The sequence below is a fragment of the Nocardioides sp. YR527 genome (assembly GCF_900101045.1).
Taxonomy (GTDB): domain Bacteria; phylum Actinomycetota; class Actinomycetes; order Propionibacteriales; family Nocardioidaceae; genus Nocardioides.
On sequence record NZ_FNFN01000008.1, the window covers coordinates 170,973 to 227,247 of the forward strand.

The following is a 56,275-nucleotide window of genomic DNA, read 5'->3' on the forward strand; positions in this document are numbered from 1 at the left end:
ACGCGGTCTCGTCGAGCTGCTCGGGCGAGGCGCCGTCGGCCTCGGCCTGCGAGGTGTACTCGGTCACCTCGAGGTCGTCCTTGGCGATCCCGTAGGCGTCCTGGGTGGCCTTGATGTTGGCCGCCAGGTAGGGCTTCTCCTTGTCCTGCTCGCTCGGCCGGACCTGGAAACCCTGCACGACCGCGGGCCAGATCATCCCGATCAGCAGCACCGAGATCGCGAACAGCGAGATCGCGATCGACGGCAGCTGCCACGAACGGCGCCACATGTTGAGGATGAACAGCACCCCGCAGATCACCGCGATCGCGAGCAGGATCTGGTTGGCCGGGAGCACCGCGTGCTCGTCGGTGTAGGTCATCCCGTCCAGGCGCGGCCCGGAGCCGTTGACCAGGTCGTAGCGGTCGACCCAGTAGTCGAGCCCCTTGACCAGCAGGATCAGCCCGAACATGGCGCTGAGCTGGATCTGCGCCGAGCGGGTGAACCGGTCGCGCTGCGCGGTGAGCCGGATCCCGCCGTAGACGTAGTGCACGATCATCGCGCCGATGGTGCCGAGGATCAGCCCGGTCAGCGCGAAGTTGACCAGGTAGTGCCACCACGGCAGGTCGAAGACGTAGAAGCCGATGTCCTTGCCGAAGAACTCATCGGTCTTGTCGAAGTCGCGCCCGTGACGCCACATCAGATACGTACGCCACTGGCCGGCGCCCGAGAAGCCGGCGAAGATGCCGGAGACGCCGGCGATGCCGATCAGCAGCCAGGTGCGGATCGGGGCGATCGCGTCGCGGTAGCGGTCCAGGCCACCGATGTCGTCGGCCGGGTGGAAGTAGGGACGGGTGCGGTAGGCGAGCGCCGCGGGCAGCCCGATCATGATCGCCATCAGCACGAAGAAGATGACGAAGAGTGCCGTCCGCGTCCAGAAGACCGTGCCGAAGACGCTGCTGAAGTCGATCGCGTCGTACCACAGCGCGTCGGTGTAGATCGCGGCGAAGGCACTGATGCCGAAGAAGAGCACGATGACCGAGACGGCCGAGATCGCCAGCCATCGGTTGCGGCCGGTGCTCTGTGTGCGCGCCGGCGCCTGCGCCGGGTCGTCGTCGTCGAACAGACTCATTCGTCACCCTCCGGGTTCTCCTCAAGAGTGACACGCAGCAGTTCGAGGAGCTCGGGGACCAGGTCGACACCGCCGATGACCGACTGGTCGTCGTCGTGCGCCTTCAACCGCAGAGCACAGTACGTGGCACCAGCACGTGTAGCACCGGCCACGATGCGTACCTCTTGCCGGTCGGGGTGCGCCTTGGCGAACTCCGCGGCCGCCTCGGCGTCGTCGGGGATCTTGCCGTCGGCGTCGGGCGGCAGCACCAGGCGCTCGACGACCGCCGCACAGCCGGTGACCCCCTGGGGCCAGGCGGTCGTCTGGAGGACCTCCTCCAGCTGGGTCGTCACCGGGACCTGGTCCTGCTCGATCGGGGTCAGCGACCCCTCCTGGTCGGGAGCGTCCAGGCCCATCATCGTGGCGAGCGCGGGCTCGGCCCGGACCAGTGCGGCGGTGTCGACCAGCGCGAAGAGCCGCGCCGGCCCGTCCCAGCCCTCGCCGGCGACGTGGGACTCGATCTCGAGGACGGCCGCGGCCAGCGCGGGGTCGGTCTCCAGGTCGAGACCTCGGCTGAGTTCGGGCGTGGGCTCAGGGGTGTCGTTCACTTCGTGCTCCCACAGGTCGGCAGCTTGGCATTCGGGTCCTCGGTCCAGGTTTCGATCGCCTTGATGGCGTCGTCGAGAGTCTCCACACGGGTCAGGCGCATGTCACCGTTCTCGGCGCCCTCGACGTCTTGGCAGTTGCCGGCGGGCACCAGGAAGAGCTCGGCTCCGTCCGAGGCCGCACCCGGGATCTTCTGCTGGATCCCGCCGATCGGGCCGACGTTGCCGTCACCGTCGATGGTGCCGGTGCCGGCGATCGGGTTCCCGTCGGTCAGCGACCCCTCGGTGAGGGTGTCGTAGACCGAGAGCGCCATCATCAGCCCGGCGCTCGGTCCGCCGATGGCCGGGTCGAGGGTGATCTTGACGTCGTAGGGGAACTCGTAGGTCGCTCCCAGCGAGACACCGATGAAGGCTTTGCCGTCCTTCTCACCGGTCTTGATGGTCTCGGTGAGGGTCTTGCCCTTGCGCTCGATGGTCAGCTCGATCGTGTCCCCGGGCTCGGCCTTCTGCACCTCGGCGACGACCTCTTCGGGGGTGTCGACCGCCGTGTCGCCGACCTTGGTGATCACGTCGTCGGCCTTCAGCTTGCCGGCGGCCGGCGCGTCCTTGGTCACCTCGGCGACCGAGACCTCGTCGACGTCTTCGCCGAGCCTGGTGAACGCTGCCGCGATCGCCGCGTCCTGAGCGCTGGCCATCTGCACCTGCCCGGCCTCGCGGTCGTCCTCGACGGTGCCCTGGTCGGGGTAGGCGACCTCGCGCGGGTAGACCGCCTCGGTGTCGCTCATCCACGCGCCGAGCAGAGTCCAGAGTCCGAGCCGAGCCTCGCGGGTGGTCTCGGAGACCGTGGTCATCCGCAGCTGGCCCTTGTCGCGGTAGCTCGGGTGACCCTCGACCTGGACGATGTCCTTGCCGTCGAACTCGCCCAGGACGTTGACCGTCGGCCCGGGGCTGTAGATCGTGAACGGAAGCGGGACGACCCAGGCGATCACGATCAGGGCAACCACGAGCGGCAGGGCGACCAGACCGGCCAGGGTGCGCTGTGTCATAGCGTCACCTTCTCATTCGAGCCCAAGTGCACCCTAAGAGGCGTCGCGGTTGACTCGGACCGCGACTCCGGTCGACCTGTCGGGCGGCGGCTGGGGCGCTGCGTACCTTCTCGAGCGCTCGCGCGTCTTCTCCTTCTCGAGCGCGATGCCGAGACGGCGTACGACCTCTTCCCGGTCCTGCTCGCGGCCCTCACGTCCGAGGAACGCGACCCAGGCCATCGCCAGCAAGGTGATGACCGCAGAGGGTACGAGCCAGAGCAGGATGTCCACGTACGCAGCCTATTTGTTGGTGCTGGGGCCGCGCATCAGGGCGCGCCGACCCACTCGTCGGTGCCGTCGGTGAAGACCTGGTGCTTCCAGATCGGCACCTCGGCCTTGAGGGTGTCGATGAGGTCGCGGGAGGCGGCGAAGGCCTCACCACGGTGGCCGGAGGCGGTGGCCACGATGACGGCGATGTCGCCGATGTCGAGATGGCCGGTGCGGTGGACGGCCGCGACACCCGCGACGCCGTGGTCGGCGGCCACCTTCTCGGCCACCTCCTGCAGGCGCTCGAGCGCCGTCGGGTGGGCCTGGTAGTCGAGGCCGGTCACGCCCTTGCCACCGTCGTGGTCGCGTACGCGGCCGACGAAGAGAGTCACCCCGCCGGAAGCGTCGTCGTCGAGTGCTTCCATCACCTCGGTGACATCGAGAGGGGTCTCCCGGATGTCGAGAAGCTTTACGGCTGCGTTCATGGGGCCAGCCTAGTGCTTGCTGACAGCGGGCTTCCGTAACCGCGTAGGCTGGACACATGAGTCAGACCCCAGGTGGCCCCGACGAGCCGGAGGAGCCGGAGAACCCCTTCAAGGGCACGCCCTTTGAGGCGTTCTTCGGTGGTTTTCCTATCGGCGGCGTCGGTGGAGGCCCCGGCGGCATGCCTGACCTGAGCCAGATCTTCGGTCAGATCCAGTCGCTGCTACAGCCCTATGACGGCCCGCTGAACTGGGACGTCGCGATGGACCTCGCCCGCAAGGTCGCCGCGTCCTCGCCCGACCCGACGCCTTCTCAGCGACAGAAGGACGCCGTCGCCGACGCGATCCAACTGGCCGACCACTGGCTGGAGGAGACCACGTCGTTCCCCTCCGGCGTGAAGTCCGCCACCGCCTGGTCGAAGGCCGAGTGGCTGGTCAACACCCTGGACGCGTGGAAGCCGCTGATCGAACCGGTCGCCGCCTCGACCGCGGCCGCGATGAGCGGCCAGCTCCCCGAGGACATGAAGGCCCAGATGGGCCCGATGATCGGGTTCGTCGGCAAGGCGATGGGCGCGTTGTACGCGAACCAGGCCGGCACCGGCCTCGGCCATCTCGCCGGCGAGGTCATCTCCGTCTCCGACATCGGCATCCCGCTGACCGAGCCCGGTCAGGCCGCGCTGCTGCCGGTCAACGTCGAGCCCTTCGCCGAGGGCCTGGGCGTCAGCACCGACGACGTGCTGCTCTTCCTGGCCCTGCGCGAGGCCGCCCACCAGCGGCTCTTCGCCGGCGTGCCGTGGCTGCGTGACCACGTGGTCGCGGCCGTGACCGACTACGCGCGCGGCGTCGAGCTCAACATGGAGGCCATGCAGCAGCGCATCGAGGAGCAGATGCGCGGCCTGGACCTCTCCGCCATGCAGGACCCGTCCCAGCTGCAGAACATGTTCGAGGAAGGCATGTTCGAGGTGCCCGACTCGCCCGCCCAGAAGGCGGCGCTGGAGCGGCTCGAGATCGTGCTGGCGCTCGTGGAGGGCTGGGTCGACGAGGTCGTCGCCCTGGCCACCGCCGAGAGGATGCCGGTCGCGGCACAGCTGCAGGAGGCCGTACGCCGCCGCCGGGCCGCCGGCGGTCCGGCCGAGCAGACGTTCGCGACCCTGGTCGGCCTCGACCTCCGGCCTCGACGGCTGCGCGACGCGGCCGCGCTGTGGGGATCGCTGCGCACCCGGCAGGGCATCGAGGCTCGCGACGGCGTCTGGATGTCCCCGGCGCTGCTGCCCACCTCGGCCGACCTCGACGACCCGCTCGGCTTCCGCGAGGGCGCCGAAGCTCCCGATGTCGACTCGATCGACTTCGACGCGGAGCTCAAGAAGCTGCTCGGCGGAGACGCTGACGAGTGAGTCTGCACGCTGACGCGCTCGCGACGCTGCGGGCGTGGGACGCTCCGTCCGCTCCCCAGGAGACGCTGCGGCAGCGCTATGTCGCTCATCTCGAGGCAGAGCCGACGGGGGTCTTCAAGTCCTGCGTCCCCGACCATCTGACGGCCTCGTGCGTGGTGCTCTCCGACGACGGTTCCTCGGTGCTGCTGACCCACCACCGCAAGGCGCGGCGCTGGTTCCAGTTCGGTGGTCATCTGGAGCAGGGCGACGCGACCCTGTGGGCGGCCGCCGCCCGCGAGCTGCGTGAGGAATCCGGGGTGCCGGGCCTGGTGCCGCTGCCCGGGTTGGTGCAGCTCTCCGAGCACCCGGTGCCCTTCTGCGCTCCGTCCGGGGACGTCCACCATCTCGACGTACGCTTCATGGCCGTCGCTCCCGCCGGTGCGGTCCCGGCGGTGAGCGAGGAGTCGCTGGACGTACGTTGGTGGCCGATCGACGGCATCCCTGATCCCGAGCCGGAGATGATCGAGCTCATCAAGCTCGCTCAGGCGCTTCTCTAGCGCACGCGGGAGCCGGCCGGGGTCGTCCCGAGCGCCGTGTGAGCGGTCGGCCGCCGGCCGGCGGCCAGAGCAGCGGGGGGCTCGCCGGCATACCTGACGGCCTCGCGGGTCAGGTGGCTCTGGTCCGCGTAGCCGTGCCGGGCCGCCACCTCGGCGATGGGCAGCCGGCCGAGGTCGGCGGCGGCCCGCTCGAAACGTACGACTCCGGCGGCCGCCTTCGGAGTGAGCCCCACGGCCCGCTGGAAGCAGGTCGTGACGTAGCGGTGGCTCCATCCGGTCTCGGCCACCAGGTTCCCGATGTGCGCCTGGCCTCCGGACTCCGTGATCCGGTCCCATAGCCACTCCACCATCGGATCGGCCGGTTCGCCGGCTCGCGCCAGCAGGGCGGACTGGACCAGGTCGAACCTGCGCCGCCACGTACCGGCCTCGGCGAGCTGCTCCGAGAAAGACGTACCGAGCTCTGGGATCAGGTCCTCGACCCCGGTCACCCGGGCGGCGACCTCACGGCCCGGGACGCCGAGCAGCCGGCCGACGCCGAGCGGCGTCAGGTAGACCTGCACGCACGCGTGGTTGCGCCCGGACCGGGTCGAGACCGGGCCGGGCATGAAACCGGCCAGGAACGACCCGTACGTCCCCACCCCGTCCCCCGCGGCGACGTCGACGATCTCGAACGGGTCGCCGAAGGAGAGCACCAGCGGCAGCAGCGTCCCTGCGGGCTGGCGACGCTCGAGCGGAACTGCCGACCGCTCCCGGAAGCCGACGACGCCCGCCACCAGGCCTCGCAGGCCGGGATGGGTCGGCAGTCGTACGATCTCGCGGGTCACGCCCGTCATGGTCCGATCATGGCCGGTCGATTTCGTTCAAGCCAGCCGATCCGTCCAGGACGCACGATCAGGTCATGCGAAGACTTGCGATCGTGGAGTTCCTGAGCGTCGACGGAGTGATGCAGGGGCTGGGCTCCCCGGACGAGGACCGGGACGGCGGCTTCGAGCACGGCGGCTGGGGCGTGCCCTTCGGTGCCGCTCTCGGCGAGGTGCTCTCTCCAGACGTCGGCGCGCAGACGTCGGCGTACGTCTTCGGGCGGCGGACCTACGAGAAGATGGCGGCCTTCTGGCCGGACCGACCTGACACGGACCCGATGGCGGCGAGCCTCAACTCCACGCCGAAGTACGTCGCGACCCGCACGCTCGCCGACCTGGCCTGGAGCGGGGCGACCGTGCTCGACGGCGAGGTCCTCGATGCGGTCAGCGCCCTCAAGGCCGACGGGTCGGGAACCATCGTCGCGCTCGGAAGCGGTGATCTCGTCCGTCAGCTGATGAGCGCGGGGCTGGTCGACGAGCTGAGGCTGTTCGTGCATCCGCTGCTGATCGGCACCGGCAAGCGACTCTTCGGTGGCCTGCCGTCGCCGAGCTCGCTGCACCTGCAGGACATCGCCTCGACGAGCCTCGGGACAGTGGCGCTCACCTACTCCGTGGGCGAGTCGTAGCTCACCGGAGCGTACGCGGACGGCTGGCTGCCGACACTGGAGTACATCGAGGGTGGGTTGGACGCGGTGCCGGGTCTCGACAGCCGCATCGACGAGTGCGCGAGCTGGTAGCCAGGGAGCGCTAGTCGACCGGGTCGTCCAGCTGGTCGTCGATCTGGTCGTCGACGTAGTCGTCGTCCTCGCCCGGAGGGGCGGGGAGCTTGGCGGCAGCGGACCAGCCGGCGAGGTAGCCCTTGGCGCGCTCGGCCTGGGGATAGCGGTCGACCCACGCCCAGAAGGCCTCGTTGTGCTTGGCCTCGAAGAGGTGGGCGAGCTCGTGGACGAGCACGTAGTCGACGACCCAGCTCGGCATGCCTCGCAGCCGGTCGCTGAGCCGGATCGAGCGATCACCCGGGGTGCACGAGCCCCAGCGACTGTTCTGGTTGTCGACCCAACGTACGGAGTCGGGCTTGGCCAGACCGCCGAAGTACTGGTCGCTCAGCGCGGCCGAGCGCCGCATCAGATCATCGTCGCTGGGCTTGCGACGCCGTTCGGCCTTCTCCAGGCGGGCGACCATCTGCTCGACCCACTCGGCCTCCTCGCGCTGGGACATCGCGGCCGGGATCATCACGATGATTCGGTCGCCGTCACGGTAGGCGGAGACCGTACGCCGACGCCGCTTGCTGCGTCGCACCTCGATCTCCGGGCCGTCCATAGGTCAAGAAACTACCTGTTCGCCCAGGCCAGCAGGCGGTCCCGTGGCCAGGTGTTGATGATCCGTTCCTCTTCGATACCCGCCGTTTCGGCTCGTTCGCACCCCAGGACGAGGAAGTCGAGCTGCCCCGGGGCGTGTGCGTCCGAGTCGATCGAGAAGAGGCAACCGGCGTCGCGAGCGAGCTCGAGGAGCTTGGACGGCGGGTCTCTCCGCTCGGGCCGGGAGTTGATCTCGACCGCGACCTCGTGCTCGGCGCACGCCTCGAAGACCTTGCGGGCGTCGAACTGGCTGCCGGGCCGGGTGCCGCGGTTCCCGGTGACCAGTCGGCCGGTGCAGTGACCGAGCACGTTCATCCGGGTCGTGGAGACCGCCGCGACCATCCGCTTCGTCATCTGCTCCTTCTCCATCTTGAGCTTGGAGTGGACGCTGGCGACCCGCAGCTGGAGCTTGGCGAGCATCTCGTCGGTCTGGTCGAGACTGCCGTCGTCGAGGATGTCGACCTCGATCCCCTTCAGCAGGGTGAACCCGTGGCCGGCGAGGTGGTCGTTGACCGCATCGACGACACCGAGCTGACGCTCCAGGCGGGCGGCGCTGAGGCCGTTGGCGACCGTCAGGCGCGGACTGTGGTCGGTGAGCACGAGGTATTCATGTCCCAGCTCGATCGCGGTGAACGCCATCTCCTCGATCGGCGACCCACCGTCGGACCAGTCGGAGTGGCTGTGCAGGTCGCCGCGGAGCCTGCTCCGCAGCCCCTCCCCCGCCCCGTCGGCTGTCAGTGGACCGCCGTGGACCCGCTCGGTATCCAGCAGCCGCTGCGGAACCTCGCCGCGCGCGGCCTCGCTGATGACCTTGGCGGTGCTCGCCCCGACCCCGCTCAGCTCGGTCAGGGTGCCCTCGGTCACCCGACGGCGTACGTCCTCCTCGGAGAGGGGCAGGATCGCTGCCGCCGCGGTGCGGAACGCCTTCACCTTGTAGGTGTCCTGGCGTCCGCGCTCGAGCAGGAATGCGATCCGTCGCAGCGCTGCGACGGGGGACAACGGCTCGCCTACCAAATCTTCCTCCAACTATTTTTGCCTCCACAGGCGGTGGAGAATGCTTTTCCCTGGTCAAGGTCCTGATTCAACCGAATATTCTCCATCCGGTCACTTGGTTACCCACAGGAAAGCGCGTGTCTTCCACCGGCTGTCCCCAAGCAAAGCGGGGTTGTCCACATCTTGTCCACAAGCAACACGGAGTGGGACGTTGACGCGCTCCCACATCCTCTTTAAGTTCGATGTCAGTGGGACCCCCGGCGCCGCCGGACGGCCTTCGCAAGGGGAAGGCGAAGGACGATCCAGGCACCGGGGGTCCCTCCAATTTTCAGGTGACTCGGCGACCTCGGCAAGTGCCTTCGGCAGCGCTTCGATGCCCCTTCGAAAGTCCCGAATCCCCCGGTATGACGCCAACACGCCGACACTCGCTTGAGAGCCCGTGTTGCCGCCGAAAGCGCCGCGTGTCGTAGGGTCGAGTTGGCTCGGCATGACGAGCTTCCGACGGGCTTCCCTGACAACCCCGTCGCGACGACCAGTTACATAAAGGCTAAGGAGGCCGTCATGGCGGAGACCTGGAGCGGCGAGTTCTACTGCGTGAAGTGCAAGGAGAAGCGCGAGGCGACCGGTGAGATCCGGGTGAACGACAAGGGCACCAAGATGGCCAAGGCCGTCTGCCCCGTCTGCAGCACCAACCTCAACCGCATCCTGGGCAAGGCCTGACCACTCAGTTCATCCTGAGCCCACGCGGCGGCGCCCCCGGCATGTCCGGCGGCGCCGCTGCCACGTTTTGCCGAAGCGTCAGCCCCGTCGGCCGAAGCGTCACCCGAGTGCCAACTCGGCCGACGCGCGTGACGCCTCGGCGGGTTATCCACAGGCACCGTGGATTGTCGGTGCGGGAAATCTCGGCCGGTGTGAGACTCCCGGCATGAGCACGCGCTACCGGATTCGGCCGGGGTATGTGGCCGTACGACGTGATGAGACCCGACTCCAGATCGGCATCGACCCGCCACGGCGGGCGATCGTGCAGGACGGCGTGGAGGTACGCCGCCTGCTGACCGACCTCGCCGCCGGCCAAGCGGTCGAGCCCGACCACCTGCCCGGGCGGCACGCGATGCAGCAGCTGGGCAACGCCGGCCTGCTGATGGAGGCGGACGGCGGGGAGCCGCCACCACGGGTGGGCTTCGACGGGCCGCCGGCACTTCTCTCGGCGGCTCGGGCACTGATCGGACCGGCCCCGGCAACCTCGGGCGCACCCGACATCGTCGTACTCCTCTCCGACGGGCCGCTGGACCGCGAACGAGCCGACGAGATGGTGCGCGAGGGCCGGGCACACCTCGTGGTCGAGAGCGGTCCCGACACCTGGACGGTGGGTCCGCTGGTCGTCCCCGGGGTGACCGCGTGCCTGCGCTGCCTCGACGCGACGCTCGCCGAGGAGGACGAGCGGCGGGCCGTGGTCGTGAGCCAGCTCGTCGGCAACGAGGTGCCCAGCGACGCGCTGCTCCAGTCCCTCGCGCTCTCCTGGGCCGTACGCGACGCCCGCACCTACCTCGCCGGCCGTACCCCGGCCTCGTGGTCGGCGTCCGTGATCCTCACCCGTGACGACGCGCCCACCGTCCGACCGTGGCTGCGGCATCCCTACTGCGGCTGCGCCTGGGACCTGATCGCCTCGGCCGGGACGGCGACCGGTGAACCGGCTTGACCTCCGCCGACGCCTCCGGCACCCTTGCGGACATGGTCACGAAGAGCGCGCTGCGACGACGAGGCATGGGTCTCTGACCCCGCCCTCGCGTCAGCCTGCCCTCTTCACCTCCTAGGACCACTCTCGTGCACGAGCACACCCTTGCCCTGTCCGCATCCCTGCAGAGCGCCGTCGTCACCTGCTTCGGCGACGCCTACGCCGGTATCGATCCCGAGCTGCGGCCGGCCACCCGGCCCGAGTTCGGCCATCTCCAGTCCAATCTCCCGCTGCGGCTGGCCGGCCCGCTCGGCCTGCCGCCGCGGGAGATCGGCGCTCGCCTCATCGATGCCGTCGACCTGGGCGCTCTCGGCGCCCTCGAGCTGGCCGGCGCCGGGTTCCTCAACCTCACCTGGTCCCCCGAGGTCCTCGGCGCGGTCGTCAGTGACCTACTGACCAACCCACACCTGGGCGTACCCGTACCGGAGAGCCCGAAGCGGGTCGTCGTCGACTACTCCTCCCCCAACGTCGCCAAGCCGATGCACGTCGGCCACCTGCGCTCCACGGTCATCGGCGACTCCCTGGCCAGGGTGCTGGCCTACGCCGGCGATGACGTCGTGCGGCAGAACCATCTCGGCGACTGGGGCACCCAGTTCGGCATGCTGGTCGAGGAGCTGCTCGGCGAGGGTCTCAGCGACCCGGCGGCGGTCGCCGACCTGGACATGACCGAGCTGCTCGCGCTCTACCAGCGGGCCAAGGCGCGCTTCGACGACGATCCTGGCTTCGCCGACTCCGCCCGGCGGCGGGTGGTCGCGCTCCAGTCCGGCGAGCCGACCACCCTCGCCCTGTGGCAGGCGCTCGTCGACGCCTCGATGGCCGAGTTCGAGGCCACCTACGGCAGGCTCGGCGTACTCCTGACCGATGACGACTTCGACGGCGAGAGCCGCTACAACCCGCAGCTCCCCGGCGTCGTCGACGACCTTCGGGCATCGGGCCTGCTGACCGAGTCGGCCGGCGCCCAGGTCGTCTACCCCGACGGCTTCACCGGCCGCGACGGCGCCCCGCTGCCGCTGATCGTCCGGAAGGCCGACGGCGGGTTCGGGTACGCCGCCACCGACCTCGCCACGATCCGGCACCGCGTAGACGACCTGGCCGTGGACCGGGTCGTCTACATCGTCGACCACCGGCAGAGCCAGCACTTCGAGATGGTCTTCGCCGTCGCCCGCGCCGCCGGCTGGCTCCCCGACTCGGTGGAGGTCCAGCACATCGGCTTCGGCACCGTGCTCGGCCCCGACGGCCGCCCGTTCAAGACCCGCTCGGGCGAGACGGTCTCGCTGACCGCACTGCTGGACGCCGCCGAGGAGGCCGCCGCGGCCAGCTACGCCGGCCCCGAGGTCGTACATGCCGTGGCCAACGCCGCGGTGAAGTACGCCGACCTCTCCAACAACCTCGCCCGCGACTACGTCTTCGACCTCACCCGGATGTCGGCCACCACCGGCGAGACCGGCCCGTACCTGCAGTACGCCCATGCCCGGGTGTGCAGCATCCTCGCGCAGGCACCGCAGCAGACGCACGGCATCAACACGCTCACCCACCCGGCGGAGCAGCGGCTGGCGCTGGAGCTGACCGGCTTCGCATCGGTGATCGCCAAGGTCGCCGACACCTTGGAGCCGCATCACCTGACCGCGTACCTCTACGGTCTGGCGACCGCCCTGACGGGGTTCTACGAGAACTGTCCGGTGCTCAAGGCAGAGGGTGAGGTCAGGCAGACCCGGCTCGCATTGTGCGAGGCGACCCGGCGAGTGCTGTCAGAGGGACTCCGGCTCCTCGGGATCGAGGCGCCACAGAGGATGTGAGCGGTGGTGCTCAGGACCACCAGTCGGAGTCGAGCTTGGCTTCCATGGAGCGCACGTGACGTCGCGAGCAGGCCTCGCAGAACGACTTCGAACGCCCACGCTCGACCGCTGTGGTCCATGCGAGGAGGCGGTTGGGGTCGGCCTCGTAGCATCCGCAGAAATCGCAGGTCTTCATGGCTCAACGATAGGTCGAAATCCTGCGCTTCCGAGGGTGCAACACCGAAATTCTGGATCACCCGGATGTGAGTTCCGTGTTACCTCCCTGAGGGCAGGACACAGGCGCTGTCGAGTCCCAGAACGTGGTTGAGACGGCCGAACGCCAGCCACGATCCGAGGCACATGCTCAGCTCGACGATCTCGGCATCGGTGTAGTGGGCCGACATCCGGTCCCAGAAGTCCTGGTCGATGCCGTGGTGGTCGATCGCGTAGCGCTCGGCGTACTCGGCAGCGAGCCGGGTCCGGTCGTCGAAGGCGCCCGTCGTACGCCACTCCTCGACCGCCTCGGCGAACGACTCCTCGACCTTCTCGCCGTCTCGTTCGGTGCGCCAGTCGAGGCAGAAGACGCACCCGTTGATCTGCGCGATCCGCAGCCGGGCGGCCTCGAACTCGCGGAGCCCGAGCGTGGTGTGCTCGTAGACGGCGAGCGAGAGGCCGGCGGCGGCCGGACCGATCCCGTGGACCATCTCGCCCCAGACGTACGCGATCGGGTCCTTCCCCTCGGGGACGTCGATGATCATGCGGTCACACCTTCCTGGGCGGCCTTGGCCGCGCCGAGCTTGCCGGTAGCCGGACGCAGCGGTACGTCGAGCGCGTCGTAGAGGCCGGGGGCTGCGTCGATGAGCCACTCGACCGCGCCGACGAGTCGGCCGACCGCGGTGGCGTTGCCGCCCGCCGCCCGGTTGCCGGACTTGTCGGTCGCCTCGACCGTCACCTCGATCCGCGGGTCGCCCTCGATGATCACCCGGTGGGCGCCGTCACCGTCCGGCGGCGTCGGCCAGTGCGGAGCGCACGAGGGATGGATGCGGGTGACGTGCTCGACGACGATGAGCGGCTCACCGCCGACGATCCCCTGGACCTCGAAGCGCACCGCGCCCTGGGTGCCCTTCTCGAAGTCGCCCATCGAGGTGGTGGTCACGTTCTCGTCCAGCGGCAGTCGTTCGACGGTCTCCCGGATCTCGTCGAGCTCGACCTCGAGCCCGCGGGCGATCAACCGGACCTGGCCTCCCCACACCATCGTCGGCACGGTCTCCATGAGCATCGGGGCGTCGTAGTCCATCGGCTGCCCCATCCCGACGAGATAGCGGACGGAGTCGGGCTGGTCATAGGTCGAGTAGTCGAAGATCTCCTGGCACCGGACGACGTCCACGGTGCTGCCCAGACCGCTGACCAGCAGCGGCAGGATGTCGTTCCCCCACCCCGGATCGACGCCGGAGACGAAGAGGGATCCGCCGCCCTCGGCGATCGCGGCGAGCACCGGCTCGCGCATCTCCGGCGGAGCGTTGCGCTGGTCGTAGAGCGCATAGAGGGCGGGCGTGACGACCACAGCCCCGGTCCCGAGGGCGCGCACGATGTCGGCGAGCGCCTCGTCCGGGCGGATGTCGCCGGATGCGGCGTACACGATCGCCTGCGGACGTGCCGCGAGCACCGCGTCGATGTCGTCGGTGGCGGCGACCCCGATGTCACGGCCGAGCTCCGCGAGGTCGCCGGCGTCGCGGCCGACCTTCTCGGGATCGTGGACGAGCACGCTCGTCAGCTCCAGTCGTGGATGTGCGTCGACCGCCCGGATGGCGAGTCGACCGATGTTGCCCGTACCCCAAACGCATGTGGTGACCATGCGACCTCCCTGATCGGTTTGCATGAAAGTTCCGAAACCAGTGACACCCGTCACACGGATACTAGAACATGTTCTAGCAATCAGTGATGGAAGTGATGGAAAGGGAGGTCATCATGAACAACACACCACGGGAGGGCGGGCCGCGAGGCCTGTCACGCCGAGGATTCATGCTCGGCGCAGGGTCGCTGGCCGGGGCCGGGATGCTGGGAGGAGCATTCGCGACCCCGACCTGGGCGGCCGCAGCCCCGTCGTCGATCGGCAACGGCGCTCAGGTGCCCGTGCTGGTCATCGGCACCGGGTACGGCGGCTCGGTCGCGGCACTGCGTCTGGCCCAGGCCGGCATCAACGTCCACATGGTCGAGATGGGCCAGGACTGGGCCACCGCCGCACCCGGGCCCGACGGCAAGATCCATCCGAAGGTCACCAGTCCCGACTACCGCTCCTTCTGGATGCGTACGCGGACCAAGGCGCCGATCAGCAACTTCCTGGGCTTCCCGATCGACAAGGACGTCCCGAAGTTCGCCGGCATCCTCGACGCCGAGGACTTCGCCGGGATCTCCGTCTACCAGGGACGCGGTGTCGGCGGCGGCTCGCTCGTCAACGGCGGTATGGCCGTGACCCCGAAGCGCGCGAACTTCGCCAGCATCCTGCCCTCGGTCAGCGCCGAGGAGATGTACGCCACCTACTACCCGCGTGCCAACGCCGCCCTCGGCGTCGGCACGATCGACCCTGCGTGGTTCGAGCGTACGTCCTACTACCAGTACTCACGCGTGGGCCGGAAGCACGCGCAGCGCTCGGGTTTCGCCTGGACGTTCGTGCCGGACGTGTACGACTGGAACTACATGATGGCCGAGGACAACGGCAGCGTCCCCAAGTCAGCCCTGGACCAGGAGATCCTCTACGGGAACAACTACGGCAAGAAGACGCTGCCGAAGACCTACCTCGCCCAGGCCGCCGCCACCGGCAAGGTCACGATCTCCTCGCTGCACCGGGCGACCTCGGTCCGGCCGGCTGCCGCCGGTGGGTACGACGTCATCCTCGAGCAGATCAACACGGCCGGCGACGTGGTGGCCACGAAGACGGTCAACGCCGGGAAGGTGTTCTTCGCCGCCGGCAGCGTCGGCACGAGCAAGCTGCTGGTGAAGATGAAAGCGACCGGCGCGCTGCCCGCGTTGAACGGCGACGTCGGTCAGGGATGGGGCGACAACGGCAACGTCATGTGCGGACGTGCCAACCACGTGTGGGACCCGACCGGTGACGTGCAGTCGACGATCCCGTGCTCGGGCATCGACAACTGGGACGCCGGCGGCGCCTTCGCCGAGGTCGCGCCGCTGCCCGCCGGGCTCGAGACGTTCGCGTCCTTCTATCTCGCGATCACCAAGACCACCCGCCGGGCAGCCTTCACCTACAACTCCGGCACCGGCAACGTCGACCTGTCCTGGCAGACCGCGTGGAAGCAGGACTCCATCACGATGGCGAAGACCATCTTCGACAAGATCAACCAGAAGGAGGGGACGATCTACCGCACCGATCTCTTCGGCACCAACAAGATCTGGGGCGACCACCTGACCTACCACCCGCTCGGCGGCGCCGTCCTGAACAAGGCGACGGACAACTACGGCCGGCTGCACGGTTACAACGGTCTCTACGTCATCGACGGCGCGCTCATCCCCGGCAACACCAGCGTCAACCCGTTCGTCACGATCACCGCCCTCGCGGAGCGGAACATCGAGCGGATCATCGCCACCGACCTCTGATCGGAGGCGAGGTGCAAAAGTAGGACCGGCCAGTCCGAGGGTTTCTCGGACTGGCCGGTCATCTTCCACACCCGCGATCAGAGGGGTGAGGTCTGGGGTCCCATCGGGGACTTACAGCGCGCGGGCAAGGGCCAGCTTCGCCTGGACGGCGGCTCGCTCGGCCTTGCGGCCCAGGCGAGCGGCCTTGACGAGGGCATGGCCTCGCCGCAGTTCACGCGCCTCTCCCAGGCGCGCGGACATTTGCGCGCGCGCCAGGTCTTCGTAAAGCAAGTTCATCTGAGTGCTCCGTACTCGGTTGGTGTTCATGTCTGGTGGTCCTTCTTCTTCGGATGCCGACCCTGTGGTCAGCGGGCTCCTGCGCCCATGGTCATCACGATCGTGTTCATAGCTGTTGCCTCTCGTCGTTGAACGGCTGCTGGTGTTGATGGTGTTCGGTTGCTCAGGCGGCGTCCTTGCGGGGCCGGCCACGGGGCCGCTTGCGGGGGATCACCTTCCCCTGCAGGAGCAGCTGGCCGCCCCAGACGCCCCAGGGCTCACGCCGGTCGAGGGCGCTGGCGAGGCAGAGCGGCTGCACGGGGCAGGTCGCGCAGAGCGCCTTGGCGAACTCGACGTCGGCAGGAGACTCGGCGAACCACAGCTCGGGGTTGTTGGCCCGGCAGGGCAGCTGGTCCTCGTCGTAGCGGTTGGCGCGGTCGTGGAGAACGCCGAGAGTGACCTCGGGCTCGAGAATGCTGGTCATATGTACACCTCCTTTGTGACTGATCGCGGGTTTTGAGAAACAGAAAGGCCGCGGATCCCGGGTTTCGGGTTCCGCGGCCTGGAGGCTGCTGTGACTACGTGGTTCTACGTAGTCGGACAGCTCCAGGCTCGAATCCCGTGGGACTTGACCTTGATGGCATCCGCCTGCGGGGACACGAGTCCCTCGACGCGCATGCCGTAACCGGCGCCCATAAAGGCACCAGCAGCCGGGGTGGCCCACTTCGGGCTCTGACCGATCAGAGTGAACAGCGGGCTCGACAGCTCGGGGTGGCCGCACGCGGACATGGCGATGCCATTGATCGGCGTCTTGATCTGGTTGATCTTCACTGGGGCCACCTCCTTCGGGGCTGTCGGGCGCGCCTCATCGGCGCGCGGCTTTACTTGATGAAGGAACAGTAACCGGCCGGGCAGGCCGGCCGCAAACGATTAAACCCGTTGATTTCGACGAATTTTCGTGAAGGACTTCTACGCCTCGGCCGAGATCACCCGAAGGACTTCCGAGCCGTACGTCTCCACCTTGCTGCGGCCGATGCCGGCGATGCGCTGCAGATCCTGGAGCGTGCCCGGCTTCTGTTCGGCGATCTGCTCCAGGGTCGCATCGGTGAAGACCACGAACGCCGGCTTGCGAATCTCCTCGGCGGTCTCCTTGCGCCACTGCTTCAGCCGGTCGTAGAGCCCCTCGTCGTAAGGTGCGTCGCAGCCCTCGTGGCGGCCCATCCGCTTCTCCGCCGCCGAGCCGAGCGGCCCGCCGCAGGCCTTGCACATCCGCGCCTTCCCTGAGCCGGGGCGCCGGGAAGGCGCCGCGGACCGAGCCGGTCGCAGCGGGTCGAGGAATCGCGACGGCCTGCGCCGCGCGGCCTGGCCCGGCTGACGCGCCAGCGCCCAGGACAGGGTCAGGTCGACCCGCGCCCGGGTGAGGCCGACGTAGAGCAGCCGCCGCTCCTCCTCGATCTCGGCCGGGGTCGGCTCCTCGCCACGGAGGATGAACGGCATCGTGCCGTCCTGGAGGCCGACCAGGAACACCGAGTCCCACTCCAGCCCCTTGGCGGCGTGGAACGTCGCCAAGGTCACTCCCGACGGCACCGGTGCGTGCTGCTCGGCCGCGCGGCGGTCGAGCTCGGCGACGAGGCCGGCCAGGTCGCCGCCGGCCGCGGAGAAGGTGCGCGCCTGGTCGATCAGCGCCTGCCACGACTCCCAGCGATCGCGGGTCTGTCCCCGGCCCTCGGGCGGCTCGGAGGTCCAGCCCATCCCCGCCAGGATCCCGTGGACCGACTCCAGCAGCTCGTCACCGATCACGGCGCCCTGACCGCCGCGCGCCGCGCCGCGGATCCGGGTCACCGCCTCGCGGACCTCGGGCCGGTCGAAGAACCGGGCGGCGCCGCGCAGGACGTACGGGATCCGGCGGGCGGTGAGCGCGTCCTCGTAGGCCTCCGACTGAGCGTTGATCCGGAACAGGATCGCCATCTCGTTGTAGGGCTTGCCGCCCTGGTGCAGACGCAGGACCTCGGCGGCGACGCCCTCGGCCTCGGCGACCTCGTCGGGCTGCTCGACGTGCTCGACGGCGGGCCCGGAGTCGCGCTGGGCCTGGAGCTGGACACCAGCGCTCGGCGTACCCTCCAGGACCTTGTTGGCGGCCTTCACGACCTGCGGCGAGGAGCGGTAGTTGCGGACCAGCTCGACCGAGGTGGCACCGGGGTGCTTCTTCGGGAAGTCACGCAGGTAGGCGGCGTCGGCGCCGGCGAAGGTGTAGATCGTCTGCGCCGGGTCGCCGACGACACAGAGCTCGCTGCGCCCGCCCAGCCACAGGTCGAGCAGCGCCGACTGCAGCGGCGAGACGTCTTGGAACTCGTCGACGGTGAACCACTTGTACTGCCGCCTGACCTGCGCCGCGACGCGCTCGTCGTGCTCCAGCAGGCCGGCGGTCAGGAGCAGCACGTCCTCCATGTCCATGCGCGCCTGGGTGCGCTTGACGTCCTCGTAGGCCGCATAGATGTGTCCCACCATCGACGGCGTCAGACCGCCGACCTCACGGCCGCGCGCCTCCGCCGACTTCGAGTAGTCGTCGGGGTGGACGTTGGAGACCTTCGACCACTCGATCTCCGAGGCCAGGTCACGCGCCTGGGCCTGGTCGACGTTGATCCGCTGGCGCTGCGCGGCCGCGCGGATCAGCGGGATCTTCGACTCGGTCAGATTGGGCAGCTCGGTGCCGTAGACCTTGGGCCAGAAGAACCGCAGCTGGCGCAGGGCGGCGGAGTGGAAGGTGCGCGCCTGGACCGCGCCGGCGCCCATCGCGCGCAGCCGCTGCCGCATCTCCCCCGCGGCCCGGGTGGTGAAGGTGACCGCGAGGACCTCCTGCGGCGCGTAGACACCGGTGGCGACGCCGTAGGCGATCCGGTGGGTGATCGCCCGGGTCTTGCCGGTCCCCGCGCCCGCCAGCACCCGGACCGGACCCCGCAGTGCCTCCGCCACCCGGCGTTGCTCAGGGTCGAGGGCGGCGAGGAGGGACTCGGGGGTCATGGGCGGGGCGGGGTTCAATTGGGAATGGCTCCTCGGGGTGGGAACGTTGTGCCTTGGAGGCCAACACTATTGGCTCGCACCGACAGTTCTGATGAGGAGATCCCCCGATGAGCAGCTTCACGATGTACACCACACCCTGGTGTGGATACTGCCAGCGACTCAAGGGTCAGCTCGGCCGTGAAGACATCACCTTCGACGAGGTCGACATCGAGCAGGTCCCCGAGGCCGCGCAGATCGTCGAGCAGGTCAACGGCGGCAACCAGACCGTCCCGACCCTCGTCTACGCCGACGGCACCGCGATGACCAACCCGTCGATCGCTCAGGTCAAGGCCAAGCTCGCCGAGCTGGTCTGACGCCGGTCACCACGAGCCGGGCAGCTCCCCGCCGTACCACTCCTCGACCAGCGAGCGGCTGATCGAGATGCCGCTGGGCAGCTTGATCTCACCGCTCTTCGCGACCGCGGCGAGCTCCGCGCGGGTGAACCAGCGCGCCTCGCGGATCTCGTCCCCGTCGACCGCGATGTCGGTCGACGCTGCACGCGCGAAGAAGCCGAGCATCAGGCTGGCCGGCAGCGGCCAGGGCTGGTTGCCGAAGTAGTCGACCTGCCCGACGCGTACGCCGACCTCCTCGGCGACCTCGCGACGGACCGCGTCCTCGAGCGACTCGCCCGGCTCGACGAAGCCGGCGAGGGTCGAGAAGTTGGGCGCTGGCCAGCGGGAGTGGTTGCCGAGCAGGCAACGCTCCTCATCGCTCCCGGGATCCCCCGACGTCACCAGCATGATCACCGCCGGATCGGTGCGGGGGAAGGTCATGTGCCCCTCCGCGCAGACCAGCTCGTGCCCGGCCGCCCGCGGCTCGAGACCTCCGCCGCAACGCGAGCAGAACCGGGTCGCCCGGTGCCACTCGGCCAGGCCGATCGCGTGCATCAGGAAGCTCGCCTCGGTCGTGTCGGTGAGCAGCGCGGGGAAGAAGCCGCGCAGGTCACGCCACGTCTCTCCGGCCTCCTCACGGCCGGTGAGCACGGCGAACCTTGCTCCCTCAGGGGAGTTGCCGAGGAGCAGCCGGATCCCCTCCGGGGAGGCCTCCGGCGTACGCCACCTCACACCGGTCTCGCCTGACGGCTCGACCCTGTTGCCGGCGACCACGAGAACCCTCGTCGTCTCGGCGGACCAGGCCTTCTCAACCCAGCCGTCGTCGGCGCGCAGTTCGCCGGAGCGGTCGTGGGGGTTCTGGATGATTCGCAGATGGATGGGCAGCTTCGGGGAGTCCACCCGGCAGAGCCTATGAGGTGGGTATAAGTTCCGCGGCGTGGATCGGTTCTGGCGCATCGCCGCTGTCGTCTCCGTCGTGGTCGCTCTGGCGATCAACGTCTACATCGCCTGGGGCTCGAGCCTCTCGTTCATGTACGACGAGATCGGCACCGTCATCCACGGGCGGACCGTTCTCGGGCTCGACTCGCCGCAGCTGAACACCCCCGGCTACTACCCCGGGTGGGGCGTGCTGCTGGCGCCGTTGTGGCTGGTCACGTCCGACGTCTTCACGTTCTACCGGATGGCGATCGTCGTCGGTCTGGTGATCAGCATGCTCACGATCTGGCCGTTGGCCCGGGTCGCGGTGCGGCTCAGCGGGGTCACACCGGCGCAGGGTGTGGTCGCCGGCGCCGTCGTGATGGCCCTGCCGCCCCGCGCGATCCAGGCCGACTACATCCTCTCCGAGCGGCTGGTCACGCTGCTCGTCGTCCTCGCGACCCTGGCGGCGTTCCGGCTCTGGGAGAAGCCGACCTACCGCGGCGTATTCCTGCTCAGCCTGCTCACCGCGCTCGCGCTCTTCTCCCACGCCCGGATGCAGGTCTTCGTCGCAGCGGTCGCACTGTGGCTGATCTTCTTCCTCGTACGCAAGTGGCAGATCGCCCTCGTCGGGCTGGTCGCCACCGGCGTGCTCGCCGTGGCCGCCAACAAGGCGGCGCTCTGGTTCCACGCGCAGCTGGTGCCGTGGAAGTTCATCCAGGCGCAGGACTTCTTCGAGAAGGTCACCCAGGCCAACCCGCGGTACTGGGTCGACACCTTCGCAGGCGAGGCCTGGACGCAGATGGTCGGCAGCTTCGGCGTCGTGGTCGTCGGCCTGGTCGTGGTCACCGTCTTGTTCTGGAAGGAGCTCCGCTCGCGACAGGTGGGGCCGGCCGGGTTCGTGCTGATCGCGGCGGGGTCGATGTACGTCCTCAGCTGCCTGAACTGGGGCAACGAGTACTCGCTGTTCACCATGGAGTGGCGGCGCTTCGACTACTGGATCTACGGGCGCTACATCGACCCCGTCTTCGCGGTCCTCGTGCTGGCCGGGGTCTGCGCGGCGATCCAGGCCGTACGCTCCCGGGCGGTCCTCGTCTGGACCTGGGTGATCGTCGCCGGGATCTCGCTGGTGACCATCCTCGTCGTCGCCCCCGACGCGCCCACCTGGGCCTACACCACCCCGGCGCACATCCCCGGCGCGATCCCGTGGTGGTGGGCGCTTCCCGACGGGCAGTTCCCGCAGCCGGGGCCCATTCCGTCGTTCACCAACGACAACCGCTTCTGGCTGATCGCGACCCTCTGCGCCCTGGTGCCGCTGGCGATCTGGACGCTCCTCGCGGCTCTCTCCCGGTTCAGCCCTCGGCTGAGCTCACAGACAGCTGACCGAGTGCGCGCAGTGGTCGTCACCGCGCTCGTCCTGGTCGTGGGCACCGCCGGATCCGCCGTCGCCGACGTGGCCTCCGACAAGTTCCACGACCGCTTCGACCACGCCACCCCGGTCGTAGACGACCTGCGCTCGATCCTCGCCGAGCACCCCGACGCGGTCGTCGCCTACGACGAGAACTGCCCTCGCCGCCACTCGGCGATGAACTCCGAGCGCAACTGGCTTATGTGGTGGATGCTCCCGACGATCGTCAAGCGCGAGTGGGAGTGGGGCGACGACATCGTCTTCTCCTGCCCGAACGGTGAGCCTGCCTTCGTCACCGGTGCCGTGATGCTGCGCGAGCGGCCGTTCCCGCTTGCGACCGTCTGGATCCTTCCGGGGGATCTGCTGGATTCGCTGCGCGCTTCTGGGGAGTTGCCTGAGGTTGCTCGGGTGGTTGAGTAGGGCTCTGTCTTTGTCAGGGGTTTGCGGGTGTGTTTTTGTGGTTGGGGTGGGCCCCCGACCCTGTCTCTGAGGATGTTCTCGCCAGACCCCGGAGTCAAGGACGGCCTACGGCCGCCGGCTTCGCCGGTCGCCTTCGGCGATCCTTGACACCGGGGCCCGTCGAGAAAGATTTGGCTGGCTATCGGGGCGGCGGCCCGGGTGTGCTCGCGGGGACCGCTGCGGGCGAGGGGACGGCTTCTCCGGGCGAACGAAATTTCGTTCGCCCCAACTGAGCAGAGCCTCCTCCAGCGGAAAGAAAATTCCTTCCACCAACAGAACCCACACCCCGGCCGAGACGACTCAGCAGCGAACGAAAATTCGTTCGCCGACCACCCCACCGACCGACACCAGCGAAGCAATCAACCAGTCCCAAGCCCGTACCAAACCCAAACTCTCCGCACCAAACCCCTGCCGCCGACCCGATAGCCAGCCAAATCTTTTCTCGGCGACGGCCGGTGTCAAGGATCGCCGAAGGCGACCGGCGTCAGCCGGCGGCCAAAGGCCGTCCTTTACTCCGGACGCCGCCGAGAACACCCTCCCCGAAAGGGTCGGCGGCAAACCCCAACCACAAATACACAGCACCCGACAGAGAGCGGAACCCCGACCTACCTCCGAGTAAGCACCCTCTGCGCGACAACGAAGACGAGCACCAGAACCCCGATCGTGATCCGCGTCCACCACGAGGACAGCGTCCCGTCGAAGGAGATGAAGGTCTGGATCGTGCCGAGCACGAGCACCCCGAGCAACGACCCGACCACGAAACCTCGGCCGCCGGTGAGCAGCGTGCCGCCGATGACGACGGCGGCGATGGCGTCCAGCTCCATCCCGACCGCGTGCAGCGAGTAGCCCGAGAGCGTGTAGAGCGCGAACAGCAGCCCACCCAGCGCGGCACACAGCCCGCTGATGGCATAGACCCCGACCTTGGTCGCCGCGACCGGCAACCCCATCAGCAGCGCCGACGGCTCGCTGCCGCCGAGGGCGTAGACGGTGCGCCCGAAGCGCGTCGAGGCGAGGACGTACGCAGCCACCGCGACGATCACCAGCGCGAAGACCGCCGTCCACCCGAGGTAGTAGCCGCCGGGCAGGGTGATCGAGCCGAACGCTATGGCCGAGAAGGTCTCGTCCTTGATCGGGATCGAGTCGACGCTGATCAGGTAGCAGAGCCCGCGGGCCAGGAACATGCCCGCCAGAGTGGCGATGAACGGCTGGATGTCGAAGTAGTGGATCAGCAACCCCATCGCGGTGCCGAGCAGGATGCCGGACAGGAGCACGACCACGATCACCGCGACCACCGGCAGGCCGAGCTCGAGCGTCCGGGCCGCGATCAGCGTCGAGAGGGCCACGTTGGAGCCGACCGAGAGGTCGATCCCGCCGGTCAGGATCACGAACGTCATCCCCACCGCGAGCACGATCAGGAACGCGTTGTCGAGCAGCAGCGTCAGGAAGACCTGCGGGTCGGCGAACCCCTCGTAGCGGATCCCGCCGATGCCGAACATGCCGATGAACAGCGCGAACGTGCCGATCACGGGCAGGTAGCGGCGCGGCGGGCTGAAGCGGGCGATCCGGGCGATGACGCCGGTCTCGATCGTGGGCACCTGAGCACTCATGCCACAGCCTCCTCACGGCTGGTCGGCGTGCGGTCGCCGCGCCGTTGCAGCACCGCGCGCGCCTTCGGCGACTGCAGCAGGCACACGACCACGACCACCAGCGCCTTGAACAGATAGTTGGCCTCGGCCGGGATGCCGATGTTCGGGATGGTCCGGGTGAGCGTGGCGATCAGCAGAGCCCCGACCAGGGTGCCGGTCAGCGAGAAGCGGCCGCCGGCCAGCGACGTACCTCCGATGACGACGGCGAGGATCGCGTCCAGCTCGATCCACAGCCCGAGGCTGTTGGCGTTCACCGAGTGGGTGTTGGCGGCGATGATCAGGCCGGCGGTCCCGGCACACAGCGCCGCGAAGACGTAGACGGTCCAGATGATCGTGCGGGAGCGTACGCCGGCCAGCCGGCTCGCCTCCGGGTTGATCCCGACCGACTCGATGAGCAGGCCGAGGGCGGTGCGGCGTACGACGATCTGGGTGGCCGTGAAGACACCGAGTGCGATCAGAGCGGCGACGGGGAGGGTGAGCAGGTGGCCGGAGGCCAGCGCGGCGAAGGCGTCGTTGTTGACGGTGGTGATCTGGCCACCGGTCACCAGCATCGCGATCCCCCGGCCGGCGACCATCAGTACCAGCGTGGCGATGATCGGCTGGATGCCGACCACCGCGACCAGGAAGCCGTTCCACAGCCCCAGCGCGACGCAGACGGCGAGTGCCATCGTGATCGCGACGACGGCCGTGCCCGCGGCGCCGTCGACGGGGCTCTTGACGATGTAGACGCAGGCGACCGCACCCGCGATCGCGGCCACCGCGCCCACCGAGAGGTCGATCCCTCGGGTCGCGATGACCAGCGTCATCCCGATCGCGACCAGCAGCACCGGGGCGCCGTTGCGGACGATGTCGACCAGGCTGCCGAAGAGGTGACCGTCCTGGATGCGTACGTTGAAGAACGTCGGCGTCGCGATCAGGTTGACCACCAGCAGCGCCCCGAGCGCGGCCAGCGGCCAGAAGAGCCGATGGGCCATGGCGCGGGCGCCGAGCGCCTTGACGGTTCCGACGGTCTCAGGCATCTGCTCGCTCCTTCTCGGCCAGGCCGCCGGGTTCGCCGGTGATGATCTCGAGCACGTCGTTGACGTCGACGCCACGGTTGGGTCTCTCGGCGATCTTGCGGCGGTCCTTGAGGACCACCAGCCGGTGGCTCAGCCGGAGCACCTCCTCGAGCTCGGCGGAGATGAACACCACGCTCATCCCCTTCTCGGCCAGATCGGCGACGAGCTGCTGGATCTGGGTCTTGGCACCGATGTCGATGCCGCGGGTGGGCTCGTCGAGCAGGAGTACGTCGGGCTCCGTGATCAGCCAGCGCGCCAGCAGGACCTTCTGCTGGTTGCCACCGGACAGACTTCGCATCGGCAGGCTCGGGTCGGCCGGTCGTACGTCGAGAGCGGTCATGAACTCCTTGACCAGCGTCGAACGGGTGGCCGTCGGGATCGGCCGCAGCCAGCCACGGCTCGCCTGTAGGCCGAGCAGCATGTTGTCGGCCACGGAGAGCTCCTCGAAGACGCCCTCGGCCTTGCGGTCCTCGCTGCAGAAGGCGAGCTTGCGGTCGATCGCATGCCGGGGGCTGCGCAGCCTCCGGCGACTCGAGCCGCGAACCGTGAGCTCGCCGGTGTCCGGAGCGTCGGCGCCGAACAACAGCCGGGCCAGCTCCGTACGTCCCGAGCCGAGCAGGCCGGCGATGCCGACGACCTCCCCGGGAAAGAGGGTGAGGTCGGTGGCCTCCAGGCTCCCCTTCCGGCCCAGCCCGACCGCGCTCAGCACCGGGAGGCGCTGCTCGGTCACAGCCTCCCCGGACGCCTCGTGCGCGGCATGGTCGAGTCGTTCGAGGACCTGGAGGTCGCGGCCGATCATCAGCTGCACCAGCTCCAGCTGAGTGGTCTCCGCGACCCGCCGCTCACCCACCACCCGGCCGTTGCGCAGGATCGTCATCCGGTCGGAGATCTCGAAGACCTGGTCGAGGAAGTGGGAGACGAAGACGATCGCGGTGCCCTGGTCACGCAGCCGGCGCATCACCTCGAAGAGCCTGGCCACCTCGTCGGCATCGAGGCTCGAGGTCGGCTCGTCGAGGATCAGCACCCGGGCGTCGGTGTCGACGGCACGTGCGATCGCGACGAGCTGCTGGACGGCGATCGGGTGGCTGCCGAGCTCCGAACCGGGGTCGATGTCGATGCCGAGGCCCTGCAGCGAGGCGGCGGCGCGGCGGTTCATCGCCCGGCGGTCGATCGCGCCGATCCCGTTGAGGCGGCGCGGCTCGCGGCCGAGGAGCATGTTCTCGGCCACGGTGAGGTTGGGGACCAGGTTGACCTCCTGGTAGACCGTGCTGATCCCGGCGTGCTGCGCCGCGGCCGGGGTGGCGAACCGGGTCTCGACGCCGGCGATCTCCACCCGTCCCGAGTCGATCGTGTAGACCCCGGTCAGGGCCTTGATCAGCGTCGACTTCCCGGCCCCGTTCTCCCCCATGAGCGCGTGCACCTCCCCCGGCAGGAGTCGCAGCGAGACGCCGTCGAGCGCTCGGACCGCTCCGAACGTGATGGAGACGTCGAGCATCTCCACCACCGGCCGAGGTGGCTTCGTTTCTGCCTGGCTCATGTCGTACTGGCTCCTGGCGGGTCGGGGGCGGCGGAATGCTCACCGAGGTAGCTCAGTGGGCGCGCGCTTCCCTCGTGGAGTTCCACGAGGGAAGCGACACCTCACCGAGGCACCTCGGTCAACGGCGTCAGTACTTCCGGTCGGGCAGCGCCTCAGCGGCCTGCTCCGGCGTGAAGGTGGTCTCCTCGGTGACGATGCGGTCGGGGACCTCCTCGCCGGCGACGACCTTCTCGGCGACGTCCATCAGCTGCGGCCCCAGCAGCGGGCTGCACTCGACGATGAAGTTGATCTCGCCCGCGGCGAGCGCGGTCATGCCGTCCTTGACCGCGTCGACGGTGATGATCTTGATGTCGGTGCCGGGCTTCTTGCCGGCCGCCTTGATCGCCTCGATCGCGCCCAGGCCCATGTCGTCGTTGTGCGCGTAGACGACGTCGATCTTCGGGTTGGACTGCAAGAAGGCCTCCATGACCTGCTTGCCGCCGTCACGGGTGAAGTCACCGGTCTGGGACTCGGTGATCTTGATCGTGGAGTCCGCGGCGATCTTGTCCTCGAAACCCTTCTTCCGGTCGATCGCGGGCGCCGATCCGGTCGTGCCCTGGAGCTCGACGACGTTGACCGCGCCGTCCTTGTCGACGTCGGAGGCGTCGGCGTTGTCGACCAGCCACTGCCCTGCCTTCTCACCCTCCTCGACGAAGTCGGAGCCGATGAAGGTGACGTAGAGCGAGGTGTCCTCGGTGTCCACGGCCCGGTCGGTCAGCACGACGGGGATCTTGGCGCGCTTGGCCTCCTGGAGCACCGCGTCCCAGCCGGTCTCGACGACCGGGCTGAACGCGATGACATCCACCTTCTGCTGGATGTAGGAGCGGATCGACTTGATCTGGTTCTCCTGCTTCTGCTGCGCGTCGGAGAACTTCAGGTCGATGCCGGCCTCCTCGGCCGAGTCCTGGATCGATGTGGTGTTCGCGGTGCGCCAGCCGCTCTCGGCGCCGACCTGGGCGAACCCCATGGTGATCGAGCCGTCGTCGGCAGCTTCGCTGCCACCGCACGCGCTGAGCGACATCCCGCCGACGGCGAGCGTGCACAGGGCGATGAGGGTCTTCTTCACTGTCGTCCTCCAGTTTTTCACTGCGGCGGCCAGTGTGACCGTCGTCACGATGCGCCCTAGTGTGAGCGCTAACATTCATGCGGTCAAGCGGAATCGGAAGATCGGTTCGAATCGGCAGCAGGTCGTCCGGAACTCCCCATACTGTGTCGTCCATGACGCTCACCCTGACCCCGGAACAGGCGCGCCGGATCGCCGTCCGCGCCCAGCTCCTCGATGCGCGTCGGCCCGTCTCGCTGGTGGAGACCGTCGACCAGCTGACGCTGCTGCAGATCGACCCGACCAGGGCGATCGCGCCGAGCGCGGATCTGGTGGCGTGGTCGCGGTTGGGGGATGCGTACGATCATTCGGATCTGACCTTCGCCCTCGAGCAGGAGCGCTCGCTGGTGGAGTTCTCCAGCTTCATCGTGCCCATGGACGAGATCGAGACGGTCCTTGCCCTCGCCCCGGGCCGGATCCACCCCACGGCCGTCGAATGGGTGGAGGCCAACAAGAGATTCCGTACGCAGATCCTGGATCGCCTGCGCGCCGACGGCCCGCTCGTGGCCGGCGAGATCGAGGACACCGCCGAGGTGCCGTGGGCCTCGACCGGGTGGACCAACGACAAGAACGTGCTGCGGATGATCGAGCTGCTCAACCGGATGGGCGAGGTCGCCATCGCCGGCCGTCGCGGCAAGCTGCGCACCTGGGACATCGCCGAGCGCGTCTACCCGTCCGACCTGCGACTGCCCTCCCCGGACGAGGCGCTGAGGGTGGAGACGGTGCGCAGGTTGGGTTCGCTCGGGATCGCCCGCCCTGGGCGCAAGGACTCCTCCGGAGGCGAGGTGCTCGGCGCCGGTGACGCAGGCGTCCCGTGCACCGTGGCCGGCGTCGACGGCGAGTGGCGGGTCGACCCCGAGGCCCTGGCCGCCCTCGAGGACGGGTTCTCCCCGCGGGCTGCCCTGCTCTCCCCCTTCGACCGCCTCGTCTACGACCGTGACCGGGCGCTGGACCTGTTCGGGTTCGAGTACGTCCTGGAGATGTACAAGCCGGCCGCCAAGCGACGCTGGGGCTACTTCGCCCTCCCGATCCTGTACGGCGAGCGGCTCGTCGGGAAGCTCGACGCGAAGGTGGACCACAAGAAGGCGCAGATGAACCTCTTCGCCGTCCACGAGGACGTCGGGTGGACCGCCGAGATCGGTGACGCGGTGGAGGCCGAGATCGAGGCGCTGGCGGAGTGGCTGGGCGTCGAGATCGTCCGCCCCTGAGGTAAACCCGAAAACAGGGCAAACCGACGCGAATTGCCCTTCTCCGTCTCCTTCGAGGCGCTTACTGTGAACGAACGGGGTCGGAAATCGATCAAAGGAGACGATCCGAATGGCAACGCTCAACCCCTACATCAGCTTCAAGTCCGAGGCCGCTGAGGCGCTCGAGTTCTACCGGTCGGTGCTCGGTGGCACCGTCGAGACCATGACCTTCGACTCCATGGGCGACGCGATGGGTCCGGTGCCGCCGGAGGCGAAGGGCATGGTCATGCACGGCTCACTCACCCTCGACGACGGCCTCGTCCTGATGGCCGCCGACACGCCTCCGGGGATGGGCATGGACTACGTTGCCCCGACCGCCGGCATCACCGTCGCGATGACCAGCGCCGACCCCGCCGACCACCCGCGCTTCGCCGACTACTACGCCAAGCTATCCGAGGGCGGTACGCCCGGGATGCCGTTCGCGCAGGCTCCGTGGGGCGACTACTTCGGCCAGTTCGAGGACAAGTTCGGCGTGAGCTGGATGTTCGACGTCGCGGGCCCGGAGTCGGCACAGGCCTAGACAAAGGTCCGACCAAAGATCCGTCTTTCGTAGGAGGCGTCGGGCAGCGAGCCGTTTACGGTCAGTACATGCTGATCGCAGAAGACCTGCTGCTGCTCGTGCTCGACGACGAGAAGGGCACGCTCGCCTCGTCCTGGGTCCAGCAGGCGCTGGGCGGAGCGATCCTGACCGAGCTCGTCATGGCGGGCTCGGTCCAGATCGTCCCCAAGTCCGGGTTCACCCCGGCCAAGGCCATGGCGCTGCCGGGCAGGCGACCGGACGAGACGATCCTGGCCGCTGCGTACGACGTGCTGGCGGCCAAGCCACTGGCGGCCAAGAACGCCGTCACCAACCTCGGCAAGGGTCTGCACGAGGCCCTCGCCGCGCGGCTCTGCGACCGCAACATCCTCAAGCGCCGCGACGAGAGGATCCTCGGCCTCTTCCCGCGCACCACCTGGCCGGCCGCGGACTCGACCCACGAGAACGCCGTACGCGGCCACCTGGTCGCCGTGCTGATCCAGGGCGCCGCGCCGGACGCACGGACCGGACCGCTCATCGCCCTCCTCTCCTCCATCGACCTCGCCCACAAGGTGGTCGACACGAGGGCCGTCGGCGCCGGGGCGGTCAAGAAGCGGGCGAAGGAGATCGCCCGGGGCGACTGGGCCGCCAAGGGCGTCAAGGACGCGATGGACGAGGTCACCGCGGTCATGGCGGCGGTGATGGTCGCCACCACCGCCGCCACGACCGCGGCCAGCTGACACAACCCGAGGATCGCAGCCACCGGGTGGCTGCGATCCTCGGGTCTGCGCCTGCGCCTGCGGTCAGCCGAAGAAGACCCGCAGGTCGGCGGCGATGACGTCGGGGCGCTCCAGGGCCGCGTAGTGACCGCCCTCGGGAAACTCCGACCAGTGCTGGATGTTGGCGTTGTCCCGCTCCGCAAACGACCTGATCGTCTGGAAGTCGTCCTTGAAGACCGCCACGCCGATCCGGCCCTGGGAGACCTCCGGCTCGCGCTCGGCGCGCCCCTCCTCGAAGTGGTAGCGCGCGGCCGAGGCGTAGGAGTTGGTCAGCCAGTAGTAGGTCGCCTGCTCGATGACCTGCTCGGGGGTGACCAGCGAGGTGCCGTTGCCGAACGACTCGAAGAGCTCGCTGTAGGCCAGCGTCCCGACCGGCGAGTCGGCCAGCGCCGCACCGATCGTCTGCGGGCGGGAGCCGTTCATCGTGTTGTAGCCGCCGACGGACTGGAACCACTGCAGGTGCTCGAGCGCGGCGTACTCCTTCGGTCCGAAGTTCTCGAACTCGCTCGGGTCGCCCGACGGGAACGAGAAGAGCTGCAGCACGTGCGCGCCGAGGAAGCCCTCCGGGTTCAGCAGAGCCAGCTCGCGCCCGACCATCGCGCCGCCGTCGCTGCCGTGCACCCCGTAGGACTCGTAGCCCAGCCGCCGCATCAGGACGTCGTACGCCTCGGCGACCCGCCGCATCGTCCAGCCGGTGTCGAGGAGCGGGGCCGAGAGCCCGAAGCCCGGCATCTCCGGGATCACCAGGTGGAAGTCTGCGGAGAGGTCCTCGACCATCGCGAGGAACTCCAGGAACGAGCTCGGGTAGGAGTGGGCGAGCAGGAGCGCCTTGGCGTCCTCCCGCGGCGAACGTACGTGGATGAAGTGGATGGTCTGGCCGTCGATCTCGGTCAGGTAATTGGGCAGGGCGTTGATCCGCGCCTCGACCGCGCGCCAGTCGAACGCCTTCCAGCGCTCGACCATGTCGGTGAGGTAGGACGTCGGGGTGCCGTAGGTCCAGGAGTCCCCGGGCACCGCGGGGGCGAACCGGGTGTTGTCCAGGCGGGCGCGGAGGTCATCGAGGTCCGCCTGCGGGAACTCGACGGTGACGGTGCTGATCTCGGCGTTGATTCCCTTGTTGACCTGCGTGTTCATGACATCTCCTTGGTTGTTTTCGACCTTGTGAGACCAGGTTATGAGCGGTTCCGGCAAGCCTGATTCCGGAATTTCGGTGGCCGACGAAATTGTTTTGGCGCAGTCTGGGCCCGTGCTGGAAACCTCCGCTCGACTCCTGGCGCTCCTCGGCCTCCTGCAGTCCTCGGCCGGCTGGACAGGAGCCGATCTGGCCGCTCGGCTCGACGTCTCCGAGCGCACCGTGCGCAACGACATGACCAAGCTCCGCGAGCTCGGCTATCCGGTCGAGTCGGTGCGCGGCCCCGGCGGGCGCTACCGGCTCGGCGCCGGTGGCAATCTCCCGCCGCTGCTCCTCGACGACGAGGAGGCCGTCGCCGTGGCCGTGGGGCTGCGCGCCGCGACCGGGATCGCCGGTGTGGCCGAGACCAGTGCCCGTGCCCTCACCAAGCTCGACCAGGTGCTCCCCGACCATCTGCGTCGCAAGCTCGCCGCGGTGGTCGACGCGATGGAGACCGGCCCGGTCAACACCGACAGCAACGTCCCCGACCCGGACGTCGACGCCGGCACCCTGCAGGCGCTGGCGACCGCGATCCGGGACCACGCCGGCGTACGCGCCGACTACCGCGGCGAGCCCATCGAGGTCGAGCCCTACCGTCTCGTCTCCTGGCAGCGCCGCTGGTATCTCGTCGCCCGCGACCCGCGTGATGACTCCTGGCAGCCGCTGCGTGTCGACTGGCTGCGCCTCAAGGTCCCCGGCGGCCGACCCTTCCGTCCCAGCGACCCCGGCTTCGACCTCACCGAGTTCCTGGTCCGCGAGGTCGCCCGCACCGGCTGGGCCGTCCACGCCCGCCTGATGATCGCCGCTCCCGCCGACGAGGTCATCGACCGGATCAACCCCACCGTCGGCACCGTCGAGCCGATCGCCCCCGACCGCAGCGTCCTGGTCACCGGCGGCGACAGCCTCGAGGTCGTCGCGGTCTGGATCGGCATGCTCGGCCTCGACTTCACCGTCGAGTCACCACCTGAGCTGGTCGACCACCTCCGCGTCCTCGCGGAGCGCTACGCGGCCGCGTCGACGATTGCGCCGAATCCGGTGTCGTGAACACCGTCCGGCCGTTACGTTTCGGGCCATGCTGATCGCCGAGGAGCTCATCCTGCTCACCCTCGAGGACATCACCGGACAGCCCGTCAAGGGCCTCCGCAACCACGCGTATGACATCGTCTGCGAGCGCCCCAGAACGCCGCCCAAGGTGGTAAAGCGCATCGGCACCGGAATGGCTACCTACCTGATCGGCCACCTCGTCAACCAGGGTCTGCTGCGAGCCGAGGACCGGAAGGGCCTCTTCTACGCACGACCGTCCACCCGGTCCTCGACCCGCGGTCGAAGCAGCCTGTGCGCGACCGGATCGCCAGCGTCCTGCTCCACGGCCATACGCCAGACGAGCGCACCGGCACCCTGATTGCACTGCTCTCCGCCGTCGACCAGGCCGACTGGGCCGCCGGTGCCGTACGCGAGGCCATCATCGCCGCCCGGCAGGGCGTCGAGTCCGGCTTCAGCGACGGAGGCGGCGGCGGGGATTGAGGCTCGCCGACCGCTCCAGGAGAACCGTCCGCGCGTCGCTATGACAGCGGGTCCGAGTTTGTGAACGATTCACAAACTCGGACCCTCTGTCATAGCGAGCCGGACTCTGCCCGCCCGAACCGGGCCAGGTAGTGCCAGACCCGCTTGACCGACTGCGGGTCGTAGTCGCCCGACCTCGCGGCGTCGCCGAGAAGATCGGGCGTGAGTACGTCACCGAGCGATCGTGCCAGGTCGACGTACTCCTGCCCGCGGTAGCCCGGATCGAGGCCGTCGGTGGCGACCCGGAACCCTGGATGCCACTCCACCGCGCAGCCGAGGCGAGCGGCCGCCGCCTCGACAGCAGTATCCCGGAAGCACGGGTCGAGCACGACCGCCTCGACGTCGCGCTCGATCACGACGCCACTGTGCACGTGCGCCTCGACGCACTCGTCGAGATCGTCGAAGCCCGAGGCGTCGGCCATCTCGGACAGCTGCGGCAGCATCTCCGGGCCACCGAAGTCGGAGCGGTAGACCCCATCGCGCGCCAGCGACTCGATCACCAGCCCGCCCGCGTACGGCCAGTCGGGGCGGAACTGGAGCGTGACGCTCATCGCCGCGCGGCGACCGCGCTCACGAACGCGCGCACGAGGGGGTGGATCGGGGCTCCGGCGAGGGCGCCGACGTGGGGCTGGAACATGCTGGTGACGTAGAACGGGTGGTCCGGGAACTCCAGGACCTCCGCACCGGCGTCGTCCGCGGTGGCGCCGACGACGACACCGATCTTCTCCAGCGTCGCCACGGCCTCGGCGGTCGGCGCGTAGTTGCAGAAGTGCATGCCGACGAACGGCTCCGGCTGCCAGCCCGCGAAGCGGGTGCCGGCGACGGGAGTCACCAGCCGCTCCTCGCCGTAGAGCGAACAGGCCAGCGCGGCAACCGCGTTGTCGTCTCCCGCACCGTCCGACTCCGCGTGGGTCGCCGCGGAGCCGAGTACGTTGCGGGTCCACTCCAGCACCGCGTACTGCATCCCGCCGCACACCCCGAGGAACGGGATCCCTCGCTCCCGCACCACGGTGAGAGCCTCGAACACCGCGGCATCAGAGGCATAGGGCGACCCGGGAACGAGCCAGACCCCGTCATAGGCAGTCACATCGAAGCCGGAGTCGGTCGGCACCCACTCCGTCTCGGCACCGAGCTCGGCCAGCTGCGGCCGAAGCGCGTTGAGCTCCTGATGGCTACGGTGTCCCCGGTCGTCGCCGAGCAGTGCGATCATGCGCCGAATCGTCCCAGCCACGCCGGGCTCGATCCAACCGATTACCTCAGCCGCTACTCCGGCTTGATGCCCAGCCGGTCGAGCTCCTCGTCGATGATCGCGGTGTCGAGCTTCTGGAAGACCGGGGTGGGCTTGCCGACCGGAGTGCCGACGACGATCGGGTGGCGCTCCCAGATGGGGGCGCCGGAGTAGTCGCCGGTGATGATCGGGTAGGGCTTGCCGTTGTCGAGGTCCTCGACCTCCTCGATGCGGGGCATCGGAGCCACCTCACCCTTGCCGCCGAGCGCCTTGTCGATCTCGTTGGCGGAGAACGGCAGGAACGGGGAGAGGATCAGGTTGAGGTCGGCGACGCACTGCGCCATCACGTGCAGCACGGTGCCGAGCCGCTCGCGGTCCTCAGGAGCCTTGGCGAGCTTCCACGGCTCCAGATCGGTGACGTACTTGTTGACCTCGCCGACCGCACGCATCGCCTCACCGATCGCCTGCTTCTGCCGGTGGCGGCCGATCAGGTCGCCCACGGTGGCGAAGGCCGCGTCCACGGTGGACAGGATCGCCTCGTCGGCCTCGGTCAGCGTCCCGGCTGCGGGCAGCTCGCCGAAGTTCTTCGCGATCAGGGTGGCGGTGCGGTTGACCAGGTTGCCCCAGCCGGCGACCAGCTCGTCGTTCGTACGCCGCACGAACTCGGCCCAGGTGAAGTCGGAGTCGTTCGACTCCGGGCCGGCAGCCGCCACGAAGTAGCGGAACGCGTCGGGCTGGTAGCGCGAGAGCAGGTCGCGTACGTAGATCACGATCTTCTTCGAGGAGGAGAACTTCTTGCCCTCCATCGTCAGATACTCGCTGGAGACGACCTCGGTCGGCAGGTTGAGCGTGCCGTACTCCCCGGGCTCGCCGCCCTTCGAGCCGCCGCCGTTGTAGGCGATCAGCTCGGCCGGCCAGATCTGGGAGTGGAAGACGATGTTGTCCTTGCCCATGAAGTAGTAGGACAGCGACTCCGGAGAGTTCCACCAGTCCCGCCACGCCTCGGGCGAACCCGAGCGCCGGGCCCACTCGATCGAGGCGGACAGGTAGCCGATGACCGCGTCGAACCAGACGTACATCCGCTTGGTCGGGTTCTCGCGCCAGCCGTCCAGCGGCACCTTGATGCCCCAGTCGATGTCGCGCGTCATCGCGCGCGGACGGATCTCCTTGAGGATGTTCTGGCTGAACCGGATGACGTTGGGACGCCACAGGCCGGTCTGCTCGCGCTCGTCGAGGAAGGCGTGCAGCGCGTCGGCCAGCGCGGGCAGGTCGAGGAAGAAGTGCTGGGTCTCGATGAACTCCGGGGTCTCACCGTTGATCTTGGAGACCGGGTTGATCAGCTGGTCCGGGTCGAGCTGGTTGCCGCAGTTGTCGCACTGGTCACCGCGGGCCCCGTCGGCGCCGCAGATCGGGCACGTGCCCTCGATGTAGCGGTCCGGCAGGGTCCGGCCGGTCGACGGCGAGATCGCGCCCTTGGAGGTCTGCTCGACGAAGTAGCCGTTGTTCCACACCCCGAGGAACAGCTCCTGCACCACCGAGTGGTGATTGGCCGAGGTGGTGCGGGTGTAGAGGTCGTACGTCAGGCCGAGCGAGGTCAGGTCCTCGACGATGATCCGGTGGTTCTTGTCGACGAGCTCCTGCGGAGTCACGCCCGCTTCGTCGGCGGCGATCAGGATCGGGGTGCCGTGTTCGTCGGAACCGGAGACCATGAGCACGTCGTGGCCCGCCATCCGCATGTACCGACTGAAGACGTCGGAGGGCACACCGAAACCGGCCACGTGGCCGATGTGGCGCGGGCCGTTCGCGTACGGCCAGGCGACTGCGGACAGAACGTTGCTCATGGCTCCATCCTAGGGAGCGGGCGCCATCGGCCGTCTATCGACACAGCCATCGACACCGCCCACCCGGATCAGGGGTTGAACATCTGGTCCCGCTGGTAGGCGTACTTCCGGATCCACGGCAGCCACTTGGCGAGCTGGGCGCCCGGGCAGGAGGTCTCGTTGGTGTGGAAGTGGCCGTCGATGACCCAGACCCGCACCCGCCGTCCGGCCGGGAACCGGTCGCTCCCCTTGGAGATCGTCTCGAGCGTGCCGCGCTCGTCGCGGCCGGCCATGTCGAGCTTCCAGGCCGCCATCCGCTCGGTCTTGATGAGCGCGTCGTCGGAGGGACGTACCTTCTCGAAGTTGCCGATCAGGGCGATGCCCATCGACTGGTGGTTGAAGCCACGCGTGTGCGCGCCCTTGACGAGCCGGTCGATGCCGCCGGAGCGGCCCTCCCAGGCGCGGCCGTACTTGTCGATGAGGAAGTTGTAGGCGATGTCGAACCACCCCAGTGACCTGGTGTGATAGCTGTAGATCCCGCGGATGATCCCCGGCACGTCGCCCTTGGAGTAGTTGTTGCTCGTGGCGGTGTGGTGGATGTGGACCTGCTTGAGCGAGCTGTTGTACTCCGGGCGGCCGTTGCGCCAGGAGTTGTTGGCACCCCACTGCGCGCGGGTGAAGATCACCGGCTTCGGGGCCCACTTTGGGCGCGACCGCGCGACCCGGCCGTTGACGCCGTCGCCGGCGCTGCCGTAGCCGAGGTCGTCGGCCTCCCGCTTCGGAGCCTTGACGTCCTCCTGCGGCCCGGTGTTGATCAGGGTCAGCTTCAGGTCCTTGGGCTGTGCGCCCTCGACCCGCACCTGTACGCCGCTGGCCCGGCCGGTCCACACCGGCTGGGTGCCTCGGCGCTCGACCTTGCCGCGCGCGGCAACGTCTCCTTCGCCGCCGTCGGGCAGGTCCTCCTGCAGCGGCAGCTCCTGCCACTCGCGCCACTGGTCCGACTTGCTCACCCGCACCTCGACCTGGGGAGTCTCCGCACCGGTCCAGGAGACCCCGACCATCGAGAAGGTCGTCGTGCTCAGCTTCTCCGTCGAGGCCGCGGCGGCGGACCGCTCGGTCAGCCTCGGGGGCAGCTTCACGTCACGGGTGGCGATGCCGTCCTCGAGACGAGGCAGCTTGATCACCTGAGCGTCCTCGGCGGCTGCCGGGCCGATCGCCGAACCGAGGGCAGGCACGAGCATCGACGCGCCGAGAACGACAGCGGTCAGGGTCACGGTGATGACGCGGGGGAAGCGGGCCATACCCTTGATTTTGGAGAATCATCGGCCCGACATGCCGCAAACCACTGTGTTCGGTGTGTCGCTTGGGACCTCTGTGACTAGTGCGACGGGGTCGGCGCAAACGGCACCGGCCGTCCGGCGTACGCAGCCAAGTGCTCATAAGCACCCGAACCGTCCGGCGCCGAGAGCGCGTTGGCGAATGCCCGCCCCTTGCGCTCCGGCCCGAGGATGCGGTCCATCGCGACGACCGCCCGCTGCGCGACCGCCTCGTCGAGACCGTCGGTCGGGCGGCCGAGCGCCGCACACAGGTCCCAGGTGTGGACCGCGATCTCGGCCGACTGCCAGTCGGGGTCGATCATCACCATGTCGTCGGGGCCGACCTCGCGCCACAGGTTGATCAGCGCGTTGCCCCTGGTGCGAAGCTCCTCGCCCAGGTTGACCGCGTAGTCCTCGCGGCCGTCCCATCCCGGCGGCGAGCCCTGGAGCATGGTCACGAAGACGCGGGGCTGGGCGATCATGTGGTTGGCCAGCTTGCGCAGGTCCCACTCGGGACACGGCGTCGGCCGGGTCAGGTCGTCCGCCGTGACGGTGTCGAGAACCTCTGCTGCCTGCGTCAGTGCGCGCTGGAGCGCGAACACTCCCATCTGGTCAACCACACGACCATGGTGTCAGGCGAGACTGCGTCCCGCGAAAGCAGCCAGCCGCTCGTACGCCCCGGCGTCCTCGGGCGCCGTCACCTCGGCGTCGAACGCACCCGTGCGCATCTCCGGCTTCAGGGTCGCCTTCATGAAGGCCAGCCCGACCTCGGCCAGCTCCGGGTCGAGCTCGGAGGTCGGGACGTCGAGCGCCTGCGCGAGATCCCAGGAGTGGGTGGCGTACTCGGCGACGAGCAGACCGACCGGCACCGACGCACCGCCCTCCCAGCCGTCGGTGCCGGGGCCCTGGTCCCACGCGTGCAGCACGTCGTCGGCTCCGACCTTGAACGCCGGCCCCCAGCTCTCCTTCACGTGCGGCGCGGGAGCGCCCCAGTCGGGCTCGCCACCACGAAGCATCGTGACGAAGTTGGTGCCGTCGGCGATCACGTGGTCGGCCAAGGTGCCGACGTCCCACTGCCGGCACGGCGTCGGACGCGAGACGGTCTCGGCGTGCACCCGGTCGAGCAGGTCGCCGGTCTGGTCCAGCGCCCGCGAGAGGATTCCTGCCTCGTCTGTAGTAGTCACCCTGCCAACGTACGACTGGATACGCCCGGCGTCACCGCCAAATTCCTCTCAGGCGAGCTCAGCTGAAGTCGAGGTCGTGGACCCGGGCGCGCTTGAGCTCGTAGACGTAGGGGTAGGCGGTGATCAGCTGGAACCCGTCCCAGAGCTTGCCGGCCTCCTCGCCCTTGGGTGCCTTGGAGATCACCGGGCCGAAGAAGGCCGAACCGTTCATCGCGATCGTCGGGGTGCCGACGTCGTTGCCGACCTGGTCCATCCCCTCGTGGTGGGACTTGGCGATGGCCTCGTCGAACCCGGAGTCGTCCATCGCGTCGGCCAGCTCGACCGGCAGCCCGACCGAGGCCAGCGCCTCCTCGATCAGGATCCGGTCGAAGTCGCGACCCTCGACGTGGCGGCGGGTGCCGAGCGCGGTGTAGAGCTCGGCCAGCTTCTCCTGGCCGTACTCGTTCTGGACCGCCATGCAGACCCGCACCGGGCCCCACGCGGTCTTCAGGAACTCGCGGTACTCGTCCGGGATGTCCTTGTCCTGGTTGAGGTACGCCAGGCTCATGATGTGCCAGGTCACCTCGACGTCGCGCACCTTCTCCACCTCGAGGATCCAGCGCGAGGTGATCCAGGCGAACGGACAGGCAGGGTCGAACCAGAAGTCGGCGGAGGTCTTCTCGGAGGTCTTCTCGGGGGTCTTCTCGGACGGCGCAGCGGGAGTGGTCTGAGTCATATCGACACGAACCACTCCCGCCACGGATCTGTTCCGGACCTCAGTTGACGGTGGTGAAGTCACCCCCGCTGGCCCAGTAGGCGACCTCGTCGCCGCTGTAGGCGGCGGTGACGGCGTACTCGCCCGCGGGGAGCTTGACGAAGGTGACACCGGAGGCGCCGCCGCTGAGGGTCTTGGTGACCGTACGTCCGCCGTTGGTCGTGATCTTGACCGTCCCGGTGGGCAGGTAGCCCGGCGCCGTGACCTTGACGGCCACCTCCGCCTGCCGGGAGCCGCCGGTCGCGGTGACCTTGACGGTCGGCTTGACGCGAACCCGACCGCTGGGGCCGTACGTCTTGCTCACCGTCTCGCCGCTGCTCGAGCGGGCGACCACGGTGACGCTGAGCCGGTGGCCGACGTCGGAGGCGGTCGGGTGGTACTTGTTGCTCGTCGCACCGGAGATCGGCGTGCTTTCGCGCGTCCACTGGTACGTCAGGTCGACCGCCTCGCTGAAGCTGCCCGGGTCGACCTGCATCAGGCCGCCGAGACGGGTGCCGCCCTTCACGAAGCCAGCCGCGGTCTGCGACAGCCCGCCGCCGCTCGGAGGCTCCGCCGGCTGCTGCGGCGCCTTGCCGCCACCGACGAGGGTGCCGGCGAAGGCGTACGACTGCTTCGGGCGGTAGCCCACCTGGACACCGACGACGACCGCGCCGATCCTCTTCCCGGAGGCCGTTGCGGGCACCTTCAGGAAGCGGGACTTGCTGCGAGCGATCAGGGTCTTGTCGGCGTACCACCTGACCTCGCCGATCTTGGCCGACGGCTCGTAGTCAGCTCCGCCGACAGAGACCGTCGAGCCGACCTTCTGGGTGCCGGAGATCTTCGGCTGTGCGAGCACCTTGAACGTGCCCTGCTTGATCGGCGGCAGGATCTGGCTCATCGTCTTCGCCTGGCTGTAGTCCCGGCGGGTGCCGGTGAGTACCGCCGCGATCTGCTTGCCGGCGAGGTGGCCGGGGATGCGGAAGGTCTTGTTGGTCGCACCCGGGATCGGCTTCTTGTCGACGATCCACTGGTAGCGGATCTTGTTCGGGTTCGGGCTCCACGAGCCGGTGTTGACCGTGACCGCCTTGCCGACCTGCGCCGTGCCCTCGACCGTGGGTCGCTTGGTGACCGAGAGGCGTTTCGTCGACGGTGTCCCCTTGTCATTGATGTGGATGAATCCGGTCGGGTAGTTCACCGAGTCCTTGCCGATCCGGCGCCAGCTGATGTCGCTGCCGTAGTTGGACTCCGAGATCGTGATCGTGTCCGCACCGACCTTCTCGACGATCGCGACGTGCCCGAAGCGGCTCGCGCTCGGGTGCGAGGAGTGCCACCAGGCGACCGAGCCGACGGTCGGCGTCCGGTTCGTCAGTCTGCTCAGCGCAACGCCCCAGTTGGTGGCGTTGCCCTCGCCCGACCAGGGGCGAGCGTTCGGCAGGCCGGTCCGGATCAGCTTGTACGCGACGTAGTTGGTGCAGTTCCGACCCGCGTACATCCGCCAGTACATGCTCCCCCACGCACTCTCGTAGCCGCCGGTGGAGTAGCCCTTGCTGCGGCAGTCCGAGAAGCCGGAGCAGAGCGTGATCGAGCCCGCGTGCGCCGGTGATGCCAACTTGGGAACGACTTGCACACCGAGGCCGACGAGCAGCAGAACCGCGCCGGTGACCAAGGTCCGGCGCAGCGCCCCGCCAGGCTTCCCCACCCGGCGCGACTCCTGTGAATACTGGTGTTTCTGTGACTTGAGGGGCACATGAGCACCCTAGAGAAAGTTGTCAACCATTGATACCGGTGTGTCGGAATTACAACACTGTATTTTTACTTTCCACGCTCAGCGACTCCCAAGAACAGGCAACAACGGCGTTATAAATGTCTCGAAATCCGAGCAGAATGAGAGGATCCAGGCATGCCTGGAACCAATCTGACGCGCGCCGAAGCCACCGCTAGGGCCGCCCTCCTCGACGTCCTGTCGTACGACATCGAACTCGACCTCACCACGGGTACCGAGACCTTCGGTTCGACGACGACGATCACCTTCACCTCCACCGAGGCCGGCGCCTCGACCTTCGCCGATCTGGTCGGCGCGACGGTCCACGAGATCACGCTCAACGGCGCCGCGCTCGACCCCGCGCTGGCGTACCAGGACTCCCGGATCCAGCTGGACGGTCTCGCTACCGAGAACGTCCTCGTCGTCAAGGCCGACTGCGCCTACTCCCACACCGGCGAGGGCCTGCACCGCTTCGTCGACCCCGCCGACGACCGCGTCTACCTCTACTCCCAGTTCGAGGTCCCGGACGCGCGCCGCGTCTACACCACCTTCGAGCAGCCCGACCTCAAGTCCGTCTTCACCTTCCACGTGACCGCTCCCGAGGGCTGGAAGGTCGTCTCCAACGCGGTCACGCCCGAGCCGAAGCCGCTCGGCGACGGTCGCGCGACCTGGGACTTCGAGCCCACCAAGAAGATGTCGACCTACATCACCGCGCTGATCGCCGGTGAGTACCACGAGGTCCAGGACCTCTACGAGGGCAAGTTCGGCACGATCCCGCTGGGCCACTACTGCCGCCAGTCTCTGGTCCCCTACCTCGACCGCGACGAGGTCGTGAAGATCACCAAGCAGGGCTTCGAGTTCTTCGAGGACGCCTTCGACTTCCCCTACCCCTTCGGGAAGTACGACCAGCTCTACGTGCCCGAGTACAACATGGGCGCGATGGAGAACGCCGGCGCCGTCACCCTGCGCGACGAGTACCTGCCGCGCTCCAAGCAGCCGCGCTCCTTCTACGACTTCCGCGCCTCGGTGATCCTGCACGAGATGGCGCACATGTGGTTCGGCGACCTGGTCACCATGAAGTGGTGGGACGACCTCTGGCTCAACGAGTCGTTCGCCGAGTGGGCCTGCTACCACGCCCAGGCCAACGCGACCGAGTTCACCGACGCCTGGACCGGCTTCACCAACGCGCGCAAGCAGACCGGCTACCGCCAGGACCAGCTGCCCACCACCCACCCGATCGCCGCGGACAACTACGACCTGCAGGCCGTCGAGGTCAACTTCGACATGATCACCTACGCCAAGGGCGCCTCCGTCCTGAAGCAGCTCGTGGCGTGGGTCGGCCTGGAGCCGTTCCTGGAGGGGCTGAAGGCCTACTTCAAGGAGTTCGCCTACGGGAACTCCGAGTTCAAGGACCTGCTGCGCCACCTCGAGGCCGCCTCCGGGCGTGAGCTCCAGGGCTGGGCCCAGGAGTGGCTGCAGACCGCCGGCGTGAACACCCTCGCGCCGTCGTTCGAGCTGGCCGAGGATGGTTCCTACGCCTCCTTCGCCGTGCGCCAGTCGGCCGCCGCCGACTACCCGACGCTGCGTCGCCACCGCATCGGCCTCGGCCTCTACGACCTCGTCGAGGGTGCCCTCGTGCGCCGCGACGCGTTCGAGATCGACGTCACCGGCGAGCTGACCGAGGTCCCGCAGCTGGTGGGCATCAAGCAGCCCGACCTGCTGCTGCTCAACGAGGGCGACCTGACGTACGCCAAGATCCGTCTCGACGAGCGTTCGCTGGCCACCGCGCTGTCGTCGCTGTCCGCGCTGGACGACTCGCTCTCGCGCGCGCTGATCTGGGGCGCTGCGTGGGACATGACCCGCGACGCGGAGATGCGGGCCAGCGACTTCGTCGAGCTCGTGCTCGCCAACATCGGCCAGGAGACCGACGCCTGGGGCGTGACCCGGATCCCGGTCTTCGCCGCCCAGGCCGTCGGCTCGTTCTCGGCCCCGGCCAACCGCGACGCCCTCAAGGCCCGCTGGGAGAGCGGGCTCAAGGACCTGCTGGAGGCCGCCGCCCCGAGCAGCGACCACCAGCTGACCTTCGCCCGGACGTACGCCGCGGCCGCCCGCTCCGAGGCCGCGATCGTCGACCTCCAGGGTCTGCTCTCCGGCGACCTGGCCTACGACGGCCTCGACATCGACCAGGACCTGCGCTGGGCGCTCGTCACCGGCCTGGCCGCCTCCGGCACCTTCGGCGAGACCGAGATCGACGCCGAGCTCGAGCGCGACAACACCATCTCCGGCAAGGAGAAGTCGGCCGCCGCCCGTGCCGCGCAGCCCACCGCCGAGGCCAAGGAAGCGGCCTGGGACTCCGTCGTCGTCCGCACCGACGTCGCCAACGAGACCGCCCGCTCGATCGTGCTCTCGTTCCAGCGCGGCGGGCAGGACGAGGTGCTGGCGCCGTTCATCGACCGCTACTTCGAGGCCGCCGACACCCTCTGGGACCACCTCGGCACCCACCGCGCCTCGACGGTGCTGGAGTTCATCTTCCCCAAGCCGGCCGCCTCCCCCGAGCTCCTGGAGAAGGCCGACAAGTGGCTGGAGACCTCCCCCGCCGAGCCCGCCGCCAAGCGGTACGTCCGCGAAGGCCGTGACGAGGTCGCCCGCGCCCTCGCCGCTCAGGAGCGCGACGCGCAGTAGCCCGATTCGCCGAGTCGGCTCGTCCTGACCGCTGTCCCCGCCGAGTCGGCGCGTTCTAACGCGCAGACTCGGCGGGGTTTGTGTCAGGACGAGCCGACTCGGCCTCAAAACGCACGAACGGAAGGGAGATCTTTCCCTTCCGTTAACAACTTTATAGCGCATATGGGGGCTTGCCGCAAGACCCCCGGATTGGGGCAGAATCTCCTCCTCGAACAGGTAAAACGCCTGATCAGACAGGGGATTCAACGTTGCAAGCATTCGATCTCGCGGGCCGTCACGACGCCAAGGCGGACCCGGCATTGATCGCTGAGGACGAGCAGCACTTCGCTGCCATCGCGAAGAGCCTCGAGGAGCAGATCTCCGAGCTGAACGAGCGGCTGGACGACGTACGCCGCCGCCCGGGCGGGCACGGGCAGGAGGCGATGGACCGCGATCTGGAGGTGCACCGGATCGGCGGGCAGCTGCGGATGCTGCGCAGATTCAGCCTGGACCTGTGCCTGGGGCGGATCGTCACGGACTCGGGCAGCACCATCTACATCGGCCGGCTCGGGCTGACCGCCAGCGACGGAAGGCGGCTGCTGGTCGACTGGCGCTCGCCGGCGGCGGAGCCGTTCTTCGCGGCCACGCATGCGGACCCGCGTGGGCTGCTGAGCCGGCGCCGCTACCGCTGGACCAACGGGCGGATCACCGACTACTGGGACGAGGTCTTCACCACCGAAGGACTCGAGGGGCACGCCGCCCTCGATGACCAGTCGGCCTTCATCGCCACGCTCGGCAGCAGCCGTTCGCCGCGGATGCGCGACGTGCTCGGCACCATCCAGGCCGACCAGGATGCCATCGTCCGAGCGTCCTCGCGGGGCGCCCTGGTCGTCGACGGCGGTCCGGGGACGGGCAAGACCGTGGTGGCGCTGCACCGCACGGCGTACCTCCTCTACTCCGACCCGCGCCTGGGCGAGGGCAAGGGCGGGGTGCTGTTCGTGGGACCGCACGAGCCCTACCTCTCCTATGTCGCGGACGTGCTGCCGAGCCTGGGTGAGGAAGGCGTACGCACCACCACCCTGCGCCGGATGGTGCCCGAGGGTGCCTCGTTGCTGCCCGAGCCGGACAAGGAGGTGGCCCGGCTCAAGGCCGACGCCCGGATGGTCGCGGCGATCGAGCCCGCGGTGGCGCTCTACGAGAAGCCTCCGTCGAAGCCGACGCTGGTCGAGACGCCCTACGGTGACGCGGTGATCAGCACCCGCGACTGGACCGAGGCGATCGCCGCGGCGGACCAGGGTACGCCGCACAACGACGCCCGCGATCAGGTCTGGGACGCACTGCTGAGGATCGTGACCGAGAGGATCCAGGAGAACGGCGCGAACGACCCGGACCGCGACTATGACGCCGATCTAGACGACTGGGGTGACGCGGACCAGGAGGAGGACGAGTTCGACGCGTACGGGCTGGTCGACGAGGACGCGACCGACGCCCTGCGCGCCTCGCTGGAGACCAACGCCGGGCTGCTCGACGTCTTCGGCGAGGTCTGGCCTCGGCTGCGGCCGGCCGACATCGTCGGGGACCTCTGGGAGGTGCCCGCCTTCTTGCGGATGTGCGCGCCCTGGCTCACCCCGGAGGAGGTGAAGGCGCTGCAGCGTGAGGACCCCAAGGCCTGGACCGAGGCGGACCTGCCGCTGCTCGACGCCGCCCACCGTCGGCTCGGCGACCCCGACGCCTCCCGGCGCCGGAGCGCCAAGAAGGCGGCCGCGGCCGCCGACCGGAAGGCGAAGGCCGAGGTCGTCTCGGACCTGATCAGCCACGACGACTCCGAGATGAAGGTGATGTCGATGCTGCGCGGCCAGGACGTACGCACCGCGCTTCTGGACGACTCGGTGCGGGAGCCGGACGAGCTCGACCCCTACGCCGGCCCGTTCGCCCACATCGTCGTCGACGAGGCCCAGGAGCTGACCGACGCCGAGTGGCAGATGCTGATCAGTCGCTGCCCCTCACGCAGCTTCACGATCGTCGGCGACCGGGCGCAGGCGCGGCACGGCTTCACCGAGTCGTGGCAGGAGCGGCTCCAGCGGGTCGGCCTGTACCGGATCGAGATGGCCGGCCTGAGCATCAACTACCGCACGCCCGAGGAGGTGATGACCGAGGCCGAGCCGGTGATCCGGGCGGCGCTCCCCGACGCCAACGTGCCCACGTCGATCCGTGCCTCCGGCATCCCGGTCGTCCACGGGTCCGTCACGGACCTCGACGAGATCCTGGACACCTGGCTCGCCGACCACGAGGAGGGTCTCGCCTGTGTGATCGCCGCCGATTCCTCGGACGTGAACGAAGGCCGGGTACGCCGATTGAGCCCCGTGCACGCCAAGGGGCTCGAGTTCGACCTGGTCGTCCTCATCAGCCCCGAGACGTACGGGACCGGGATCGAGGGTGCCGTGGACCGCTACGTCGCGATGACGCGGGCGACCCAGCAGCTGATCGTTCTCGTTTGAAACGGCTCAGTGCGTCGTGGCGGGGAGGTTGTCGTCCTCGGCCTTGTGGGGCTTGGGCAGCAGCCCCTCGCCGCGGAACACACCCGGCAGGAGCACGAGGAGGGAGATGACCACCATCAGGATCACCGGGATGAGCAGGATGAGCAGGAGCAGACCGGAGGCGGTCATCGCCTCGGCGACCGGCCAGCCGTTGGGAACCTCGGCGCTGGCGGGGCCGGCGGTAGCAACAGAGGCGACGACGGCGGCAGAGGCGGAGGCGCCGAGGAGGCCGGCGCGGCGCAGGATCTGGTTGCTCACGAGGCAGATACTAACCGGCGTACGTCCTGGTTCTCATCTCTGCCCCACGTCCCCGGGACGGGAGTCGATGCCCGCCCCGGGATTGGCCCCCGGCCTTGAACGCCTTGGATACTGGAACCCATGTCCATCCCCCCGAACCCCCCACTGGTCTCGGTCTCCTGGTCGACGCTCGGCGAATGGGTGATCGGCATCCCCTTGCGTATCGCCGGCCTGATCGTGCTGGCGATCGTGCTCCGCTGGGTGCTGCACCGGGTGATCGACAAGGTCGTCAACCGCACCATGGAGTCGCCCGGTCTGACCGGCAAGATCGCCAAGATGACCGAGGTCCACGAGGCCAACGCCGCGTCGTCACGTCGCAGTCAGCGCGCGCAGGCGATCGGCTCCCTGCTCAAGAGTGTCGTCACCGGTGTGCTGGTCGCGATCTTCGCCACCATGATCCTGGACGAACTCGGCATCAACATCGCTCCGATCATCGCCTCGGCCGGGATCGTCGGTCTGGCGCTCGGTTTCGGCGCCCAGTCGCTGGTGCGGGACTACCTGTCCGGCATCTTCATGATCATCGAGGACCAGTACGGCGTCGGTGACAGCATCGAGGTCAACAACATCAGCGGCACCGTCGAGGCCGTGACGCTGCGGATCACCCGGCTGCGTTCGCTCGACGGCACGGTCTGGTACATCCCCAACGGCGAGATCCTCACCGTCGGCAACCACAGCCAGAACTGGGCCCGCGCCGTCATCGACGTCGGCGTCGGCTACAACGAGGACCTCAACAAGGTCCAGCGCGTGCTGCGCGAGGTCTCCCACGACCTGTGGGTCGACGAGGAGTTCAAGGGCCAGATCATCGAGGAGCCCGAGGTCACCGGCGTCGAGGCGCTGGCCGCCGACTCCATCACCCTGCGGGTGCTGATCAAGACGCTGCCGCTCAAGCAGTGGGCGATCGCGCGCGAGATGCGCCAGCGGATCAAGGCGCGCCTCGACTACGAGGGCATCGAGATGCCCTTCCCGCAGCGGGTCATCTGGCACCGCGACGACAAGGCTGCCGCTGCCGAGGAAGAGAAGACCAAGGCCTGACCCCGCTGGTCGAAGGCCACTTCGTTCAGACCTCGGAGCCACCCGCCCGCTGGTCGAGCCGCCGGAGCCGCTAGGCGGAGGCGTGTCGAGACCAACACGGACCGTGTTGGTCTCGACACGCTCGGCCGCAGGCTGCCTCACGGCTCGACCAGCGATTGGTCAGGCGAGGGCGGCGTCGAGGGTGATGGTGGTGCCGGCGAGCGCCTGGCTGACCGGGCAACCGGCCTTGGCCGCCTCGGCAAGGCGGACGAAGGTGTCGTTGTCGAGCCCCTCGACCACACCACGCGTGGTCAGCTTGATGCCGGTGATGCCCTTGCCGGGGGTGAACTCGACATCGGCACTGGTCTCCAGGCTGGTCGGCGGGGTGCCGTTGTCGGCCAGGCCGTTGGAGAAGGCCATCGAGAAGCAGGAGGAGTGGGCGGCGGCGATGAGCTCCTCGGGGCTGGTCTTGCCGCTGGGCTCCTGCGAGCGGGCCACCCAGGTGACGTCGTAGGTCCCCAGGCCCGAGGAGTCCAGCGTCACCTTGCCGGCGCCCTCGAAGAGCGAGCCCTCCCAGACGGTGGTGGCAGTGCGGGTGGTGGCCATCGTTATCTCCCAAAGTTCGAGTGTGTGCGTACGTCCCCGATCCTGCCACGGGACGCACGGGCGGACCCGCGTGGAAGAATGGCTCAGTGACGTTTTATGAGGAGATCGGCGGGATGGACACCATCCGCACGATCGTGGCCAAGTTCTACGAGGGCGTGGCGACCGACGAGCTGATGCGGCCGATGTATCCCGAGGAGGATCTCGGTCCGGCGCAGGAACGCCTGACGCTCTTCCTGGCTCAGTACTGGGGCGGGCCGACGACCTACTCCGAGCAGCGCGGCCACCCGCGGCTGCGGATGCGTCACGCCCCGTTCGAGGTCACCTCGGAGGCTCGCGACCGCTGGCTCGCCCACTTCCGCGAGGGCCTCGACGCCGCCGGGCTCACGCCCGAGCAGGACGCGCAGTTCTGGGCGTACGCCGAGCACGCGGCGAACTTCATGATCAACGCGCCCAGCTAGCCCACGTGCACGTGCGGCCGCCGGCTCCGGTCCGGCTCGGCACGCCGCAGGATCTCCCGGGTGGTCGGGGCGACCTCGCCGACCCCGGTGAACAGGAACCGCAGCAGGTTGATCGCCGGGTTGCCCTCGGTCCACTCGAAGTAGATGTGCGGCACGACGCCGGTGACGTCGCGGATGTGGAGCATCGTCGCGGCCAGCGCGTTGGGCACCGCCGGTGCCTCCAGGCGCAGCACCCGGCGGCGTCCGGTCACCTCGCCGCGTACCGCCAGGGTGCCTTCGAAGTCGGACGGGTCCGTGACGTGCACCTCGACGAAGATGATGTCGGCGTCGTCGACCAGGTCGTTGTCGAGGACCATCTGGCGCAGCTTGTCCTCGTACTCCTCGGGGCCCTCGGTGCCCTCGTGCTCGTTGGCGACCAGGCGGATCTGGCGGCGGGCACACTCGCGCAGGAACGTCTCGGCCAACTTGTCGAGCTCGACGCCGGTCACGCGCAGCTCGAAGGAGCGCATGATCCGGGAGACCAGCGAGACCCCGATGATCGCGGCGATGAAGCAGGCGGCGATCTTGACGCCGTCGGGACGCTCGATCACGTTGGAGACCGTGGTGTAGGCGAACACGACCGCGATCAGGCCGAACAGGACCCTCCGGACCTTCTGACCGGCCTTGTGCGCGGCCAGGGTCACCGCCACCGCGGCGGAGAGCATCAGGACCAGCACACCCGTCGCGTACGCCCCGCCCTGGGCATCCACGTCGGCGTCGAAGATCCAGGTGATCAGGAACGCTGCCGCCGAGATGGTCACCACCAGCGGCCGGGTCGCGGCCGCCCACTCCGGTGACATCCCGTAGCGCGGCAGGTAGCGCGGGATCAGGTTGAGCAGACCGGCCATCGCCGAGGCGCCGGCGAACCACAGGATGAGGATGGTCGAGATGTCGTACGCCGTCCCAAAGGCGCTGCCGAGGTAGTCGTGGGCGAGATAGGCCAGGGCCCGGCCGTTGGCCTCACCGCCCTCCTGGAACTCCTCGGCGGGGATCAGCAGGGTGGTCACCCAGGAGGAGGCGATCAGGAACACGCTCATCGTCAGGGCGGCCGCGGTGAGCAGCTTCTTCGTGCCCCGGATCCGGCCGGCGGGGTTCTCCTCGGTGTCGCTCTTGTCGCCCCTGACCTGCGGCATCACCGCGACACCGGTCTCGAACCCGCTCATCCCGAGGGCGAGCTTGGGGAAGACGAGCAGCGAGACGGCGATCATCGTCGTGACATCGCCGTGCTCGACGAAGAGCGCGTCGTTCCAGCTGGTGAAGACACCGGGGTTGCTGAACACGTGCACCAGGCCGACGACGATCACGACCAGGTTGAGGGCCAGGAAGGTGACCACCAGGCCGACGGCGATCCCGATCGCCTCCTTGAACCCCTTCAGGAAGACGGCACCCAGGGCGGCGAGCAGCACCAGGGTGATCACCATGTTGTGCCCGTCCCACGTGGACGGGAAGAGCGGGTTCTCCACCACGTGAGCGGCGCCGTCGGCGGCCGAGAGGGTCATCGTGATGATGAAGTCGGTGGCCGCGAAGCCGAGCAGGGCGAGCACGAACGCCTTGCCGCCCCAGCGGGACAGCAGCCGCTCCAGCATGGCGATCGACCCCTGCCCGTGCGGGCTCTCGGCCGCGACCCGGCGGTAGACCGGCAGCGCACCGAGCAGGGTCAGCCCGACCAGGACCAGGGTCGCGATCGGCGAGAGCAGCCCGGCAGCGAGCGCCGCGATGCCCGGCTGGTAGCCCAGCGTCGAGAAGTAGTCGACGCCGGTCAGGCACATCACCTGCCACCACGGGTGCTTCTTCTCGTGGGTCTCCGTGGGCGCTGCGGCGCCCGGGACGCTGCTCGCCGTGGTCACTGCGGTCACCCGATCAATTCTTCAGCCCGATCGACCCGGATCGGGCATCCGAGCCCCGCGGGAAGGCGTAAGGATTCCGTCAAGATTCCGGGAGGCGGGTGTCAGAGGAGCGTCCAGACACCCGCGAGGGCGTAGATGCGAGCGCAGGCTGGTCGTATGGAGCTGCTGGAGAAGGTCACGGCGGTACGTGCCGGCGCAGCGGCCGCCGTCCTGCTGATCGCCACGGCGGTCCTCACTGTCGTCGGCGTCGGCTTCTCGACCTGGCTGATCACCATGGTCGCCCTCAGCACCGGAGCCGCACTGACGCTGACCACGCCGTACGCCCTGCTGTTGGCGCTCACCGGGTGGGGGCTGGTCACCGGGTTCGCGGTCAACACCGGCGGTCAGCTGACGTTCGGCGCCAGCGACCTGCGCCACCTGGGGCTGCTCCTCGCGCTGGGGGTCGTCGCCTCCCGCTACTCCCCCGGACCGGCCTCGGGCTCCGCTTCGGCATCGAGGGTGTAGCCCACACCAGGTGTGGTGACGAGGTAGCGCGGGTGGGCGGGGTCGGCCTCGAGCTTGCGGCGCAGTTGAGCGGCGTAGACGCGGAGGTAGTGGGTCTCCTTGGCGTACGCGGGGCCCCAGACCTCCTTGAGGATCTGGTCGCGCGGCACCAGCCGGCCGACGTTGCGGGCCAGCAGCTCCAGGAAGGACCACTCCGTCGGGGTCAGCCGGACGTCCTCACCGGCGCGGTGGACCCGCTTGCGCGCGAAGTCGATCTCGAGGTCGCCCACGGTGAGCGTGGTCGCGGCCGGGGGCGCGGACTCCTGGGACCGTCGCACCGCGGCCCGCAGCCGCGCCATCAGCTCGTTCATCGCGAACGGCTTGGTGACGTAGTCGTCGGCCCCCAGGTCGAGCGCCTCGACCTTGTCGTCGCCGTGCTGACGCGCGGAGAGCACGACCACCGGCACCTGGGTCCAGCCCCGCAGCCCCTCGATCACCTCGGTGCCGTCGAGGTCCGGGAGGCCGAGGTCCAGCAGGACCACGTCGGGGTGGGTCGCCGCGGCGGCGGCCAGCGCCGAGCGCCCGTCGACCGCCGTCTCCACCTCCCAGCCGGCGGCGCGCAGGTTGATCGCCAGCGCGCGAAGCAGCGCCGGCTCGTCGTCGATGACAAGCACCTTGCTCATGCGCGCGGCACCGCCAGCGCCATGGTCAGCCCGCCCCCAGGAGTGTCGTCGGCCGACAGCTCGACGCCCAGCGCCTCACTGAGCCCCCGGGCGACCGCGAGGCCGAGACCGAGACCGCCGGGCGAGGTGTCGTCGAGCCGCTGGAACGGCTCGAACATCCGCTCACGCTGGCCTTCGGGTACGCCGGGGCCCCGGTCGACGATCATCACCTCCACAGTCTCGGGGGTCACGTGGGCGAGGATGCGCACCGGCTCGCCGGACGAGACCCGGACCGAGTTGGCGACCAGGTTGGCGACGACGCGCTCGAGGAGGCCCGGGTCGGTGCGTACCAACGGGGTGTCCTCGCCGACCTCGAAGGAGACCGCGCCCGGGGGCAGGCCCGCGACGGCCAGGGGAAGGGACTCCTCCAGGCTGACGGCGCCCATGACGGGATGGACCAGGCCGGCCTCGACGCGTGACAGGTCCAGCAGGTTGTCGATGAGGCTCTCGAGCTGGTCCGCGGACCCGGCGGCCGACTCGACCAGCACCTTGCGGTCCTCCTCCGGCATCCGGCCGACCAGGAGCCCGTCGAGCGCGGCACGCATGGTGGCCAGCGGCGTACGCAGGTCGTGGGAGACCGCCCGGAGCAGCGCGGTCGAGGTCTGCTCGGCCCGCTCCAGCGCCATCGCCCGGTCCGCCTGGTCCCGCAGTCTCCGGTATTCCAGCACCAGCGAGGTCTGCACCGCGAACGCCTCCAGGACCCGGCGTTCCCGCCCTCGCAGCGGGCTCCCGCGCAGCACGATCACGTGGGTGTCGTTCACCGCGACCTGGGTGTCGCCCTGCTCGGGCTCGGCGGGATAGCCGATGCCGGCGCCGGCCAGCCGCACCCAGCCCTGCGGCGTCTGTTCCAGGAGCACCACCGCCTGCTGCCCGAAGGTCTCGCGTACGCGGGTCACGATCGCCTCGGCCGTGTCCTGGCCGGTCAGGACCGAGCGTGACAGAGCACCCATGGTGGCGGCCTCGCCCTTGGCCTGACGAGCCTCCTCGGCGCGTCGGGAGGCCCGGTCCACGACGGTCGCGACCGCCACCGCGACGGTCACGAAGACGATCAGGGTCACGACGTTGCGTGGCTCCTGGATCGTGAACTTGTGCACCGGTGCGGTGAACCACCAGTTCAGGTGCAGGAACCCGGCGATCGCGGCGACCACGGCCGGCCAGCGTCCTCCGATCAGGGCGACCAGCACCGTGGCAGCCAACAGCAGCATGCTGGCCAGCGGAAGCCGCTCGGCCGCGTCGGCGGCACCGTCGCGGTTGAGCAGCCAGGCCAGCCCGAGCGGCACCAGGACGGCGCACAGCCAGCCGAGCACCTGCCTCCGTCGACTCAACGGCGAGCCGGCCGAGGCCCGCGCCTGTGCGCCCCGGGCGATCTCCTCGTGGGTCACCAGGTGGACGTCGATCGACCCGGCCGCGGTGGCGATCCGGTCACCGGTGGAGCCGGTGAACAGGCGGCGTACGCGGGAGTGCCGGGAGACCCCGACGATGATCATGGTCGCGTTGGCGCCGACCGCGAAGTCGACGACCGCCCCGGCGGCGTCCTCCCCCACGACGGTGTGGAAGGTGCCGCCGAGCGAGGCGGTGAGCGTCTGCGCCCGGTCGAGCCCACGGTCCTCGGGACGGGCCAGCCCGTCGGCGGCGACCACGTGCACCGCCAGCAGCTCCGAGCCCTTGGCACGCTGGCACAGGCGCGCCCCACGGCGCAGCAGCGTCTCCGACTCGGGCCCGCCGGTGACCGCGACCACGATCCGCTCCTTGGTCGGCCACGGGTGCTCGATCCGGTTCTCGCGCCGGTAGTCGCCGAGCGCGTCGTCGACCCGGTCGGCCAGCCACAGCAGCGCCAGCTCTCGCAGCGCGGTCAGGTTGCCGACCCGGAAGTAGGAGGTCAGGCTGGCGTCGATGTTCTCGGGCCGGTAGATGTTCCCGTGCGCCATCCGTCGACGCAGCGCGTCGGGAGCCATGTCGACGAGCTGGATCTGGTCGGCGGTGCGCACCACCTCGTCGGGCACGGTCTCCCGCTGACGTACGCCGGTGATCCGCTCGACCTCGTCGTTGAGCGACTCCAGGTGCTGGATGTTGACGGTGGTGATCACGTCGATCCCGGCCGCCCGGATCTGCTCGACGTCCTGGGCCCGCTTGGTGTGCCGGCTGCCGGGCACGTTGGTGTGCGCGAGCTCGTCGATGCAGACCACCGTCGGAGCCCGGGCGATCACCGCCTCCACGTCGAGCTCGGTGAAGGTCGCCCCGCGGTAGCCGATCTCCCGGCGCGGAACCAGCTCGAGCCCGTCCAGCATCTCGCCGGTGTGCACGCGCTGATGGGTCTCCACGAGCCCGATGACCACATCGGTCCCGCGGGCGACCCGCCGCTTCGCCTCGCCGAGCATGGCGTACGTCTTCCCCACCCCCGGTGCCGCACCGAGGTACACGGTGAGCCGGCCGCGCCTGGGCACGGCCGGCTGCTCCGCCCTGTGATCGTTGCTCACGAGGATCAGTGTGCCGCCTGCTTCACCGCGATGTTGAGCAGGAGCACGTTGACGTGCGCGTCACCGAGCACCCCCCACGTACGTCCCTCGGTGCTGTCCGCGACCAGCTCACGCACCTTCGCCTCGGTGAGACCGTTGGCCTTGGCCACGCGGGCGACCTGGAGCGAGGCGTAGTCGGGCGAGATGTGCGGGTCGAGGCCGGAGCCCGAGGCGGTGACCGCGTCGGCGGGGACGTCGGCGGCCGCGACGCCCTCACGGGCGGCGACCTCGGCCTTGCGCTCCTTGATCGCGTCGATCAGCGCCGGCTCCTCGGGGCCGAGGTTGGACCCGTAGGAGGACAGCGTGTCGTAGCCGTCACCGGCCGCGGAGGGGCGCGGGTAGAACAGCGCCGAGTCGTCGTTGACCTGCCCGATCAGGGCGGAGCCCGCGGCCTCGGACGGGTCCGTCGTGTGGCTTCCGTCGGCCGTCACCAGCGAGCCGTTCGCCTGCCAGGGGAAGGCGACCTGGGCGATGCCGGTGACGAGGAGCGGGTAGCCGAGACCGAGCACGAGGGTGGCCGCGATGAGCACCCGGAGCCCGGCCCAGGAGTGCCGCAGAAGGGCGTAGATGTCGTTCATGATCACAGTCCTGGGATGAGAGAGATGACGAGGTCGAGCAGCTTGATGCCCAGGAAGGGGGCGATCAGGCCACCGACTCCGTAGAGGAGGATGTTGCGGCGGAGCAGCTCGACGGCCGACGAAGGGCGGTAGCGCACGCCGCGCAGCGCCAGCGGGATCAGCACGATGATGACCAGCGCGTTGAAGACGACCGCCGAGACGATCGCGGACTCCGGCGTCGAGAGCCGCATGATGTTGAGCACCTCGAGCTGCGGGAAGGCGACCACGAACATCGCCGGCAGGATCGCGAAGTACTTCGCGATGTCGTTGGCCACCGAGAAGGTGGTCAGCGCGCCTCGGGTGATGAGCAGCTGCTTGCCGATCTCGACCACGTCGATGAGCTTGGTCGGGTCGGAGTCGAGGTCGACCATGTTGCCGGCCTCCTTGGCAGCGGTGGTGCCGGTGTTCATCGCGACCCCGACGTCGGCCTGGGCCAGCGCGGGCGCGTCGTTGGTGCCGTCGCCGCACATCGCGACCATCCGGCCACCACGCTGCTCCTTCCGGATCAGCGCCAGCTTGTCCTCCGGCGTCGCCTCGGCGAGGAAGTCGTCGACCCCCGCCTCCTTGGCGATCGCGGCCGCGGTGGCGGCGTTGTCGCCGGTGATCATCACCGTGCGGATGCCCATGGCGCGCATCTCGTCGAACCGCTCCCGGATGCCGTCCTTGACGACGTCCTTGAGGTGCACCACGCCCAGCACCCGCGCCGGGTCGCTGTTGCGGTGCTCGGCGATGACCAGTGGCGTACCTCCGCTCTCGGCGATCTCCGAGACGACCACACCGGTCTCCGGGGGCACCTGGCCACCGTTCTCGCGGACCCAGGCCGTCACCGCGGAGGCCGCGCCCTTGCGTACGCTCAGGCCGGGGCTGTCCAGGCCGGACATCCGGGTGGTGGCGGAGAACTCGACCATCGTCGCCTCCGCGGGGCCGCCCATCGAGCGACCCACCAGCGTCAGGATGCTTCGACCCTCGGGGGTCTGGTCGGAGAGGCTGGCCAGGACCGCGGCGTTCTCCGCGCCGGTCAGGGTGACACCGGTGACCGGGATGATCTCGTGGGCCTGCCGGTTGCCGTAGGTGATCGTGCCGGTCTTGTCGAGCAGGAGCACGTCCACGTCACCGGCTGCCTCGACCGCACGGCCGGACATGGCGAGCACGTTGCGGCGTACCAGCCGGTCCATGCCCGCGATCCCGATGGCGCTCAGCAGGGCGCCGATGGTGGTCGGGATCAGGCAGACCAGCAGCGCGATCAGCACCAGCCAGGACTGGTGCGCGCCGGAGTAGTCGGCGAGGAAGTAGAGCGTCCCGCAGACGACCACGAAGATGACCGTCAGCGTCGAGAGCAGCACGTTGAGGGCGATCTCGTTCGGCGTACGCTGCCGCTCCGAGCCCTCGACCAGCGCGATCATCCGGTCGACGAACGACTGGCCCGGGTCGGAGGTGATCTGCACGACGATCCGGTCGGAGAGCACCAGGGTGCCGCCGGTGACCGCGGATCGGTCACCGCCCGACTCCCGGATCACCGGGGCCGACTCGCCGGTCACGGCGCTCTCGTCGACGCTCGCGACACCTTCGATGATGTCGCCGTCACCGGGGATCCGCTCCCCGGCCTCGACGACCACCCGGT

General features: G+C 69.0%; 55 protein-coding genes (2 of these 55 only partly in view). 19 read left to right on the forward strand and 36 right to left on the reverse strand.

The annotated features are described in order from the left end of the window. The 5 genes in view from BLT25_RS23345 to BLT25_RS23365 are tightly spaced (at most 35 nt apart) and all read right to left on the reverse strand, a layout consistent with a single transcriptional unit that may run on beyond the window. Positions 1-1,108: the start of a UPF0182 family membrane protein gene (locus BLT25_RS23345; RefSeq protein WP_091051172.1), read on the reverse strand. Its footprint begins 1,793 nt before the window's first position; 1,108 of the gene's 2,901 nt are visible here — the first part of the coding sequence; the start codon lies at positions 1,106-1,108; its stop codon lies off the left edge, out of view. Beyond that, complete coding sequence (locus BLT25_RS23350) at positions 1,105-1,695, reverse strand: PPA1309 family protein (RefSeq protein ID WP_176884196.1); 591 nt, start codon at positions 1,693-1,695, stop codon at positions 1,105-1,107. Before BLT25_RS23350 ends, BLT25_RS23345 begins: the two co-directional genes overlap by 4 nt. Continuing rightward, positions 1,692-2,738 carry a YlbL family protein gene (locus BLT25_RS23355; protein WP_091051174.1) on the reverse strand — a complete coding sequence of 349 codons (1,047 nt, stop codon included), beginning with the start codon at positions 2,736-2,738 and terminating at the stop codon, positions 1,692-1,694. Before BLT25_RS23355 ends, BLT25_RS23350 begins: the two co-directional genes overlap by 4 nt. Before the next feature lie 33 nt (positions 2,739-2,771). Then, complete coding sequence (locus BLT25_RS23360) at positions 2,772-3,008, reverse strand: hypothetical protein (RefSeq protein WP_091051176.1); 237 nt, start codon at positions 3,006-3,008, stop codon at positions 2,772-2,774. A 35-nt stretch (positions 3,009-3,043) separates the two neighbouring features. Further along, positions 3,044-3,469, reverse strand: coding sequence for a molybdenum cofactor biosynthesis protein MoaE (locus BLT25_RS23365; protein WP_091051179.1), 426 nt, complete (start codon positions 3,467-3,469; stop codon positions 3,044-3,046). Between the two features lie 56 nt (positions 3,470-3,525). Here BLT25_RS23365 and BLT25_RS23370 point away from each other — a divergent pair, with 56 nt between their 5' ends. Further along, entirely contained in the window at positions 3,526-4,860 is a 1,335-nt protein-coding gene (locus BLT25_RS23370; RefSeq protein ID WP_091051182.1) for a zinc-dependent metalloprotease, read from the forward strand. Next, positions 4,857-5,396 (forward strand): NUDIX hydrolase, encoded by a 540-nt coding sequence (locus BLT25_RS23375; protein ID WP_091051184.1) that lies wholly within the window; start codon positions 4,857-4,859, stop codon positions 5,394-5,396. Before BLT25_RS23370 ends, BLT25_RS23375 begins: the two co-directional genes overlap by 4 nt. Here the strand turns inward: BLT25_RS23375 and BLT25_RS23380 are convergent. Next, entirely contained in the window at positions 5,393-6,220 is an 828-nt protein-coding gene (locus BLT25_RS23380) for a helix-turn-helix domain-containing protein (protein ID WP_176884197.1), read from the reverse strand. The two genes, BLT25_RS23375 and BLT25_RS23380, sit on opposite strands and share 4 nt — an antisense overlap. A gap of 74 nt (positions 6,221-6,294) precedes the next feature. Here BLT25_RS23380 and BLT25_RS23385 point away from each other — a divergent pair, with 74 nt between their 5' ends. Next, the gene (locus tag BLT25_RS23385) at positions 6,295-6,882 is read left to right on the forward strand and encodes a dihydrofolate reductase family protein (RefSeq protein ID WP_091051189.1); all 588 of its coding nucleotides are present in this window, start codon (positions 6,295-6,297) and stop codon (positions 6,880-6,882) included. 121 nt (positions 6,883-7,003) lie between these two features. Here BLT25_RS23385 and BLT25_RS23390 read toward each other — a convergent pair whose 3' ends face one another. Together BLT25_RS23390 and BLT25_RS23395 are read right to left on the reverse strand one after the other, a co-directional pair. After that, positions 7,004-7,576 carry a M48 metallopeptidase family protein gene (locus BLT25_RS23390; RefSeq protein WP_091051192.1) on the reverse strand — a complete coding sequence of 191 codons (573 nt, stop codon included), beginning with the start codon at positions 7,574-7,576 and terminating at the stop codon, positions 7,004-7,006. Positions 7,577-7,587: 11 nt separating this feature from the next. Then, complete coding sequence (locus BLT25_RS23395) at positions 7,588-8,613, reverse strand: PHP domain-containing protein (RefSeq protein WP_091051194.1); 1,026 nt, start codon at positions 8,611-8,613, stop codon at positions 7,588-7,590. Positions 8,614-9,168: 555 nt separating this feature from the next. Between BLT25_RS23395 and BLT25_RS30015 the strand changes: the two genes are divergently transcribed. The 3 genes from BLT25_RS30015 (at position 9,169) to argS (ending at position 12,138) form a co-directional block, all read left to right on the forward strand. Next, positions 9,169-9,327 (forward strand): DUF5679 domain-containing protein, encoded by a 159-nt coding sequence (locus tag BLT25_RS30015; protein ID WP_091051197.1) that lies wholly within the window; start codon positions 9,169-9,171, stop codon positions 9,325-9,327. A 205-nt stretch (positions 9,328-9,532) separates the two neighbouring features. After that, on the forward strand, positions 9,533-10,306 hold the full coding sequence (locus BLT25_RS23405; RefSeq protein ID WP_143033834.1) for a hypothetical protein: 774 nt from the start codon (positions 9,533-9,535) through the stop codon (positions 10,304-10,306). Between the two features lie 158 nt (positions 10,307-10,464). Continuing rightward, entirely contained in the window at positions 10,465-12,138 is a 1,674-nt protein-coding gene (argS, locus tag BLT25_RS23410) for an arginine--tRNA ligase (protein WP_256328754.1), read from the forward strand. A gap of 10 nt (positions 12,139-12,148) precedes the next feature. Here the strand turns inward: argS and BLT25_RS30020 are convergent, their stop codons facing one another. The 3 genes from BLT25_RS30020 to BLT25_RS23420 all read right to left on the reverse strand — a co-directional run bounded on the left by BLT25_RS30020 (position 12,149) and on the right by BLT25_RS23420 (position 13,972). Next, on the reverse strand, positions 12,149-12,313 hold the full coding sequence (locus tag BLT25_RS30020) for a hypothetical protein (protein WP_176884198.1): 165 nt from the start codon (positions 12,311-12,313) through the stop codon (positions 12,149-12,151). Positions 12,314-12,392: 79 nt separating this feature from the next. Then, positions 12,393-12,875 (reverse strand): carboxymuconolactone decarboxylase family protein, encoded by a 483-nt coding sequence (locus BLT25_RS23415; RefSeq protein ID WP_091051203.1) that lies wholly within the window; start codon positions 12,873-12,875, stop codon positions 12,393-12,395. Further along, the gene (locus BLT25_RS23420; protein WP_091051205.1) at positions 12,872-13,972 is read right to left on the reverse strand and encodes an NAD(P)H-dependent amine dehydrogenase family protein; all 1,101 of its coding nucleotides are present in this window, start codon (positions 13,970-13,972) and stop codon (positions 12,872-12,874) included. Before BLT25_RS23420 ends, BLT25_RS23415 begins: the two co-directional genes overlap by 4 nt. A gap of 113 nt (positions 13,973-14,085) precedes the next feature. Here BLT25_RS23420 and BLT25_RS23425 point away from each other — a divergent pair, with 113 nt between their 5' ends. Further along, positions 14,086-15,729, forward strand: a complete 1,644-nt coding sequence (locus BLT25_RS23425) for a GMC oxidoreductase (RefSeq protein WP_091051441.1) — start codon at positions 14,086-14,088, stop codon at positions 15,727-15,729. Between the two features lie 111 nt (positions 15,730-15,840). On the opposite strand, the gene BLT25_RS23430 is transcribed toward BLT25_RS23425, so the two are convergent. From BLT25_RS23430 to BLT25_RS23445, 4 genes are all read right to left on the reverse strand, one after another. Continuing rightward, positions 15,841-16,035 carry a hypothetical protein gene (locus tag BLT25_RS23430; protein ID WP_091051207.1) on the reverse strand — a complete coding sequence of 65 codons (195 nt, stop codon included), beginning with the start codon at positions 16,033-16,035 and terminating at the stop codon, positions 15,841-15,843. Positions 16,036-16,168: 133 nt separating this feature from the next. Further along, positions 16,169-16,468 carry a WhiB family transcriptional regulator gene (locus BLT25_RS23435; protein ID WP_091051210.1) on the reverse strand — a complete coding sequence of 100 codons (300 nt, stop codon included), beginning with the start codon at positions 16,466-16,468 and terminating at the stop codon, positions 16,169-16,171. Positions 16,469-16,572: 104 nt separating this feature from the next. Beyond that, positions 16,573-16,815, reverse strand: coding sequence for a hypothetical protein (locus tag BLT25_RS23440; RefSeq protein ID WP_091051213.1), 243 nt, complete (start codon positions 16,813-16,815; stop codon positions 16,573-16,575). Positions 16,816-16,953: 138 nt separating this feature from the next. Next, a complete protein-coding gene (locus BLT25_RS23445; RefSeq protein WP_091051215.1) occupies positions 16,954-19,005 on the reverse strand; it encodes an ATP-dependent DNA helicase UvrD2 in 2,052 nt (683 codons plus the stop codon). 107 nt (positions 19,006-19,112) lie between these two features. Between BLT25_RS23445 and BLT25_RS23450 the strand changes: the two genes are divergently transcribed. Then, positions 19,113-19,358, forward strand: a complete 246-nt coding sequence (locus BLT25_RS23450; RefSeq protein WP_091051217.1) for a mycoredoxin — start codon at positions 19,113-19,115, stop codon at positions 19,356-19,358. 6 nt (positions 19,359-19,364) lie between these two features. Here BLT25_RS23450 and nudC read toward each other — a convergent pair whose 3' ends face one another. Next, positions 19,365-20,276, reverse strand: a complete 912-nt coding sequence (gene nudC, locus BLT25_RS23455) for an NAD(+) diphosphatase (RefSeq protein WP_091051219.1) — start codon at positions 20,274-20,276, stop codon at positions 19,365-19,367. 37 nt (positions 20,277-20,313) lie between these two features. Here nudC and BLT25_RS23460 point away from each other — a divergent pair, with 37 nt between their 5' ends. Further along, on the forward strand, positions 20,314-22,119 hold the full coding sequence (locus BLT25_RS23460; RefSeq protein WP_091051221.1) for a hypothetical protein: 1,806 nt from the start codon (positions 20,314-20,316) through the stop codon (positions 22,117-22,119). Positions 22,120-22,763: 644 nt separating this feature from the next. Here the strand turns inward: BLT25_RS23460 and yjfF are convergent. The 4 genes from yjfF to BLT25_RS23480 form a co-directional block, all read right to left on the reverse strand. After that, positions 22,764-23,765 carry a galactofuranose ABC transporter, permease protein YjfF gene (yjfF, locus tag BLT25_RS23465; protein ID WP_218131459.1) on the reverse strand — a complete coding sequence of 334 codons (1,002 nt, stop codon included), beginning with the start codon at positions 23,763-23,765 and terminating at the stop codon, positions 22,764-22,766. Next, positions 23,762-24,823: an ABC transporter permease gene (locus tag BLT25_RS23470; protein WP_091051224.1), complete on the reverse strand. Its 1,062-nt coding sequence runs from the start codon at positions 24,821-24,823 to the stop codon at positions 23,762-23,764. The genes yjfF and BLT25_RS23470 overlap by 4 nt, the downstream gene beginning before the upstream one ends. Beyond that, positions 24,816-26,399 (reverse strand): sugar ABC transporter ATP-binding protein, encoded by a 1,584-nt coding sequence (locus BLT25_RS23475; protein WP_091051226.1) that lies wholly within the window; start codon positions 26,397-26,399, stop codon positions 24,816-24,818. The genes BLT25_RS23470 and BLT25_RS23475 overlap by 8 nt, the downstream gene beginning before the upstream one ends. Positions 26,400-26,526: 127 nt before the next feature. Then, positions 26,527-27,504 (reverse strand): ABC transporter substrate-binding protein, encoded by a 978-nt coding sequence (locus tag BLT25_RS23480; RefSeq protein ID WP_218131460.1) that lies wholly within the window; start codon positions 27,502-27,504, stop codon positions 26,527-26,529. Positions 27,505-27,656: 152 nt separating this feature from the next. Between BLT25_RS23480 and BLT25_RS23485 the strand changes: the two genes are divergently transcribed. The 3 genes from BLT25_RS23485 (at position 27,657) to BLT25_RS23495 (ending at position 30,044) form a co-directional block, all read left to right on the forward strand. Beyond that, positions 27,657-28,748 (forward strand): DNA glycosylase AlkZ-like family protein, encoded by a 1,092-nt coding sequence (locus tag BLT25_RS23485; RefSeq protein ID WP_091051229.1) that lies wholly within the window; start codon positions 27,657-27,659, stop codon positions 28,746-28,748. Between the two features lie 109 nt (positions 28,749-28,857). Beyond that, complete coding sequence (locus BLT25_RS23490; RefSeq protein ID WP_091051231.1) at positions 28,858-29,307, forward strand: VOC family protein; 450 nt, start codon at positions 28,858-28,860, stop codon at positions 29,305-29,307. A gap of 68 nt (positions 29,308-29,375) precedes the next feature. Next, the gene (locus BLT25_RS23495) at positions 29,376-30,044 is read left to right on the forward strand and encodes a GOLPH3/VPS74 family protein (protein ID WP_091051232.1); all 669 of its coding nucleotides are present in this window, start codon (positions 29,376-29,378) and stop codon (positions 30,042-30,044) included. Positions 30,045-30,107: 63 nt separating this feature from the next. Here BLT25_RS23495 and BLT25_RS23500 read toward each other — a convergent pair whose 3' ends face one another. After that, complete coding sequence (locus BLT25_RS23500) at positions 30,108-31,217, reverse strand: epoxide hydrolase family protein (RefSeq protein ID WP_091051235.1); 1,110 nt, start codon at positions 31,215-31,217, stop codon at positions 30,108-30,110. 112 nt (positions 31,218-31,329) lie between these two features. Between BLT25_RS23500 and BLT25_RS23505 the strand changes: the two genes are divergently transcribed. Then, positions 31,330-32,298 carry a helix-turn-helix transcriptional regulator gene (locus BLT25_RS23505; RefSeq protein WP_091051236.1) on the forward strand — a complete coding sequence of 323 codons (969 nt, stop codon included), beginning with the start codon at positions 31,330-31,332 and terminating at the stop codon, positions 32,296-32,298. Positions 32,299-32,418: 120 nt separating this feature from the next. Next, entirely contained in the window at positions 32,419-32,778 is a 360-nt protein-coding gene (locus BLT25_RS30730) for a GPP34 family phosphoprotein (RefSeq protein ID WP_143033835.1), read from the forward strand. Positions 32,779-32,867: 89 nt separating this feature from the next. Here BLT25_RS30730 and BLT25_RS23520 read toward each other — a convergent pair whose 3' ends face one another. The 8 genes from BLT25_RS23520 to BLT25_RS23555 form a co-directional block, all read right to left on the reverse strand. Further along, positions 32,868-33,368 (reverse strand): DUF3626 domain-containing protein, encoded by a 501-nt coding sequence (locus tag BLT25_RS23520; protein WP_091051242.1) that lies wholly within the window; start codon positions 33,366-33,368, stop codon positions 32,868-32,870. Then, positions 33,365-34,027 (reverse strand): glutamine amidotransferase-related protein, encoded by a 663-nt coding sequence (locus BLT25_RS23525; protein WP_091051245.1) that lies wholly within the window; start codon positions 34,025-34,027, stop codon positions 33,365-33,367. Before BLT25_RS23525 ends, BLT25_RS23520 begins: the two co-directional genes overlap by 4 nt. A 53-nt stretch (positions 34,028-34,080) precedes the next feature. Beyond that, entirely contained in the window at positions 34,081-35,886 is a 1,806-nt protein-coding gene (gene metG / locus BLT25_RS23530) for a methionine--tRNA ligase (RefSeq protein WP_091051247.1), read from the reverse strand. A gap of 68 nt (positions 35,887-35,954) precedes the next feature. Further along, positions 35,955-37,166, reverse strand: a complete 1,212-nt coding sequence (locus BLT25_RS23535; protein WP_091051250.1) for a peptidoglycan recognition protein family protein — start codon at positions 37,164-37,166, stop codon at positions 35,955-35,957. A 77-nt stretch (positions 37,167-37,243) separates the two neighbouring features. Then, positions 37,244-37,801 (reverse strand): maleylpyruvate isomerase family mycothiol-dependent enzyme, encoded by a 558-nt coding sequence (locus BLT25_RS23540; RefSeq protein ID WP_256328748.1) that lies wholly within the window; start codon positions 37,799-37,801, stop codon positions 37,244-37,246. Between the two features lie 12 nt (positions 37,802-37,813). Beyond that, complete coding sequence (locus BLT25_RS23545) at positions 37,814-38,365, reverse strand: TIGR03086 family metal-binding protein (protein ID WP_256328749.1); 552 nt, start codon at positions 38,363-38,365, stop codon at positions 37,814-37,816. Between the two features lie 58 nt (positions 38,366-38,423). Then, positions 38,424-39,080 carry a mycothiol-dependent nitroreductase Rv2466c family protein gene (locus tag BLT25_RS23550; RefSeq protein WP_091051256.1) on the reverse strand — a complete coding sequence of 219 codons (657 nt, stop codon included), beginning with the start codon at positions 39,078-39,080 and terminating at the stop codon, positions 38,424-38,426. A 40-nt stretch (positions 39,081-39,120) separates the two neighbouring features. Beyond that, entirely contained in the window at positions 39,121-40,797 is a 1,677-nt protein-coding gene (locus BLT25_RS23555; protein ID WP_091051257.1) for a CHAP domain-containing protein, read from the reverse strand. A 201-nt stretch (positions 40,798-40,998) separates the two neighbouring features. Between BLT25_RS23555 and pepN the strand changes: the two genes are divergently transcribed. Both pepN and helR read left to right on the forward strand, forming a co-directional pair. Continuing rightward, positions 40,999-43,542: an aminopeptidase N gene (gene pepN, locus BLT25_RS23560; RefSeq protein WP_091051260.1), complete on the forward strand. Its 2,544-nt coding sequence runs from the start codon at positions 40,999-41,001 to the stop codon at positions 43,540-43,542. 248 nt (positions 43,543-43,790) lie between these two features. Next, positions 43,791-46,019: an RNA polymerase recycling motor ATPase HelR gene (gene helR / locus BLT25_RS23565; protein ID WP_091051262.1), complete on the forward strand. Its 2,229-nt coding sequence runs from the start codon at positions 43,791-43,793 to the stop codon at positions 46,017-46,019. Positions 46,020-46,025: 6 nt separating this feature from the next. Here helR and BLT25_RS23570 read toward each other — a convergent pair whose 3' ends face one another. Beyond that, the gene (locus BLT25_RS23570; protein ID WP_091051263.1) at positions 46,026-46,316 is read right to left on the reverse strand and encodes a hypothetical protein; all 291 of its coding nucleotides are present in this window, start codon (positions 46,314-46,316) and stop codon (positions 46,026-46,028) included. A gap of 120 nt (positions 46,317-46,436) precedes the next feature. Between BLT25_RS23570 and BLT25_RS23575 the strand changes: the two genes are divergently transcribed. Beyond that, a complete protein-coding gene (locus BLT25_RS23575; RefSeq protein WP_091051266.1) occupies positions 46,437-47,387 on the forward strand; it encodes a mechanosensitive ion channel family protein in 951 nt (316 codons plus the stop codon). 159 nt (positions 47,388-47,546) lie between these two features. Here BLT25_RS23575 and BLT25_RS23580 read toward each other — a convergent pair whose 3' ends face one another. Next, complete coding sequence (locus BLT25_RS23580; protein ID WP_091051268.1) at positions 47,547-47,972, reverse strand: OsmC family peroxiredoxin; 426 nt, start codon at positions 47,970-47,972, stop codon at positions 47,547-47,549. 86 nt (positions 47,973-48,058) lie between these two features. Here BLT25_RS23580 and BLT25_RS23585 point away from each other — a divergent pair, with 86 nt between their 5' ends. After that, complete coding sequence (locus tag BLT25_RS23585; protein WP_091051270.1) at positions 48,059-48,430, forward strand: globin; 372 nt, start codon at positions 48,059-48,061, stop codon at positions 48,428-48,430. Here BLT25_RS23585 and BLT25_RS23590 read toward each other — a convergent pair. Continuing rightward, positions 48,427-50,325 carry an APC family permease gene (locus BLT25_RS23590; protein ID WP_091051271.1) on the reverse strand — a complete coding sequence of 633 codons (1,899 nt, stop codon included), beginning with the start codon at positions 50,323-50,325 and terminating at the stop codon, positions 48,427-48,429. The genes BLT25_RS23585 and BLT25_RS23590 overlap by 4 nt on opposite strands. Before the next feature lie 147 nt (positions 50,326-50,472). On the opposite strand from BLT25_RS23590, the gene BLT25_RS23595 reads away from it, so the two are divergent. Next, complete coding sequence (locus BLT25_RS23595) at positions 50,473-50,820, forward strand: hypothetical protein (protein ID WP_091051274.1); 348 nt, start codon at positions 50,473-50,475, stop codon at positions 50,818-50,820. Here the strand turns inward: BLT25_RS23595 and BLT25_RS23600 are convergent. The 4 genes in view from BLT25_RS23600 to kdpB are tightly spaced (at most 5 nt apart) and all read right to left on the reverse strand, a layout consistent with a single transcriptional unit that may run on beyond the window. After that, on the reverse strand, positions 50,772-51,482 hold the full coding sequence (locus BLT25_RS23600; protein WP_091051275.1) for a response regulator: 711 nt from the start codon (positions 51,480-51,482) through the stop codon (positions 50,772-50,774). The two genes, BLT25_RS23595 and BLT25_RS23600, sit on opposite strands and share 49 nt — an antisense overlap. Then, a complete protein-coding gene (locus BLT25_RS23605; RefSeq protein ID WP_091051277.1) occupies positions 51,479-53,998 on the reverse strand; it encodes a DUF4118 domain-containing protein in 2,520 nt (839 codons plus the stop codon). The genes BLT25_RS23600 and BLT25_RS23605 overlap by 4 nt, the downstream gene beginning before the upstream one ends. Before the next feature lie 5 nt (positions 53,999-54,003). Continuing rightward, the gene (gene kdpC / locus BLT25_RS23610) at positions 54,004-54,615 is read right to left on the reverse strand and encodes a potassium-transporting ATPase subunit KdpC (RefSeq protein ID WP_091051279.1); all 612 of its coding nucleotides are present in this window, start codon (positions 54,613-54,615) and stop codon (positions 54,004-54,006) included. 2 nt (positions 54,616-54,617) lie between these two features. Continuing rightward, positions 54,618-56,275, reverse strand: partial view of a potassium-transporting ATPase subunit KdpB gene (gene kdpB, locus BLT25_RS23615; protein WP_091051282.1) — the 3' portion only. Its footprint extends 430 nt past the window's final position; 1,658 of the gene's 2,088 nt are visible here — the last part of the coding sequence; its start codon lies off the right edge, out of view; its stop codon occupies positions 54,618-54,620.

Coding starts and splice junctions, on each gene's coding strand:
- BLT25_RS23425 (WP_091051441.1), top strand. CDS start 14,086: ATGAACAACACACCACGGGAGGGCGGGCCGCGAGGCCTGTCACGCCGA.
- BLT25_RS23450 (WP_091051217.1), top strand. CDS start 19,113: ATGAGCAGCTTCACGATGTACACCACACCCTGGTGTGGATACTGCCAG.
- BLT25_RS23420 (WP_091051205.1), bottom strand. CDS start 13,972: ATGGTCACCACATGCGTTTGGGGTACGGGCAACATCGGTCGACTCGCC.
- BLT25_RS23365 (WP_091051179.1), bottom strand. CDS start 3,469: ATGAACGCAGCCGTAAAGCTTCTCGACATCCGGGAGACCCCTCTCGAT.
- BLT25_RS30020 (WP_176884198.1), bottom strand. CDS start 12,313: ATGAAGACCTGCGATTTCTGCGGATGCTACGAGGCCGACCCCAACCGC.
- pepN (WP_091051260.1), top strand. CDS start 40,999: ATGCCTGGAACCAATCTGACGCGCGCCGAAGCCACCGCTAGGGCCGCC.
- BLT25_RS23445 (WP_091051215.1), bottom strand. CDS start 19,005: ATGACCCCCGAGTCCCTCCTCGCCGCCCTCGACCCTGAGCAACGCCGG.
- yjfF (WP_218131459.1), bottom strand. CDS start 23,765: ATGAGTGCTCAGGTGCCCACGATCGAGACCGGCGTCATCGCCCGGATC.
- BLT25_RS23390 (WP_091051192.1), bottom strand. CDS start 7,576: ATGGACGGCCCGGAGATCGAGGTGCGACGCAGCAAGCGGCGTCGGCGT.
- BLT25_RS23485 (WP_091051229.1), top strand. CDS start 27,657: ATGACGCTCACCCTGACCCCGGAACAGGCGCGCCGGATCGCCGTCCGC.
- BLT25_RS23520 (WP_091051242.1), bottom strand. CDS start 33,368: ATGAGCGTCACGCTCCAGTTCCGCCCCGACTGGCCGTACGCGGGCGGG.
- BLT25_RS23490 (WP_091051231.1), top strand. CDS start 28,858: ATGGCAACGCTCAACCCCTACATCAGCTTCAAGTCCGAGGCCGCTGAG.
- BLT25_RS23470 (WP_091051224.1), bottom strand. CDS start 24,823: ATGCCTGAGACCGTCGGAACCGTCAAGGCGCTCGGCGCCCGCGCCATG.
- BLT25_RS23550 (WP_091051256.1), bottom strand. CDS start 39,080: ATGACTCAGACCACTCCCGCTGCGCCGTCCGAGAAGACCCCCGAGAAG.
- BLT25_RS23525 (WP_091051245.1), bottom strand. CDS start 34,027: ATGATCGCACTGCTCGGCGACGACCGGGGACACCGTAGCCATCAGGAG.
- BLT25_RS30015 (WP_091051197.1), top strand. CDS start 9,169: ATGGCGGAGACCTGGAGCGGCGAGTTCTACTGCGTGAAGTGCAAGGAG.
- BLT25_RS23415 (WP_091051203.1), bottom strand. CDS start 12,875: ATGATCATCGACGTCCCCGAGGGGAAGGACCCGATCGCGTACGTCTGG.
- BLT25_RS23600 (WP_091051275.1), bottom strand. CDS start 51,482: ATGAGCAAGGTGCTTGTCATCGACGACGAGCCGGCGCTGCTTCGCGCG.
- BLT25_RS23370 (WP_091051182.1), top strand. CDS start 3,526: ATGAGTCAGACCCCAGGTGGCCCCGACGAGCCGGAGGAGCCGGAGAAC.
- BLT25_RS23575 (WP_091051266.1), top strand. CDS start 46,437: ATGTCCATCCCCCCGAACCCCCCACTGGTCTCGGTCTCCTGGTCGACG.
- BLT25_RS23475 (WP_091051226.1), bottom strand. CDS start 26,399: ATGAGCCAGGCAGAAACGAAGCCACCTCGGCCGGTGGTGGAGATGCTC.
- metG (WP_091051247.1), bottom strand. CDS start 35,886: ATGAGCAACGTTCTGTCCGCAGTCGCCTGGCCGTACGCGAACGGCCCG.
- BLT25_RS23385 (WP_091051189.1), top strand. CDS start 6,295: ATGCGAAGACTTGCGATCGTGGAGTTCCTGAGCGTCGACGGAGTGATG.
- BLT25_RS23355 (WP_091051174.1), bottom strand. CDS start 2,738: ATGACACAGCGCACCCTGGCCGGTCTGGTCGCCCTGCCGCTCGTGGTT.
- BLT25_RS23430 (WP_091051207.1), bottom strand. CDS start 16,035: ATGAACACCAACCGAGTACGGAGCACTCAGATGAACTTGCTTTACGAA.
- BLT25_RS23595 (WP_091051274.1), top strand. CDS start 50,473: ATGGAGCTGCTGGAGAAGGTCACGGCGGTACGTGCCGGCGCAGCGGCC.
- BLT25_RS23500 (WP_091051235.1), bottom strand. CDS start 31,217: ATGAACACGCAGGTCAACAAGGGAATCAACGCCGAGATCAGCACCGTC.
- BLT25_RS23435 (WP_091051210.1), bottom strand. CDS start 16,468: ATGACCAGCATTCTCGAGCCCGAGGTCACTCTCGGCGTTCTCCACGAC.
- BLT25_RS23405 (WP_143033834.1), top strand. CDS start 9,533: ATGAGCACGCGCTACCGGATTCGGCCGGGGTATGTGGCCGTACGACGT.
- BLT25_RS23535 (WP_091051250.1), bottom strand. CDS start 37,166: ATGGCCCGCTTCCCCCGCGTCATCACCGTGACCCTGACCGCTGTCGTT.
- BLT25_RS23580 (WP_091051268.1), bottom strand. CDS start 47,972: ATGGCCACCACCCGCACTGCCACCACCGTCTGGGAGGGCTCGCTCTTC.
- BLT25_RS23495 (WP_091051232.1), top strand. CDS start 29,376: ATGCTGATCGCAGAAGACCTGCTGCTGCTCGTGCTCGACGACGAGAAG.
- kdpC (WP_091051279.1), bottom strand. CDS start 54,615: ATGAACGACATCTACGCCCTTCTGCGGCACTCCTGGGCCGGGCTCCGG.